This is a genomic window from Enterobacter sp. ECC_219_Taxon_10 (genome assembly GCF_058354905.1).
The window spans coordinates 115344-171981 of sequence record NZ_CM178005.1 but is presented as its reverse complement, the minus strand read 5'-3'; the positions used below and the strand labels follow the sequence as shown (position 1 = coordinate 171981).

The window sequence follows — 56638 nt, the reverse complement described above, 5'->3', positions numbered from 1 at the left end:
GGGCAACCGGGTTACGCTTTTGGTGGCTCGGTACGAGCGAAACTTTCGCGCTGAAATAGCGCCTCTACCAGTTTCACCAGCAGCGGACGGTCTACGCACCAGCCTGGGGACACCCGGCGGAAGTTGAGATAGCCGATGGCGCAGGCGATGGCGATGGTTGCCAGGTTCAGGCTGTCGGTGTGGATCTTGCCCTCCCGGATAAGCTGTTCGCACATATCCAGACTGCGGCTGATTTTTTCCCGCTGGCGCAGCAATTCGTTTTCTGACTGCTGCGCGGCGGGACGCGCCTGCTCGCGTACGGAGGTGAGTGCCGCATCCATAATGCCATCGGCCAGGGCTTCAATTTGCTTCACCGCCAGCGCCGCTTTAGGGTCAGACGGCAGCATTGCCGGGGCAACGCCCAGCAGTTCGACATACTCCGCAATGATGGGGGAATCGAACCAGTATTCGCCCTCGTCCGTTACCAGCGCCGGAACTTTCCCCAGCGGGTTATACTGCGCGACGCCGTTTTCGGCGTTGTAGGGCTGCTCATTAACGAATTCAAATTCAATCCCTTTCTCCAGCAGGAGAATCGAGATTTTTCGCACGAAGGGACTGGTGTAGCTACCGATGAGTTTCATTGCCTGATCCTTGATGCCGGGAAAAAGTCAGTATGGATCAAGCGATGAAAAAAGGGCAGGTATACGTGTCGCATTCCTGCCCCGGAAGGATTAGTGATCGAGATAGAGGTAGTGCATCCAGCTGGTCATACGCAGCAACACTTTACGCATTACCGAGACGTGGGCGAAATGATCCGAATAGACCGCCACCTGGGCATAAATGCCGTCCGGCAAAGCATCGACGTCGGCGTTAGGCTCCAGCTCAATCAGCGCCTGTACGCCATCCGTACCCGGCGCGACGGTCAGTGCCTGCAAGGCGCCCTGCGCCTGATACGACCCGCCCGGCACCACAGGCAGAACGCTGGTGAGCTTACCGGTGAACACCTGGCCCGGCAGCGCGTTAAACACCACTTCCGCTTCATCGCCCGGCTTCAGGCGCAGCAGCGAGTTCTGACGGAACTGGGCCACAATCTGACGCTTCTGTTCAGGAATGAAGACCATCACCGGGCGCAGCGGCAGCGCGGCGGCATAGGTTCCCGGACGAATCAGCACCTGGGTGATATAGCCGTTGCTCGGCGCGCGCACCACGGTCTGATCGAGGTTGTATTTCGCTTCAGCAAGCTGGGCGCGTAACGAGGCAATCTGCGACTGTTCGCCGTTCACCATGCTGTCCAGCTGGCTTTGAATCTGCGTCTGTTCAGCAACGGAACCTTTCACCATGGCATCCTGGGCCAGATAGTTCTGCCGCGCGTTATCAATATCGCTTTCAGAGAACGGATTCACCTTCGCCTGGCTGCCTTTCAGGTAGCGCTGATAATCTTTATACAGGCGATCGCGTTCAGCGGAGACGCGTGTCGTATTGGCAACCGCTTCCGACAGCTGCGCTTTCAGATTGTCGATATTGTGCGTCGCGGTCACCAGGTCTGCCTTCAGTCTGTCGACGCGCGCCTGATAGCGGCCCGGATCCAGTTTAAATAACACTTCGCCTTTTTTAATGAGCTGGTTATTTTTATCGGTCACTTCAGTCACCACCCCCGTGACCTGCGGCGTAATCGGAATGGAAATAACCGCTTTTTGCGCCGTAAAGGTATACGGATGGTTATAGTTCATTAGCAAAATAAGTCCGGCAACAATAAACACGCCGCCTAACGTCGCGGTAGCAAGCGTCCACTGGTTTACCGGAATACGAAATATTTTAAAGATTGCCCAGGCAAATGCCACATAGGTCAGAATAATCAACAGATCCATGATTAGCGCTCCAGCGTGTTTTTATCATCAGAGGGCTGAACCGCTGCCAGCTTGTGTTCTAACTCGGCCACGCGTTTGGCCAGCGCATCCATGCCCGGAACCTCATCCGCCCTGGTGATGTGGTTCTGCATACCCCAGCCGCGATCTTCGCGGTACAGGGTGGCCCAAATCCACAGGAACGGCCAGATGGCATGGAGCGTAAACAGGCTGATCCAGCCTGCCGTATGAATAGCATCGGCATGGGGATGATTGCGCTTTTTGGCCATATTATAGGGGATATCATGAATGGCGATGATTCCGTAAAAAAGAACCAGAAATACAAAAATCAACACGCCCAGCGCGAAATAGTTGAGAAACATATTCTCCTCACTTAAACAACGTCAACTCATTAAACTAATAAAACAGCACGCAGCCTAATTAATTTATTTTTAAATTTAAAAGGCACGCTGATTATTTCAGAGCCGGGGAGTATCGTTTTTTATAATATCTCCATGCAAGTTTATAAGCGTGTCAAAATATATCCTGAATAATAATATACTCAACCTTACATAATGAGCGTAATTCAGGTTTTAGCTTTCCGCCATACTACATACAAAAAGTGTTTTTTTAGCTTTCCGTGTCACGGAAGGCCATCCTGACGCCGATCCCAGTCGGAGAAATCTGCATAAAAATATTTTGTGAAATCAGTCACAATCCAGAAACAAACTCACGAAACCAAAACGAGACATGCATCACAAAAAACCGTGGTTTTTGCTTCTTTTCTCGCCATCGTATTTTTTTTGCCCACTTATTTTGTGATTCAGATCACCATGAAGGGCGGCACACCACCTGCATTTACGTGATGTGCATCACATAAACTTTCGCTGTCTGGACAGTTGAACGATTCAGTGCCAGATTTCACAGCATCAGAACAGGGCCCGGCTACCTCTGCCGCCGCACATTAACGATAAACCTCGGGCCGCAAGCCTAAGCGTAAACATAAGAAGGGGTGTTTTATGTCATCCGATTTCAAGATCAAAGTTCAAAGCTTTGGTCGTTTCCTCAGCAACATGGTGATGCCAAATATCGGCGCGTTTATCGCGTGGGGTATTATCACCGCATTGTTTATTCCGACAGGGTGGTTGCCTAACGAAACGCTGGCGAAACTTGTTGGCCCAATGATTACCTATCTCCTGCCGCTGCTCATCGGTTACACCGGTGGTCGTCTGGTGGGCGGTGACCGTGGTGGCGTAGTGGGTGCTATCACGACTATGGGTGTTATCGTCGGTGCGGATATGCCGATGTTCCTCGGTGCGATGATTGCCGGTCCTCTCGGCGGCTGGGCGATTAAGAAATTCGACGTCTGGGTTGATGGCAAGATCAAATCCGGCTTTGAAATGCTGGTGAACAACTTCTCTGCGGGCATCATCGGGATGATCCTCGCGATTCTGGCGTTCCTCGGCATTGGTCCGGCTGTTGAAGTGCTGTCCAAACTGCTGGCGGCGGGCGTTAACTTCATGGTGGCGCACGACATGCTGCCGCTGGCGTCTATCTTCGTTGAACCGGCGAAAATCCTGTTCCTGAACAACGCCATCAACCACGGTATCTTCTCGCCGCTGGGTATTCAGCAGTCTCACGATCTCGGCAAGTCCATCTTCTTTCTGATTGAAGCGAACCCGGGTCCGGGCATGGGCGTTCTGCTGGCGTACATGTTCTTTGGTCGCGGCAGCGCGAAGCAGTCTGCTGGCGGTGCGGCTATCATCCACTTCCTGGGTGGTATCCACGAAATTTACTTCCCGTATGTGCTGATGAACCCACGCCTGATCCTGGCAGTTATCCTCGGCGGTATGACCGGCGTGTTCACCCTGAGCGTGCTGGGCGGCGGCCTGGTCTCTCCTGCTTCTCCGGGCTCTATCCTGGCGGTGCTGGCGATGACCCCGAAAGGCGCGTACTTCGCGAACATCGCGGCGATCTGTGCCGCAATGGCGGTCTCCTTCGTGGTCTCTTCTATCCTGCTGAAAACCAGCAAAGTGAAAGAAGACGACGATATTGAAGCGGCAACCCGCCGTATGCACGACATGAAAGCCGAATCCAAAGGCGCAACCCCGCTGGCGGCTGGCGACGTCTCTAACGACCTGAGCCACGTGCGTAAAATCATCGTTGCCTGCGACGCCGGTATGGGTTCCAGCGCAATGGGTGCAGGCGTGCTGCGTAAGAAAGTGCAGGATGCGGGCCTGACCAACATCTCCGTGACCAACAGCGCCATTAACAGCCTGCCGCCGGATGTTGACCTGGTCATCACGCACCGCGACCTGACCGAACGCGCCATGCGCCAGGTGCCGCAGGCACAGCACATCTCGCTGACCAACTTCCTCGACAGCGGCCTGTACACCAGCCTGACCGAACGTCTGGTTGCCGCGCAGCGTCATGAAGATAATGAAGTGAAAGTGCGTACCAGCCTGCAGGACAGCTTTGACGAGAGCAATGCTCACCTGTTCAAGCTGGGTGCGGAGAACATTTTCCTCGGTCGTACCGCGGCCACTAAAGAAGAGGCGATTCGCTTTGCCGGTGAACAGCTGGTGAAAGGCGGCTACGTTCAGCCAGAATACGTTGAAGCGATGCTGGAACGTGAAAAACTGACGCCGACCTACCTGGGTGAATCTATCGCGGTTCCGCACGGTACGGTTGAAGCGAAAGACCGCGTGCTGAAAACCGGCGTAGTGTTCTGTCAGTATCCTGACGGCGTGCGCTTCGGTGAAGAAGAGGACGACATCGCCCGTCTGGTGATTGGTATCGCCGCTCGCAATAACGAGCACATTCAGGTGATTACCAGCCTGACCAACGCGCTGGACGACGAAACCGTCATTGAGCGTCTGGCTAACACCACCAGCGTTGAAGAAGTTCTGGCCCTGCTCAACAAATAGCAGTCCCTCTTCCCTCTCCCCTTTGGGGAGAGGGCTAGGGTGAGGGGGTAAACGTTCCTCACCCCAGCCCTCTCGGGTAAAAACATTGATTAAGGTTAACACTATGAAAGCATTACATTTTGGTGCAGGTAACATCGGTCGTGGCTTTATCGGTAAACTGCTGGCAGACGCGGGCATTACCCTGACATTCGCCGATGTGAATCAGGTGGTTCTGGATGCCCTGAATGCCCGTCATAGCTATCAGGTCCATGTGGTGGGTGAAAATGAACAGGTTGAAACCGTCTCTGGCGTCAACGCGGTCAGCAGCATCGGCGACGACGTGATTGATCTGATCGCCAGCGTTGACCTGGTGACCACCGCTGTGGGCCCGGTCGTACTTGAGCGTATCGCTCCAGCAGTCGCGAAAGGCCTGGCAAAACGTAAGGCGCAGGGCAACGACGCTCCGCTGAACATCATCGCCTGCGAAAACATGGTGCGCGGTACCACGCAGCTGAAAGGTCACGTCATGGCGGCCGTGGCTGACGAAGATAAAGCCTGGGTTGACACGCACGTTGGTTTTGTCGATTCCGCCGTGGACCGCATTGTTCCGCCGTCCGAATCCGCCACCCACGATCCGCTGGAAGTGACCGTAGAAACCTTCAGCGAGTGGATCGTCGATAAAACCCAGTTTAAGGGCGCGCTGCCGACCATTCCGGGTATGGAATTAACCGATAACCTGATGGCATTTGTCGAACGCAAACTCTTCACGCTGAACACCGGGCATGCTATAACCGCGTACCTCGGAAAGTTGGCCGGTCATCAGACCATTCGTGATGCGATCCTCGATGAGCAGATCCGCGCGGTGGTAAAAGGGGCGATGGAAGAGAGCGGCGAGGTGCTGATCAAACGCTACGGTTTTGATGCTGATAAACACGCAGCATACATCCAGAAAATCCTCGGCCGCTTTGAAAACCCGTATCTGAAAGATGACGTTGAGCGCGTGGGCCGTCAGCCGCTGCGTAAGCTGAGCGCGGGCGACCGCCTGATTAAGCCGCTGCTCGGCACACTGGAATACGGTCTGCCGCACGCCAATCTGGTGAAAGGAATTGCCGCCGCGATGCACTACCGCAGCGAGCAGGACCCGCAGGCAATTGAGCTGGCTCAGCTGATTGATGACAAAGGCGCGCAGGCTGCGCTGGCGCAAATTTCCGGTCTGGACGCCAGCAGCGACGTGGTGGCGGAGGCGGTTAACGCATATAACGCAACCAAATGATACAGAATCCGGCGCAGGTTAGCCTGCGCCCGAATAACAGATTGTCAGATATGCAGGCAATAATGGAACAAACCCAGGCCTTTGAAAATCGTGTGCTTGAGCGTCTGAATGCTGGCAAAACCGTACGAAGTTTCCTGATTGCCGCCGTCGAGCTGTTAACCGAGGCGGTGAACATTCTGGTGCTTCAGGTGTTTCGCAAAGACGACTACGCGGTAAAGTACGCTGTAGAACCGTTACTGGACGGAGACGGACCGCTGGGCGATCTGTCGGTGCGCCTGAAGCTGATTTATGGCCTGGGCGTGCTCAACCGACAAGAGTATGAAGATGCGGAACTGTTAATGGCGCTGCGCGAAGAGCTCAATCATGACGGTAATGAGTATACCTTTACCGATGATGAGATTCTGGGCCCCTTCGGCGAGCTGCACTGCGTTACCGCCCTGCCTCCTGCTCCCCATTTTGATAACAGCGACCCTGAACTGTACGCGATGCAAAAGCTGCGCTATCAACAGGTTGTCCGTTCCACTATGGTCCTCTCCCTGACTGAGCTGATTTCTAAAATCAGCTTAAAAAAAGCGTTTCAGAAGTAAGCCCGTTCACATTGGTGTATCCTTCCCTGTAAATTCCCCGTTTTCAGAGTCATTTGTCATGAAAGAAGTCGAAAAGAACGAAATTAAACGCCTGAGCGACCGCCTGGATCTGATCCGCCACCAGATGGCTGGCCTGTCGCTGGTCGATTCCGCCGAGAAGTACGCCGAGCTGGAGAAAGAGACCGCGAAGCTGGAAGCTGAAATCGAGCGCCTGCGCGAAGTGAAAGGCCAGAAGCTGAGCAAAGAAGCGCAGAAGCTGATGAACATGCCGCACCGCCGCGCGATCACCAAAAAAGAGCAGGCTGACATGGGGAAGCTGAAGAAAAGCGTCCGTGGCCTGGTGGTGGTGCACCCGATGACCGAGCTTGGCCGCGAGATGGGCCTGAAAGAGATGACGGGCTTTTGTAAGACCGCGTTCTGATCGTTCTTCCCCTCACCCCGCCCTCTCCCCAAAGGGGAGAGGGAGAAAACCGCACAGTTCAGTCCCCTCGCCCCTTTGGGGAGAGGGTTAGGGTGAGGGGTGCCTCAGCCACACTCCCGCTTCAAATTGGCCCAACCAATCCCCCTTTACTTTCTTCCCTGGTTCACAATTCCATTATTTCCGCTCACAAAACCATTGCTAGCTAATAACATCTGGTTAACCATTCATTGTCATTAACCCTACAACACAATATTGGCAGGACCACTTTTACACAGTTTGTGATGCAGAGATGAGCGGAGACTCACCCGCAGCGCAGGCTGTCTGGTCCCCAGGAGACCTGCATGAGCCTCTGGCAACAAAACTACGACCCGGCCGGAAATATCTGGCTGTCGAGCCTGATAGCATCGCTTCCGATCCTGTTCTTCTTCTTTGCGCTGATTAAGCTCAAGCTGAAGGGCTACCTCGCCGCGACGTACACCGTTGCCATCGCCCTGCTGGTGGCGCTGTTCTTCTATAAAATGCCGGTCGATCGCGCGCTGGCCTCCGTCGTCTACGGTTTCTTCTACGGCCTGTGGCCGATTGCGTGGATTATTATTGCCGCGGTCTTTGTCTATAAAATTTCGGTAAAGACCGGGCAGTTCGACATCATCCGTTCGTCGATTCTCTCCATCACTCCGGACCAGCGCCTGCAGATGCTGATTGTCGGCTTCTCCTTCGGGGCGTTTCTGGAAGGTGCGGCAGGCTTTGGCGCGCCGGTGGCGATTACCGCCGCGCTGCTGGTCGGCCTGGGCTTTAACCCGCTGTATGCTGCAGGCCTGTGCCTGATTGTGAACACCGCCCCGGTGGCCTTTGGCGCGATGGGGATCCCGATTCTGGTGGCCGGACAGGTGACCGGGCTGGACAGCTTCGAGATTGGCCAGATGGTAGGCCGCCAGCTGCCGTTCCTGACCATTATCGTGCTGTTCTGGATCATGGCGATTATGGACGGCTGGCGCGGCGTGAAGGAGACCTGGCCCGCGGTGATGGTGGCGGGCGGTTCGTTCGCCATTGCCCAGTACCTCAGCTCTAACTTCCTCGGCCCGGAACTGCCGGACATTATCTCTTCGCTGGTGTCGCTGGTCTGTCTGACGTTGTTCCTGAAACGCTGGCAGCCGGTGCGCATCTTCCGCTTTGCCGACATGGGCGCGTCGCATGTGGATCAGACCCTCGCCCGCACAGGCTATACCGCAGGACAGATCGTTCGCGCCTGGTCACCGTTCCTGTTCCTGACCGCAACGGTAACGCTGTGGAGCATTCCGCCGTTTAAAGCGCTGTTCGCTCCCGGCGGCGCGCTGTACGACATGGTGATTAACATCTCCGTGCCGTTCCTCGACAAGATGGTCGCCCGTATGCCGCCGGTGGTGCATGCCGCCACGCCGTATGCCGCGGTCTATAAATTCGACTGGTTCTCCGCCACCGGTACCGCCATCCTGTTTGCGGCACTCCTTTCCGTTGTATGGCTGCGCATGAAACCAGCCGCCGCGGTACAGACCTTTGCGGCGACCATTAAAGAGCTGATGCTGCCGATCTACTCCATCGGCATGGTGCTGGCGTTCGCGTTTATCTCGAACTACTCCGGCCTATCGTCGACGCTGGCGTTAGCGCTGGCCCACACCGGACACGCGTTCACCTTTTTCTCGCCGTTCCTCGGCTGGCTGGGGGTGTTCCTGACGGGTTCAGATACCTCGTCTAACGCCCTGTTTGCTGCCCTGCAGGCAACGGCGGCCCAACAAATTGGCGTGTCGGACATCCTGCTGGTGGCAGCGAATACCACCGGCGGCGTAACCGGCAAAATGATCTCTCCACAATCCATCGCCATTGCCTGTGCGGCGGTGGGACTGGTCGGTAAAGAGTCGGATCTGTTCCGCTTTACCGTGAAACACAGCCTGATATTCACCTGCATGGTGGGCGTGATCACCACCCTGCAGGCCTATGCCTTAACCTGGATGATCCCATGATAGTGATGCCCAGACGCCTGTCCGACGAGATTGCCTCTCGCGTGCGGGCGCTGATTGAAGAACAACAGCTGGAAGCGGGCATGAAGTTGCCCGCCGAGCGCCAGCTTGCCGCCCAGCTTGGCGTATCACGTAACTCACTGCGCGAGGCGCTGGCCACGCTGGTCAGCGAAGGGGTGCTGGTGAGCCGTCGCGGCGGTGGCACCTTTGTGCGCTGGCAGCATGACGACTGGTCCGAGCAAAACATCGTGCAGCCGCTGAAGACGCTGATGGAAAACGACCCGGACTACAGCTTCGACATCCTTGAAGCGCGTCACGCCATCGAAACCAGTACCGCCTGGCACGCGGCGATGCGGGCAACCGAGGCCGACAAAGAGAAGCTCAAAGCCTGCTTTGAGGCCACACAAAGCAGCGACCCGGATATCGCCTCCCAGGCAGACGTCCGTTTTCACCTGGCGATTGCCGAGGCATCGCATAACGTGGTTCTGCTCCAGACCATGCGCGGGTTCTTCGATCTGCTGCAATCCTCCGTCAAGCAGAGCCGCCAGCGCATGTATCTGGTTCCGCCGGTCTTTGCTCAGTTGACCGAACAGCATGAAGCCGTGCTCAACGCCATTCTGGCCGGTGATGCCGAGGCCGCGCGCAAAGCAATGATGGCGCATCTCGGCTTCGTACACACCACCATTAAACGATTCGATGAAGACCAGGCCCGACAGGCGCGTATTACCCGTCTGCCTGGCGACAGTGATATTTCCAGGGAGAACAAAGCATGATTATTTCAGCAGCCAGTGACTATCGCGCCGCGGCGCAGCGCATTTTGCCCCCGTTCTTGTTCCACTACATCGACGGCGGGGCCTATGCCGAATATACCCTGCGCCGCAACGTGGAAGATCTCTCGGAGGTGGCTCTGCGCCAGCGCGTGCTGAAGAATATGTCTGACCTGAGCCTGGAGACGAAGCTGTTTAACGAAACGCTCTCCATGCCCGTGGCGCTCGCGCCTGTAGGCTTATGCGGCATGTACGCCCGCCGTGGCGAAGTGCAGGCTGCTGCCGCGGCGGATGCCAAAGGCATTCCGTTTACCCTTTCCACCGTCTCAGTCTGCCCGATTGAAGAGGTCGCCCCGACCATCAAGCGCCCGATGTGGTTCCAGCTTTACGTCCTGCGCGATCGCGGCTTTATGCGTAACGCCCTTGAGCGTGCCAAAGCGGCAGGCTGCTCCACGCTGGTCTTTACCGTCGATATGCCGACGCCCGGCGCGCGCTATCGTGATGCCCACTCCGGCATGAGCGGCCCAAATGCTGCGCTCCGCCGCTACTGGCAGGCGGTTACCCACCCGCAGTGGGCGTGGGACGTCGGTCTTAACGGACGTCCGCACGATCTGGGCAATATCTCGGCGTACCTTGGTAAACCGACCGGGCTGGAGGATTACATCGGCTGGCTGGCAAACAACTTCGATCCGTCGATCTCCTGGAAAGACCTGGAGTGGATCCGCGAATTCTGGGACGGCCCAATGGTGATCAAAGGGATCCTCGATGCGGAAGATGCCCGCGACGCGGTGCGCTTCGGCGCGGACGGGATCGTGGTCTCTAACCACGGCGGACGCCAGCTCGACGGCGTGCTCTCTTCTGCCCGCGCGCTGCCGGCCATTGCCGATGCGGTGAAAGGCGATATCGCGATTTTGGCCGACAGCGGCATCCGCAACGGGCTGGACGTGGTGCGCATGATTGCCCTGGGCGCAGACAGCGTGCTGCTGGGCCGCGCGTACCTGTATGCGCTGGCCACCAGCGGCCAGGCCGGCGTGGCGAATCTGCTCAACCTGATCGAAAAAGAGATGAAGGTGGCGATGACGCTGACCGGCGCGAAGTCGATTAGTGAGATCAGCAAGGATTCGCTGGTGCAGGAGCTGAGTAAGCTGCCTGCGGCGCTGGCCCCTCTTTCGCAGGGAAACGCGGCCTGATTTTCATCCGTTACTATTTTTTCTCATGCGCCCGACTCCCCTCGGGCGCTTTTTTTGTCGAAAATAACACCCATGTAACATTCTGGATAAGAAAATTTGACATACCCCACCCGCCCGCAATTGTATAGACAAGCAAATACAAGAACACAAAAACAACATCACATCGGAGGGGAGCGTATGACGTATTCAGGTAAGGTGGATATTCAGCGGGTTATCGACGAGAGTCCCTTTTCAGGGTTTCACTGGCTTCTTATCGTGCTGGGCTTTCTGGTTCTGGCGATCGACGGTTTTGATACCGCAGCGATGGGCTACATCGCGCCTACGCTGTCGGCAGAATGGGGGATACACAAACAGGATCTGGGGCCGGTGCTGAGCGCGGCGCTGCTGGGGCTGTCACTGGGCGCGCTGATTGCAGGCCCGGTGTCGGACCGGATGGGACGCAAGCGCGTGCTGGTCTTCTCGTGCCTGTTCTTCGGCCTGGCGAGCCTGGGCACGGCCTGGGCACAAAGCCTGAATACCCTGACGCTGTGGCGCTTTCTGACAGGCCTCGGGCTCGGTGCCGCAATGCCTAACGCCATCACGCTGATCTCCGAATTTGCCCCCCAGCGCTGTCGCGCCATGGCGATTAATACCATGTACTGCGGCTTCCCTCTGGGTGCGGCAGGCGGCGGCGCGATCTCTTCCTGGCTTATCCCCCATCACGGCTGGCGAAGCGTGCTGCTGACCGGCGCGATTGCCCCGCTCATTTTAACGCTGCTGCTGGCGCTGCTGTTGCCGGAATCGGTGAAGTTTCTGGTGCAGCGCGGGAAAGACGTTATGCAGGTCCGCCGCATCGCCAGCCGGTTCAGCCGCAGTACGCTGGAGAGCGTCACGGGCTTTTTCCTGGCGGAGGAAAAAGTCGCGTCTAAAAAAGGGAGCGTGGGGCAGCTGTTTTCCATGCCCTGGCTGCCCGGCACCCTGATGCTGTGGGTGACCTATTTTATGGGGCTGGTCATTTACTACGTCCTGCTGAGCTGGATGCCAACGCTGATGCAGGGGATGGGTTATGCGCTGGCGGAATCCGCCTGGCTCACCTCGCTGTTCACGTTCGGGGGTACCGCAGGCATTCTGCTCGCGGGCTGGATGATGGACCGCTGGGAGGCGCACAAGGTGGTCGCAGGGGGATTTGTCCTGACGATGGGATTGATCCTGTTACTCGGCCTTGAGCATAACCATATCGCCCTGTTTGGCGGGCTGATTTTCCTGATGGGGATCGCCATGAACGGCGCGCAGTCGGGCATGCAAACCCTCGCGGCCACCTTTTACCCTACCGAGTGCCGCGCGACGGGCATCGCCTGGATGCAGGGGATTGGCCGCTTTGGCGGGGTGGCGGGCACCATGACCAGCGCCCAGCTTCTTTCTATGCAGTGGCAGGCAGACAGTATTTTAATGATCCTCAGCGTGCCCGCCCTGGTGGCCGCGGCGGCAACCGTCTACAAAATGCTGTACAGCCGCTCGCACGAACCCGGCGTCGCGTAGTTCCTCTCTTTTCTGCTATTCTGCCCCCGCAATTAAGGGGGCAGCATGCTTAACATCGTTTTATTCGAACCAGAAATTCCGCCAAATACCGGCAATATCATCCGCCTGTGTGCCAACACCGGTTTTCGCCTGCACATCATCGAGCCGATGGGCTTTACATGGGACGACAAGCGCCTGCGCCGCGCGGGGCTGGATTACCATGAATTTACCGCCGTGGTTCGCCATCACGATCACGCCGCGTTTCTGGAAGCGGAGAAGCCGCAGCGCATGTTCGCCCTGACCACCAAAGGCACGCCAGCGCACAGCGCCGTGAGCTATCAGGAAGGTGACTATCTGATGTTTGGCCCGGAAACCCGCGGCCTGCCGGCCACGATTCTGGATGCTCTGCCCGCTGAGCAAAAAATCCGTATTCCGATGATGCCGGACAGCCGCAGCATGAACCTGTCGAACGCGGTGTCGGTGGTAGTGTATGAAGCCTGGCGCCAGCTGGGTTATCCCGGCGCCATTTTAAGAAGTTAAATGCCGTCACCATACTCGAAGGTATGGTGAATGCCGTTGAAGTGCTGATCCATATCCATCGACGGCTTATCGCTGTCAGGCTTACCGACGATGCGCGCCGGTACGCCTGCGGCAGTGGTGTGCGGCGGCACGGGCTGGAGCACAACCGACCCGGCGCCAATCTTCGCACCGCGCCCGACTTCAATATTGCCGAGAATTTTAGCGCCCGCGCCAATCATCACCCCTTCACGAATTTTCGGGTGGCGATCGCCGCTGGTTTTACCGGTACCGCCCAGAGTAACCGACTGGAGGATCGAGACATCATCTTCAATCACCGCCGTTTCACCCACCACAATGCCGGTGGCGTGGTCGAGCATGATCCCGCGGCCAATCTTCGCCGCCGGGTGAATATCGACCTGGAATGTCACGGAGACCTGGTTTTGCAGGAAGATCGCCAGCGCGCGGCGGCCTTCATTCCATAACCAGTGGCCGATGCGGTAAGCCTGCAGGGCGTGGAAGCCTTTCAGGTACAGCAGCGGCGTGGAGTATTTATCGACCGCCGGGTCACGGGTGCGCACGGCCTGGATATCGCAGGCGGCAGAGGCGATCATTTCCGGGTCAGCGGCGTAAGCCTCTTCCACCACTTCACGGATGGCGATAGCCGGCATGATGGAGGAAGCCAGCTTATTGGCGAGCATGTAGCTCAGCGCGCTGCCGAGATTTTCGTGCTTGAGTAACGTCGCGTGGTAAAAACTGGCCAGCATTGGCTCACAGTCGGCCAGCGCCCGGGCTTCGGCTTTAATATTATTCCAGACGATATCCAGTTCTTCACACGGCATTGCTAACTCCAGACGATAGTATAATGACCAGCCAGTTCTTCGCTGGCTGGGTCATTCAGGTGACAACGGTTCCGACTAGTTACTGCTGCGCTCGTCCTTGCGCGCACGACCTAATAAGGTCAATGCTGCCTCGCGCGCATTTTTTCCGCAATACAATACCTGATAAATTTCCTCGGTTATTGGCATTTCGACACCAAACCGGTGCGCCAACTCGCGAACTTCTTTGGTATTGCGGTAGCCTTCCACCACCTGTCCAATCTTCTCCTGCGCACTTTTTACATCGCTGCCCTGTCCGAGCATCATGCCAAAGCGGCGGTTACGAGACTGGTTGTCGGTACAGGTCAGCACCAGGTCGCCCAGGCCCGCCATTCCCATAAAGGTGGCCGGATCGGCGCCCAGCGCTTCGCCCAGACGGGACATTTCGGTTAAGCCGCGGGTGATCAACGCTGTACGCGCGTTGGCACCAAAACCAATGCCGTCTGACATCCCGGCGCCAATCGCAATCACGTTCTTCACCGCGCCGCCCAGTTGCACGCCGATAAAATCGGGGTTGCTGTAGACGCGGAAGCTCTTGCCGCAGTGCAGCAGCTGCTGGAGATCGTCGGAGAAGGCCTGGTCAGTGGATGCCAGCGAGATCGCCGTCGGCAGGCCCGCAGCCAGCTCTTTGGCAAAGGTCGGGCCAGAGATGACCGCAAGCGGGATCTCATCACCCAGCGCTTCGCGGGCAACGTCCTGCAGCAGGCGTCCGGTCTCCGCTTCCAGCCCTTTGGTTGCCCAGACAATACGCGCATCCGGGCGCATCAGCGGCTTAATCTGATGCAGCACGTCGCCAAAGACATGGCTCGGGACCACAATCAGAATGTTGCGGCTGGCCGCCAGAGCGGTCGCCAGATCGCTTTCCAGGTGCAGAGAGTCAGGGAACGGAACGTCCGGGAGAAACGCCACATTGCAACGGTCGCGCTGCAGCGTGGCGATATGTTTTGGATCGTGGCCCCACAGGACCACATCGTGACCATTTCTTGCCAGCGTGATGGCAAGAGCGGTGCCGTATGAGCCGGCACCGATCACAGTCATTGACGCATTAACAGTGCTCATCAGGCATCCTGATGTTGTTCGGCACCTTCGCCAGCCTGCTGCTGCAGATAGTTCATGAACAGCGCATCAAAGTTCACTGGCGCAAGGTTCAGTTGCGGGAATGTACCGCGAGAAACCAGGCTGGTGATACATTCACGGGCATACGGGAACAGGATGTTCGGGCAGTATGCACCCAGGCAATGCGCCATCTGGTTGCCTTCGATGCCGCCAATGGAGAAGATACCGCCCTGCTGTACTTCACACAGGAATGCAGTTTCTTCGCCCAGAGAGGCGGTCACGGTCACACGCAGTACGACTTCATACACGTCATCCGCCAGCTGGGTGGATGCGGTATCCAGATCAAGTTTAACCTCTGGCTGCCAATCTTTCTGGAAAACGTGCGGCGCATTTGGCGCTTCGAAAGAGACATCCTTGGTGTAGATACGCTGGATCTGGAAAGTCATTTCGGTGTTGTTTTGTTCTGACATGGAAATACCCTTTTTAATTGTCCTAAAGTCTCTTAGCTCAGCAGCGGATCGAGTCCACCACGGGCGTCGAGCGCATACAAGTCATCACAGCCGCCAATGTGCTGCGCATCAATAAAAATCTGCGGAACCGTCGTACGACCACTACGTTGGATCATCTCTTCGCGTTTGATCGCGTCACCGTCGATAGGCAATTCCTGGAACGTTACGCCTTTGCTGCTCAGCAGCGCTTTCGCACGATGGCAGAACGGGCACGTCGCTTTGGTGTAGATCTCAATATTGGCCATGACTGAACTCCTTATTTACCGCGAACCAAAGGAAGATTTTCCCCGCTCCAGCCGGAAATACCTTCTTTCAGTACCGTTACGTTTTCGAAGCCCGCTTTATAAAGCGCGCTGGCAGATTCCTGCGCCTGCATACCAGTCGCATCCACAACAATAATGGGCTGAGCTTTGTGTTTCTCAAGCTCACCCACGTTGTTCGCTTTGATTTCAGCTGGCAACAGGTTGATTGCGCCGGCAATGTGACCTTTACGGAAATCGTCACGCTGACGCAGATCGACAACAACGGCGTCTTCTTTGTTAATCAGACGCGTCGCTTCACCACGGGTGATAACCTTAATCTTAGACGTCAGGCTCTTAAATGTGGTGAACAGTACAGCAGCCAGCAGGCCAATCCACGCGATGCTCAGAACCGGATGGCGGCTAACGAATTGCATAATTTCTTGCATGGAGGGTAACTACTCCCGACTAAGTGATAAAAAAACCAAGACAGGAGTATACCTGTGCGTTCTGGCAAATACAGCCAGCGACCATAACCTAATCCATTTTCTGCGGCATGCCACCTAAAAAAATGCCTCAAAATGGTCCGGTCAGCATCTTGCCCCCGCGCTTTCTTTGATCTTCTGCGGCTATTTGATCGATTCAGCTGTAGTAAAATTACGCAAATTTTGACTCTTGAGCATGAGGTTGTTGCAATGTCGGTTTCTAAAAAACCTATGGTACTGGTGATTCTGGATGGCTATGGCTACCGCGAAGACAGCCAGGATAACGCTATTTTCAACGCAAAAACCCCGGTAATGGATGCGCTGTGGGCAAAACGTCCGCATACCCTGATTGATGCATCCGGTCTGGAAGTCGGCCTGCCGGATCGCCAGATGGGCAACTCCGAAGTCGGTCACGTTAACCTGGGCGCAGGCCGTATCGTGTATCAGGACCTGACCCGTCTGGACGTCGAAATCAAAGAACGCACCTTCTTCGCGAACACGGTTCTCTGCGGTGCGGTAGATAAAGCCGTTGCGGCAGGTAAAGCGGTGCACATTATGGGTCTGCTCTCCGCGGGCGGCGTGCACAGCCACGAAGATCACATCATGGCGATGGTTGAGCTGGCCGCTGAACGCGGTGCGGAAAAAATCTACCTGCACGCCTTCCTGGACGGTCGCGATACGCCACCGCGCAGCGCAGAAGGCTCCCTGAAAGCTTTCGAAAACAAATTCGCCGCGCTGGGCAAAGGCCGCGTAGCCTCCATCATTGGCCGTTACTACGCTATGGACCGTGACAACCGCTGGGATCGCGTTGAACAGGCCTATGACCTGATGACCCTGGCAAAAGGTGAGTTCCAGTTCGCGACCGCCGTTGAAGCCCTGGAAGCCGCATACGCGCGTGATGAAAACGATGAATTCGTGAAAGCGAGCGTGATCCGCGCTGAAGGCCAGGCCGATGCCGCGATGGAAGATGGCGACGCGCTGATCTTCATGAACTTCCGCGCTGACCGCGCGCGCGAAATCACCCGTGCGTTCGTCAACAGCGATTTCGACGGCTTTGCCCGTAAGAAAGTGGTGAACATCAACTTCATCCAGCTGACCGAATATGCGGCAGATATCAACGCGCCTTGCGCTTACCCACCTGCCTCGCTGGAAAATACTTTCGGCGAGTGGATGGCGAAGAACGACAAAACCCAGCTGCGTATCTCCGAAACTGAGAAGTATGCGCACGTGACCTTCTTCTTTAACGGCGGCGTTGAAGAGCCGTTTAAAGGCGAAGAGCGCATTCTGATCAACTCGCCGAAAGTCGCCACTTACGATCTGCAGCCAGAGATGAGCTCTGCCGAACTGACCGAAAAACTGGTGGCCGCGATCGAAAGCGGCAAGTACGACACTATCATCTGTAACTATCCGAACGGCGACATGGTCGGCCATACCGGCGTGATGGAAGCGGCGGTGAAAGCGGTTGAAGCGCTGGACCACTGCGTTGAGCAGGTTGCGAAAGTGGTTGAGTCCGTTGGTGGCCAGCTGCTGATCACCGCTGACCACGGTAACGCCGAGCAGATGCGCGACCCGGCAACCGGCCAGGCGCACACCGCCCATACCAACCTGCCTGTTCCGCTGATTTATGTAGGTGATAAATCACTGAAAGCAGTGGAAGGCGGCAAGCTTTCCGACATCGCGCCAACCATGTTGTCGCTGATGGGCATGCCGATCCCTGAAGAGATGACTGGTAAGCCGCTGTTCATCGTGGAATAATCGCTCCCCATGAGGGGAAAGGCGATTTTTTCAATCACATGGGTCGTGAAGCCGCTTAGGTTATCAGTCAGACCTCTGCTTTGCGCCAGCGCACTCAGCGCTGGCGTATTGCTGTGCGCCGCATCCGCCCACGCGGATGACCGCGACCAGCTGAAATCCATTCAGGCCGATATCGCCGCCAAAGAGCGTGCGGTACGCCAGCAGCAACAGCAGCGCTCCGCCCTGCTCGCCCAGCTTAAGCAGCAGGAAGAGGCCATCTCCGCTGCCGCACGTAAACTCCGTGAAACGCAAAACACCCTCGCCGAGTTGAACAAACTGATCGACGAGATGAACGCGTCGATTGCCAAACTGGAGCGCCAGCGTGATGCGCAGGAGCGCAACCTCGCGGCACAGCTGGATGCTGCATTCCGCCAGGGTGAACATACCGGACTCCAGCTGATCCTCAGCGGCGAAGAGAGCCAACGCGGCCAGCGCCTGCAGGCCTACTTCGGCTATCTCAACCAGGCGCGTCAGGAGACTATCGCGCAGCTGAAGCAGACGCGCGAAGAGGTCTCCACCCAAAAAGCGGAGCTGGAAGAGAAGCAGAGCCAGCAACAGACGTTGCTCTACGAACAAAAAGCGCAGCAGGCGAAACTTGAGCAGGCCCGTAACGAGCGCAAGAAAACCCTGTCCGGTCTTGAGTCCTCCATTCAGGCAGGACAAAGCCAGCTGAGCGAAATGCGCGCCAACGAATCAAAACTGCGTAACAGCATTGCCCGTGCGGAAGCCGCAGCGAAGGCGCGCGCCGAAAAAGAGGCGCGCGAGGCGCAGGCGGTTCGCGACAAGCAGCAGGAAGCCTCCCGCAAAGGAACCACCTACAAGCCAAGCGAGAGCGAACGTTCCCTCATGTCGCGTACCGGTGGCCTGGGTTCCCCTCGCGGTCAGGCATACTGGCCCGTTCGCGGTTCTATTTTGCATCGCTATGGCGAACAGCTGCAGGGTGAGCTACGTTGGAAAGGGATCGTTATCGGTGCGTCTGAAGGTAGCGAAGTGAAAGCCATCGCCGATGGCCGCGTGATTCTGGCCGACTGGCTGCAGGGTTACGGGCTTGTGGTGGTGGTCGAGCACGGTAAAGGCGACATGAGTCTTTACGGCTACAACCAGAGCGCGCTGGTCAGCGTCGGCACGCAGGTGCGCGCCGGCCAACCCATCGCCCTTGTGGGCAGCAGTGGCGGTCAGGGCCGCCCGTCACTCTATTTCGAAATTCGTCGTCAGGGTCAGGCGGTCAATCCACAGCCGTGGTTGGGAAGATAAGTTTTGCTTCAGTTTCGTCGAATGATTCTCTCTGTCGTCAGCGCGCTGGCGCTGGCTGCACCAGCTTATGCAGGTAAACTCGCGATTGTGATTGATGACTTCGGTTATCGTCCGCACTATGAAAATCAGGTGCTGGCGATGCCGTCAGCCATCTCCGTCGCCGTCCTGCCCAATGCACCACACGCGCACGAGATGGCTACCAAAGCCCACAACAGCGGTCATCAGGTGCTTATTCATCTGCCAATGGCCCCGCTCAGCAAGCAGCCGCTGGAAAAAGATACCCTGCGCCCGGATATGAGCAGCGATGAGATCGAGCGCATCATCCGTGACGCCTACAACAAAGTTCCGTATGCCGTAGGCCTGAACAACCATATGGGCAGCGCGATGACCTCCAGCCTGTATGGAATGCTGAAAGTGATGCAGGCGCTGGAACGTTACAATCTCTACTTCCTCGACAGCATGACCATCGGCAACAGCCAGGCGATGCGGGCCGCTCAGGGGACGGGTGTAAAGGTCATTAAGCGTAAAGTCTTCCTGGACGACTCCCAGAATGAAGCGGATATCCGCGTGCAGTTTAACCGCGCGGTAGCGCTGGCGCGCCGTAACGGTTCGGCTATTGCCATTGGGCACCCGCATCCTTCAACGGTGCGCGTTCTACAGCAGATGTTGCCCTCCCTGCCTGCCGACATCACGCTGGTGCGCCCGAGCGATCTGCTCAATGAACCGCAGGTAGACACGTCTCGTCCGGGTAGCGCTCAACCTCCGGCAACGCAGCCGCGCAATCCGTTCCGCGGCGTGAAGAACTGCACGCTGAAACAACCGCCTGAGCCGGTGCATGCAACCCGCTTCTTCACGGTAATCAGCGAAAGTGTGAGCCAGAGTACGCTGGTGCAATACTTCCAGCACCAGTGGCAGGGATGGGGTAAGAAAGTCTCAGCGAACCACTCCCAGTGACAGGCGATTAAGGTAGAACAATGCCGCAACGACACAAAATTCTGCTCCTCGATACCGGTAAAGAGTGGGGAGGAGGCACCAACAGCATGCTCGAACTTCTGAAGCGCATTAACCGAGAGAAGTTCGATATTACCTGTTGTTTTTACAGCGACTACAGTCGGGCCGAAGGGCAAACCATCGGTCAGGTGCTGAACGGCATTGGCATTCCCTTAATTGTCATTCCCCAGCATAAACAGCCCGCATGGGCGAAAATCGCAAAAGAGCTGGGCCGCAGCCTGCTGTTTTTCTCCCGCAGCGCCCGGAAGGCGCTTACGCGCCATGTTGATACCCTCTGGCGCATTCGCCCTAACGTCCGCAAGATCGAGACGATTTTCCGGGAAGGCGGTTTCGATACGCTGTACATGAACAACCAGCCAGGCTCTAACGAAGAGGGTTACCTGGCGGGCGCGAAGCTGCATGCGCGGATAATTCAGCACTGCCGGATTGAACCGGTGCTGACGCCGCCGCTGGTAAAGCTGGTGAATGCCCATGCCACAAAAATCATCGCCGTTTCGCACGGCGTCGAGCGCGTGTTACTTCAGCATGGCGTCCGGCCCGAGCTGTGTACAACGGTCAACAATGCCATCGACATCCACCAGCCTTTGCCCGACCGACGCGCCATGCGTCATCGTCTGAACATTGATGACGACACCTTTGTGTTCGGCAGCATTGGATCGCTGATCCCCCGCAAGGCTAACCACCATACGCTGGCGGCGCTGGCGCAGTTCAACCAGCAGCATCCGCAGGCAAAATGGAAGATGGTGCTGGTCGGTGAAGGGGCTGAACGCGGCGCGCTGGCGGCACAGGCTGAGGCGCTGGGTATTGCCGGGCACGTGATTTTTACCGGTTTCCAGAACACGCCTTTTGACTACCTCGCTACCTTCGATGCGTTTATTCTGGCCTCGCAGAGCGAAGGCCTGCCCCGCGTCGTGCTGGAAGCGATGCTGCTGAACATCCCCGTCATTGGTTCAAAGGTGACCGGCACGGCAGAATTGATCGACCACGAGGCGACCGGGCTGCTTTTCCCGTGGAGCGATGTATCGAAACTTGCTCAACATCTGGATAATATCTGGCAGGATCCCGATCTGCGCGCCCGGCTCGCCGCGGCTGCGCATCAGAATGTCTGCAACGTGTATGCCATTGAAAGCTATGTTAACGGTGTCGAGGCCGTTCTTGGCGCGCAATAACCAAACGAGAACAACATGTTTAAATTCCTGAATGCTCGCTACCGCCACATCACCGGGCGACATAACATTCCGTACGCTTCCCTTCCGGTTACGCGCGATCTCGTTGCGGTGGACTCCATCGTGATCCCGTGTACGGGCGCGGATTTCGTTGAAGAAGCGTTGTTGTCAGCGACATTTGCAGAACGTTATGCCACCGACGTCAGCGAAATTGTTATCGTCAGCGATCAGCCTGAATCCGCTTTCGGCGAACTCCCGCCAAAGACCCGCGTCGTCACGCTTACCCTTCCGGTACGCGAGGAAAGTTACCGCTATAAGCAGATCTACCTCAGCCGTCTGGTGAAGCTGAACGCCCCGCTACAGGCGCGCGGTGAAGGCGTATTGATGATCGATTCCGATCTCAACCTGCTGAAAATGCCGGAAATTAACATGGCCGATATGCACATCTACTCCAGCTTCCGTCAGGGCAAAATGATTGCCAAGCTGGACGGTGCGCCAGTGGAGAAAGTGCCGGCGTATTACAAAGAGACGGTGCGCCCGTATCTGGTCGATCACGTTAACGGCGCGTTTCTTGCGGCCACCAAAAAGACCTGGCGCCGTATCTGCCCGCTGTGGCTGACGCTGTTCCAGGATACCTGGGAACTGATGGACGACACGCAGCCGCCAACCGATCAGCTGCCGCTCGCCGCGCTGCTGGACATGCTGGATTTAAAAACGGTTAATCTGGGCGACTGGATGAACTGGCCGGTGTCCAAGAAGATCGGCGGACAGGAAGCTGTTGTGCCGAAAGAGGTGATTGGCGCGCACGGTGGTTTCCCACTTTCCGAATGGCAGAAGTATCTTGAATCGCCAGATAATAAGCTGTTATTCAAAGGGCAGGACTACACCCGCAAGGTGCGTTACCTGACGGACGAAGAGAAAAAGAATCAGTAAAAAAGGGGCCGCTGGCCCCTTTTTGATTATTTATCCCAGCTCAGGATCACTTTTCCTGACTGGCCGGAACGCATCGCGTCAAAGCCCTGCTGGAATTCGTCGATGGAGAAACGGTGCGTAATAATCGGTGACAGATCCAGACCGGACTGGATTAGCGCCGCCATCTTGTACCAGGTTTCGAACATCTCGCGGCCATAGATGCCCTTGATGAACAGCCCCTTGAAGATGACTTTGTTCCAGTCGATGGACATATCTGACGGCGGAATACCCAGCATCGCAATACGCCCACCGTGGTTCATGGTGTCCAGCATGGTGCGAAACGCCGGTGGCGCGCCGGACATCTCCAGACCCACGTCAAAGCCTTCGGTCATGCCCAGCTCTTCCATCACGTCGGTCAGGCTCTCTTTAGAGACATCCACCGCGCGGGTCACGCCCATTTTACGCGCCAGCGACAGACGGTATTCGTTCACGTCGGTGATGACCACGTTGCGCGCGCCCACGTGCTTCGCCACGGCTGCCGCCATGATGCCGATTGGGCCCGCGCCGGAGACCAGCACGTCTTCGCCCACCAGGTCGAAGGAGAGAGCGGTGTGCACAGCGTTGCCGAACGGGTCGAAGATGGAGGCCAGATCGTCAGAAATATTGTCCGGGATTTTGAACGCGTTAAAGGCCGGAATCACCAGGTATTCCGCGAAGCAGCCCGGACGGTTAACGCCCACGCCGACGGTGTTACGGCACAGGTGCGTACGTCCACCGCGGCAGTTACGGCAGTGGCCGCAGGTAATATGGCCTTCGCCGGAAACGCGATCGCCAATCTTGAAGCCTTTTACTTCCTGGCCGATGCCGACCACTTCACCCACATATTCGTGGCCGACAACCATCGGGACAGGAATGGTTTTCTGCGACCACTGGTCCCAGTTGTAGATGTGAACGTCAGTACCGCAGATGGCGGTTTTACGAATTTTGATCAGCAGATCGTTATGACCGACTTCCGGCTCCGGCACGTCGGTCATCCAAATCCCTTCTTCCGCTTTCAGTTTGGATAACGCTTTCATCACACGTCCTCAGGCAATTACGCCCAGCTGTTTACCGATGCGGGTAAAGGCTTCCACCGCACGTTCAATTTGTTCAGGCGTATGCGCCGCGGACATCTGGGTGCGGATACGCGCCTGACCTTTTGGCACCACCGGGAAGAAGAACCCGGTGACGTAAATCCCCTCTTTCTGCAACTCGCGGGCAAACTTCTGCGCGACGACCGCATCACCCAGCATCACCGGGATAATGGCGTGATCGGCACCGGCCAGGGTAAACCCTGCGGCGCTCATTTTTTCACGGAACAGACGGGCGTTGGACCACAGGCGGTCGCGCAGTTCGGCACCGGACTCCACCATCTCCAGCACTTTGATGGAGGCGGCCACAATCGCTGGCGCAAGAGAGTTGGAGAACAGGTACGGTCGAGAGCGCTGGCGCAGCCACTCAACCACCTCTTTGCGCGCAGCCGTGTAACCGCCGGACGCGCCGCCGAGCGCTTTGCCCAGCGTGCCGGTGATGATGTCCACGCGGCCCATCACGTCGCAGTATTCGTGGGAACCACGGCCGTTTTCGCCGACAAAGCCGACCGCGTGAGAGTCATCGACCATTACCAGCGCGTCGTATTTATCCGCCAGGTCGCACACGCCCTTCAGGTTGGCGATCACGCCGTCCATAGAGAACACGCCGTCGGTGGCGATCAGCACATGACGAGCCCCCGCTTCACGGGCCTCTTTCAGGCGCGCTTCCAGCTCGACCATGTCGTTGTTGGCGTAGCGGAAGCGCTTCGCTTTGCACAGACGTACGCCGTCGATGATGGAGGCGTGGTTCAGGGCGTCGGAGATAATCGCATCTTCTGCGCCGAGCAGGGTCTCAAACAGACCGCCGTTGGCGTCGAAGCAGGAGGAATACAGAATCGCGTCTTCCATTCCGAGGAAGCTCGCCAGCTTTTGCTCAAGCTGCTTGTGGCTGTCCTGCGTACCGCAGATAAAGCGTACGGAGGCCATGCCGAAACCGTGGGTGTCCATGCCGTTTTTCGCCGCGGCAATCAGCTCAGGGTGATTCGCAAGACCTAAATAGTTGTTCGCACAAAAGTTGATCACATGGCTGCCGTCGGCAACGGTGATGTCCGCCTGCTGAGCAGACGTGATAATACGCTCTTCCTTGAACAACCCTTCCGCACGTGCGGTGTCGAGGTCGCTGTTTAACTGTTTGTAAAAATCACCACGCATTGCAATTCTCCAGACTCGGCAAATTTCGGCACATATTACCCAAACCTATAGTTCATGACGAGATGACGCAGTATCTCTTCTCGTTTTTGCAGCATAAATCACGTGTAACCCTGCTGCATATCGGTGAATGGCTGAAGGGTCGCCATACTAATGATATGATATGAACATTAGCGTCCGGGATTGGCCCCGGGCTCCACACTTCAAAGGTTACAGTTATGATCATCGTTACCGGCGGCGCGGGCTTTATCGGCAGCAATATTATCAAGGCCCTCAATGACAAAGGCATCACCGACATCCTGGTGGTGGACAACCTGAAAGACGGCACCAAGTTCGTTAACCTGGTGGATCTGAACATCGCTGACTACATGGATAAAGAAGACTTCCTTATCCAGATTATGGCAGGTGAAGAGTTCGGCGAGATCGAAGCCATCTTCCACGAAGGTGCGTGCTCATCCACCACAGAGTGGGACGGCAAGTACATGATGGACAACAACTATCAGTACTCCAAAGAGCTTCTGCACTACTGCCTGGAGCGTGAAATCCCGTTCCTGTACGCCTCCTCGGCGGCAACCTATGGCGGTCGTACCTCGGACTTCATCGAGTCCCGCGAGTACGAGCAGCCGCTGAACGTCTACGGCTACTCTAAGTTCCTCTTCGACGAGTACGTGCGTCAGATCCTGCCTGAAGCGAACTCCCAGATCGTCGGCTTCCGCTACTTCAACGTCTACGGACCGCGCGAAGGCCACAAAGGCAGCATGGCGAGCGTGGCGTTCCACCTGAATACCCAGCTGAATAACGGCGAAAGCCCGAAACTGTTTGAAGGCAGCGACGGCTTCAAGCGCGACTTCGTTTACGTGGGCGACGTGGCAGCCGTGAACCTGTGGTTCTGGGAAAACGGCGTGTCCGGCATCTTCAACCTGGGCACAGGCCGCGCGGAATCCTTCCAGGCAGTGGCTGACGCGACGCTGGCGTACCACAAAAAAGGCAGCATTGAGTACATTCCGTTCCCGGACAAGCTGAAAGGCCGCTATCAGGCGTTCACGCAGGCTGACCTGACCAACCTGCGCGCCGCAGGCTACGATAAGCCGTTCAAGACCGTTGCCGAAGGCGTAACGGAATATATGGCCTGGCTGAACCGCGACGCATAAGTATGAAGATTCTGGTGATCGGCCCGTCCTGGGTGGGCGACATGATGATGTCGCAAAGTCTTTATCGCACGCTCAAGGCGCGTTATCCCCAGGCGATAATCGACGTGATGGCACCTGCATGGTGCCGTCCGCTGCTATCGCGCATGCCGGAAGTGAACGAGGCGATCCCGATGCCGCTTGGCCACGGGGCGCTGGAAATCGGCGAGCGCCGCAAGCTCGGCCACAGCCTGCGCGAGAAGCGCTACGATCGCGCGTACGTGCTGCCAAACTCCTTCAAATCCGCCCTGGTGCCTTTCTTTGCGGGAATCCCGCACCGTACCGGCTGGCGCGGTGAAATGCGCTACGGCCTGCTGAACGACGCACGGGTGCTGGATAAAGAGGCCTGGCCGCTGATGGTGGAGCGCTACGTGGCGCTGGCCTACGACAAAGGCGTGATGCGCAGCGCGAAAGACCTGCCGCAGCCGCTGCTGTGGCCGCAGCTTCAGGTTAGCGACGGGGAGAAATCCCACACCTGCAACGCGTTTGGCATTTCGTCTGAACGCCCGATGGTTGGCTTCTGCCCCGGCGCGGAATTTGGTCCGGCAAAACGCTGGCCGCACTACCACTATGCGGAGCTGGCGAAACAGCTGATCGACGAAGGCTACCAGATTGTGCTGTTTGGCTCGGCGAAGGACCACGAGGCGGGCAACGAAATACTCGCCACGCTGAGCAATGAACAACAGGCCTGGTGCCGTAATTTGGCAGGAGAAACGCAGCTTGAACAGGCGGTTATCCTGATTGCCGCCTGTAAGGCCGTGGTCAGCAATGACTCTGGCCTGATGCACGTCGCCGCCGCGCTGGACCGTCCGCTGGTCGCACTGTATGGCCCAAGCAGCCCGGACTTCACCCCGCCCTTGTCGCACAAAGCGCGCGTCATCCGCCTGATCACTGGCTACCACAAGGTACGCAAGGGCGATGCCGCAGAAGGCTACCATCAGAGCCTGATCGATATTACCCCGCAGCGCGTTCTCGAAGAGCTCAACGAACTGCTGTTGAGCGAAGAAGGATAACGGATGCGGGTATTGATCGTTAAAACCTCCTCAATGGGCGATGTTCTGCATACGCTGCCGTCGCTGACGGACGCTATGCGGGCCATCCCCGGCATCCGTTTTGACTGGGTGGTGGAAGAAGGCTTCGCGCAGATCCCCACCTGGCATGAAGCGGTTGACCGCGTGATCCCGGTCGCGATTCGCCGCTGGCGCAAAGCGTGGTTCTCCGCACCGATCAAAGCCGAGCGTAAAACCTTCCGTGAAACGGTGCAGGCGCAGCGTTACGACGCAATCATCGACGCCCAGGGGCTGGTGAAAAGCGCCGCGCTGGTCACGCGTCTGGCGCACGGCGTAAAGCACGGCATGGACTGGCACACCGCCCGCGAACCGCTGGCGAGCCTGTTCTATAACCGCCGCCACCACATCGCAAAACAGCAGCACGCCGTGGAACGCACCCGCGAGCTGTTCGCAAAAAGCCTCGGCTATGCGAAACCGGAAACCCAGGGCGACTATGCCATTGCACAGCACTTTTTGCGCAATACAGATCCCTGTGCTCAGCCTTATCTTGTCTTCCTGCATGCAACTACGCGTGACGATAAGCACTGGCCGGAAACGCACTGGCGTAGGCTGATTGAACTAATGCAACCCTCCGGTATCCATATTAAACTCCCGTGGGGCGCTGAGCATGAACGGCAGCGTGCGGAGCGTCTGGCAGCAGGCTTTACCCACGTTGAGGTTTTACCCAAACTCACGCTGGCGCAGGTTGCCGCAGAGCTGGCAGGCGCTAACGCCGTCGTTTCCGTGGATACGGGTTTAAGCCATTTAACCGCGGCGCTGGATCGTCCAAATATCACACTTTTTGGCCCGACCGATCCCGGCCTGATCGGGGGCTATGGCAAAAACCAGCATCAGATGGTCAGCCCGACTCAGCAAACGAAGGATATCAGCGCAGATGCGATTTTTTCATTTTTACAGGGCAGCCGTTGGCTTTCCAACAGGGATATTTAACCCATGAGTTACGTATTTCTGCTGATTTTACTCTTTCCGGTGAAGCTTCTCCGGAAGCTGTTCCGCAAAGAGACAGGGAAAAACCTGGTCATTCAGACAGCCAAAATCGGTGATTTTGTTAATGCAACGCCTCTTCTGGCCTGGCTGCAAAAAAGCGACGTTCTGATCAGCCGCAGCGTTGGCGCGCTGGCGAAGCATGATGAGACGATCGACGAGATTTTTTTTATCGAGCAGCAAAAGCGTAACCTGTGGCGAAAGCTTCGCTTTGCCTGCAGGATTATGAACCGCTATGACAACGTCTATCTCCTGCAGCCTAACAGCGTGAATCTCTTTTTCGCCTCCGTGTGCAATGCCAAAAACAAGCAATTTTTAAGCACTTATACGCGCAGGTGGTATCACGGGATTTTCTATGCAACGGCCGATGGTACGGTTAAGCACGAAAAGAAGACGCTGTCCGTCACGAACTATCTTAAGCTGGCGGATCGTGCGCTGACCTGGCAAGACTCTCCCAAGCACGCCACAAAGCCACTGTTTAAACCCGCGACTTACCCGGCGATCCTTGATAAACCCGGTGCGATCCGCATTGGCATCAGCATCGCCGCAGGAAATAAAGCGAAAACCGTTCCGCCGGGAATCTGGAAACGGATTGCCGATCGTCTCGCCGACATACCCTGCGAGTTTTATGTCTTTGGCGCTCCGAATGAACAGTCGTGGATGGACGACATCATCCGCGCTTACGGTGAACTGCCCAACTTTATTAATCTGATTGGCAAGATCTCGCTGGAAGAGCTTCCGTGGGCCATTTCTAAAATGGATTGCTATATCGCGTCCGACTCGGGGAATGTCTATATCGCCGATGCGGTGGGCGTGCCGGTCGTCTTACTGTTCGGACCGTGCTGCCACTATGAGCAACGCCCGCTTGGCAACGTGTTGCTGATTGGTAATGATGACAACATTTGCTCGTATGTTTTTGAAACACGATATTACTTCTCACAAAGCCGGGAAGAACTCTTCGCGGTAACAGACGAATCGCTGGACGAACTCAAACATTTCATTTGCGGACTGCCAACAGCAAATTCTGCCCTTGATGCGCAGGGAAACTAATTATTATGGCTTTTCTCAGCATCATTATTGCCGCACACAACGCTGAAGACACGCTTCACGCCACGCTGGAAAGCCTGCAAAACGCGATTGAGAATGCAGGCGATGAAGTCGAAGTCATTATCTTTAATGACAGTTCCGGTGATTCCACACAGGATATTATTGAGACGTGGTTGCCAAAGCTTCCGCATGCCCAATCCCATTACGTTGAGTACCGTAACGTAGGGCATGTTCGAAACAGCGCAGTCTCGCTGGCGTCGGGCGAATACATCACGATGCTGGATAGCGACGATCTGTTGAAGCCGGGTAGCGTCCGGGATGCCGTCGCCTTCCTGAAAGCAGAGCGTCCTGATATGTTGCTGACGCGCCTGCTGGAAATTCGCGATATGCGGAAAATTACCTCCGCCTGGCAGGGATTCACCCCCGTCTCATTGTCGCAAAGTGATGCAATAAAGCGTTTCTTGCAGCACAAAGATTTTCAGGCGCACCTCATCGGGCAATTCGTACACCGCAGGCTGTACGCAACCAACCCGATCCCTTCTATGGTCTGCTATGAAGATTTCGCGGTATTTCCCGGCATGCTGATGCAATCGCGTAAAATCGTCTATCAGCGCCAGGGGCACTATTATTACATCAAACGCAGCGGCAGTTTGTCGAGCCGTCTTGACGCCAGTAAAATCGCTACGCTGGTTGAATGCACATTACAGATGGAAAAAACATTCCCGCCATCATTTAAGCATCTTATTAATTGCCACTGGTTTGATATTTACAGTAATCACCGACAACACCTGACCGATGTGCAGCTCAAACTGGTTAAGCAGCGGGTGAAATCACTTTATTCTTTCTCTTTTTTCTTCTCCAGAGATGTACGTTTCAGCTACAAAAAAAGGGTCATTGAGGCATTATGGAAAAAGTAAAACTGCGGCTCTATCAGCTGGCACTGATTTTGAGCCTCATTTCGCTGGCGCTGGCGCTGCTGAGCTCAGGTAAACAACGCGAATTTTTCTATATTGCAGTTTATGCCAGTATTATCGGCTTAGCTTGCGAATATAAAAAAATTACCCTGCGCCCCTTTTCAATCGCGCTTCCTATATTACTGATAGGGTTGCTCAATCTTGTCTGGTATATGGTGTATGAATATCACAGCGAAGGTTTAAACGCTTACAGTGATTATCTTGGTGCCAGTAAAAAACTGATTTTAGCGAGCATTCTCGTTTTTTATCTGGACCGATTTAAAAATTACGTCGATAAAAGCGCTTTCCAGAAGTACTTCCTGTACGCGGCAGGTGCGGGTTTTGTCCTCGCCACGGGGTATGGCTTGTGGCAGGCAACGCAGGGTGTAGATCGAGTTGAGATGGCCATAAATCGTCCTACCGTATCGGCCTATGTTTACTCAGTTCTGTCGCTGGCGCTGGTGTACAGTCTCTATCTTCAAAAAAACAGAAAACTGTATGTGGTAGCGGGTTTCACCGTATTAATTTCCTGGTTCGTCATTCTTTTGACAGGGACGCGTGCTGCAATGGGGCTGTATTTGCTTCTGGCGATTGTGCTCACGCTTTACCACTTCAGAAGAATTCATCTTAAATCGATGCTCATTTTCTTATGTGTTGTGGCAGGCATTATTATCGTTAGCTACAAGCCTTTGATCTCCCCCAAAATAGATCAAACACAGATGGAAGTAGAACGCTTCCAACAAGGCTATGACGCCACATCACTCGGCGCGCGTTTTTCCATGTGGATTGTTGGTATTCAGAACGGACTTGCCCACCCACTGGGACAATCAATTGAAGACCGAGAGGTATGGACGCAGCGTTATGTTAAAGAAGGGCATCCCCACCTCGCCTCGGCGCTCCAGTATATTAGGATACATCTGCACAATGAATTCATCGAAAAATACTCTCTGCAGGGGCTACCGGGACTGGCGATATTACTCTTTTTCTTCGTTTCGATAATCGCATACGCGCTGAAGAACAGAAATGGCCTGCTGCTGACGACCATGCTGCTTTTGTTGCTTTATGGCCTGACGGACGTCATTTTACTGAGCTCAGAAGCCCTAATCTTCTTTGTAACCCTGTTTGCGTTGAGCCCCCCTTTCTCGCAATCCAGGAACCATCATTAAGCGATAATGCCCGCCATGCGGGCATTATTTTTTCTTGTACTGATAAAATTCCGCCAGCGTCATCCCAATCGTCTTATCGGATAACCAACTAAAGAGCACTTCCAGATCCTGATACAACCCTTCGATCGCCGCCTCATCTTTAAACGTGGGGCTTCCGCCAGGCATAAATTCAGACGAGTGAAGCATAAACTCCACGTAATCCTGCCCCTGAGACAGGCATTGCTGCGCGACCTGAATCATCTGAGGCGCATTTCCACCCGTCGGTCGTAGCCAGTTCACGGAGGGCGAACGGTATTTCCCGCGAAGACGATCGTACCCCTGTTTGATCGTGTTCAACCAGGCCGGATGTTTATACTGAATGCTCATCGGCACTTCCAGTAATGGGCTATTGCCCGCCCGGGAAATAGTATCTAAATCCATAAAATAGGCGTGGTCGGGGAAATGCTGATAGTCCGTTCCGCCATTACCCTGCGGGGCACCTTTCGCGTTGCGCCAGTTCACGCGCGGCGTCACGGAGCAATCAACCTGGTAGCCCAGTTCAACGAGCAATTTTGCATAGCGGCTATCAAATGCCCAGCGCCCGGCGCGGTGGCTCAGCATTTTGGTCTGGAATGTCTCTTCCAGCAGACGGGTCATGAACAGCACTTTCTCACGCATCACCTCGTCTGAAAATTCAATCAGATACGGCTGCCAGCGCCAGTCATCTCCCGTGAGATCGTGCTCAGGCGGGCTATTCCATGCGTGAAGGTGCATTCCCACCTCCCCCTGCCTGCGAGCAATCACGTCCCTGGCGAACTCAATGAAAACGGGCTCAATTGCCATCTCATAGTTTGTCAGCCATACGGGCTTAAAACCAAAACGTTCACAAAGGGTCTGAAAGCGGGCCAGATAGCGCGCGTTTTCCGTTTTAATGACGCGGTGATTCTGCCAGAGATTATCGCCCTCAGTATCAATCGTGATGATAAACGCTGGTTTTTTCATAATGAGTCCGCATGACAGGGAAGTTAGCGCTATGTTACGCACTCACCAAAGCCTGAGTAAAGCCTCCCTGGGAAATTCCTGAGATTATGGAGAAAGAGTGCAAGTCGCTACCAGGTCTATTAGAATTGCCAACAGTACAACGCCGATAAGATGATGATGAATAACTTACCTGACACGCCTGATTTGCGCATTTTACTGATCAAACTCCGCCATCATGGCGATATGTTATTGACCACTCCCGTCATTGATTCGTTACGTCAAAAATGGCCGCAGGCGCAAATTGACGTGCTGTTGTATGAAGAAACGCGCGATATGCTCGCCGCCCATCCGGCGATTGGCACTATTTATGGAATCGATCGTAAATGGAAGCAGCTGGGCACGCTAAAGCACCTTCAAAAGGAGTGGCAGCTGCTCTGCGCATTACGAAAGCAACATTATCATCTGGTGATTAATCTTGCCGATCAGTGGCGTAGCGCTATCGTCACCCGCTTCACCGGTGCGCCGGTTCGCCTCGGATTCGCCTTTAACAAACGCAACAATCCATTCTGGCGTTTCTGCCATAGTGAATTAGTCTCTGTTGCAAATCACAAATCCCTGCACACCGTCGAACAAAATCTCTCCATTCTGTCGCCATTACAGGTCGCACCTAAGCCGGCGGTTACCATGGCCTACAGCGCAGAAGACTGGCACCACGCCCGCCAGCTGCTGGTGCAAAAAGGAGTGGGCGATAACTACATCGTCATCCAGCCGACGTCACGCTGGTTCTTCAAATGCTGGGATGAGAGCAAAATGGCGCAAACCATCACCGCGCTGCAGCAGGATGGGCATACCGTCGTCCTCACGGCCGGGCCGGATAAAAAAGAGCTGGCGATGATCGATCGCATTCTCGCCGCCTCACCGAAGACGGGGGTCGTCTCGCTGGCGGGACAGCTAACGTTGCGCCAGCTGGCCTCGCTTATCGATCACGCGTGTCTTTTTATTGGCGTTGACTCCGTGCCGATGCATATGGCCGCCGCGCTGCAGACACCCTGCGTGGCGCTGTTTGGCCCTTCCAAACTGACGTTTTGGTCTCCATGGCAAGTCAACGGTGAAGTCATCTGGGCGGGCGACTACGGCCCCCTTCCCGATCCCGACGCCATTGATACCAAAACGAAAGAACGTTATCTCGACGCCATTCCTGCTGATGCTGTCGTCTCCACTGCAAGGAGATATCTGTCATGAAACACCATCGCCTGGCGATTGTTCGCCAAAAGTATCGCCCTGATGGCGGGGCGGAGCGCTTCGTTTCACGTGCTCTCACCGCGCTGAGCAACCAGAATCTTGAACTCAACGTCATTACGCGTGAATGGCAGGGCGAAAAGCAGGACGACTGGCATATCCATATTTGCGACCCGCGTAAATGGGGCCGCATCAGCCGCGAACGCGGTTTTGCCCATGCCGCCCGCGCGCTGTGGCAACAACAGCAGTTTGATATTGTGCAAAGCCATGAGCGTATCCCGGGCTGCGATATCTACCGCGCTGGAGATGGCGTCCATCGCCGCTGGCTGCTGCAGCGTGCGCGCATTCTGCCCGCCTGGCGCGCGCAGATGCTGATGTTCGATCGCTATCACCGCTACGTGATGCAAGCCGAACGAGAAATGTACCAGGCCCCAGAGCTGAAGGCGGTTATCTGTAATGCGGAGATGATCAAACGCGAAATCGTCGAAGACTTTGATATTGACGCAAAAAAAATACATGTGATTTATAATTCAATTGATTCCAGCCGCTTCATTCCAGCCCAGGAAGCACAGCGAGCCGCGCTGCGTCAGCAATTTGGTTTGCCAGCCGATGCCGTGGTGTTCTGTTTTGTAGGGTCGGGATTTGAACGAAAAGGATTGGCCAGCGCCATACGCGCTATCGCAGGAACGCCAGCCTGGCTGATTGTGGTTGGACAGGATAAAGCAGAACATCGTTATCGTGACCTCGCCCGCTCATTAGGCTGCGAAGGGCAAATCCGTTTCCTGGGGATGCAGAAAGAAACTCTGCCTTTTTATCAGCTATCCGATGGTTTACTGTTGCCAACGCTGTATGATCCGTTTCCAAACGTCATTCTTGAAGCGATGGCCTGCGGCTTGCCCGTCATTACTTCACAGAGCTGCGGTGGCGCTGAATTTATTCAGCAAGGCCAGAACGGATTTTATTGTGACGCCCTGGATATCGACACATTGAAGGAGGCAATTGCAGCCACCCCTTCTCTGGGAAAAAATAACACGATGGGGCAAGCGGCACGTGAACGCGTAAAAAGCGCCACCCCCGAAAAACTGTCAAGTCAGCTTATTTCGCTTTATCAAAAATTACTGGATTAAAAATGCGTATCCTAATGATTATTGATGGTTTACCCGGTGGGGGAGCTGAAAAAACAGTTCTTACACTTTCCAGCGGATTAATGGAAATGGGGCATCAGGTCTCCCTTTACTCTCTGCGGAAAGTGTGTGATTACGCCATCCCGGAAGGCATTGATTATCAGGTGGTTCAGGATACCTGCAAAAAACCGTGGCGAAAGCTGACGGAGATCCCGCGCCGCGCCCGCCTGCTGGATCAGGCAATTGAGCGGGCTGAGCGCAGCGGAAAATTTGACGTTGTGTTCTCTCATCTGCACAAAACGGACCGCATTGTGGCGCACTGCCGCGCGCTGGAACGTGATAAAGTCTGGTTCTGCGTGCACGGCATGTTCTCTTTCTCTTATCTCCGACACCGCAGCGGGCTTTCGCGCTGGTTTAAGCATCTTAAAATTCGTCATACCTACGAAAACCGAAACGTTGTCGCCGTCTCAGGCGCCGTGTTGAAAGATCTTTCCGAGACGCTGGCTCTCAAACTCCGGCGTAAAGCGGTTATCCATAATCCTTTTGATATCCCTGAGATTCAGCGTCTGGCGGATGCCCCCTTCGAGATGCAAGGGAAGGATTACATCATCCATGTTGGCCGCTTCCATGAACACAAACGCCACGACCGCCTTTTACGCGCCTTCGCACAGAGTCAGCTTGACACTACGCTTGTCATGATGGGCAATGGCTCAGAAGCCAAAATTCAAAAACTTAAGCAGCTTGCCCGCGATTTGGGTATTGAAAACAAAACGGTTTTCCGTCCGTTCGACGCTAACCCCTACCCCTGGATAAAAGGTGCACGCCTCTTAGTGTTAAGCTCTGACTGCGAAGGTTTTGGTAATGTGCTGGTGGAATCCATTATCTGCCACACGCCACCGGTCAGTACCAATTGTCCGGGTGGCCCCGCAGAAATCCTCACCGGCGCCTTAGCGCGCGGGCTGGCAGAGTTAAATGACGCGTCACTGGCAAAAACCCTGGTAGATATTTATACCGCCCCGCCGGTCGTTGGCGATGCAACGATTGCGTCGTTCGGTATCAATGCCATCTGCCAGCAATACATTGCTTTGGTCGACAATCAAAAATAATCAGGTTTCTTATGCAAAATTCAGCGCCATTGTTAAGCGTGGTGGTTGCCGTTTATAACGGCGAAGCTTTTCTGGATCAGTTCTTTACCTGCCTTGTGAATCAACGCATCGACAGCATGGAAGTCATCATTGTCAATGACGGCTCGACTGACCGCTCGATGCAGATCGTCGAAAGCTGGCGTGAAAAACTGCCGCAGATACAGGTGATTGAACAGCATAACCAGGGTGTTTCCATCGCGCGTAATACCGGCCTGGCCGTTGCAACCGGTCAGTATCTCTCTTTCCCGGATATTGATGATGTCTTCAAACCTGGCATGTACCAGCGTCTGCTGGATATGGCCGTTACGCAGGATCTGGATGTCGCCACCTGCAACGGCAACTATGTCTGGGAAAATGACAGGAAACCTTCTCGCCCTATCTTCCCTGAGGATAAACTCGCCTCGACGGGCGTCATGACGGGTCCGGCATGGCTGAAGATGGCGCTGGATTCACGTAAGTTCCTGCACGTGACCTGGCTTAATATTTATCGCCACGATTTTATTCGTAAACACCGTTTCCATTTCGAACCCGGCCTGCGCCATCAGGATATCCCGTGGACCACCGAGGTGCTGCTTGCCGCAGAGCGCGTTCAGTACACCAGCGAACGCTTTTATGACTACTACATTCACTCTGCCTCGGTATCGCACACGCCGGATAATGACGACACGCTGATTCGCTCCGCGCGCCACTACATGAAAATCCTGCAGATGCTTGATGCCATTAACCAGCGTTACCCGGATAAAGTGAAAAATATCCCCGCCTGCTACTGGCAAATCGCCAAAGAGGGGTTGGGAATCATTCATACCTTCGACAACATGAAGGATGAGGCAAAGAAGACAATGATTATCAAAGAGTTCTTCGACACCGGGATCTGGAAGCTTATCTGGAAAAGTGCCAAAAGCCCGCGTTTGCGCTGGCGCCTGGGCCGACGCTACTTCCGTTTAAAACGGTATCTGGCATAAGAGATAGCTTTACCTGGCTTAAATGCTTAGAATTTGCCCGCCGAAACTAAAAAGACGGATAATCGCTTGGAATTGTTGTATACCGCCCTGCTCTATATCATTCAGCCACTGGTGTGGCTGAGACTGTTGCTTCGTAGCCGTAAAGCGCCTGCGTATCGTAAACGCTGGGCTGAACGCTATGGCTTTTGCCGCAATAAAGTCGCGCCGGACGGTATTTTGCTGCATTCCGTTTCTGTTGGTGAAACGCTGGCGGCGATCCCGCTGGTTCGCGCTCTGCGCCATCGCTACCCGTCTCTGCCAATTACCGTCACCACCATGACGCCAACCGGCTCAGAGCGCGCGTTATCCGCGTTTGGTAAAGACGTTCATCACGTCTACCTCCCTTACGATCTGCCCTGCGCCATGAATCGTTTCCTGAACACCGTTCGCCCGAAGCTGGTGATCGTGATGGAAACCGAGCTGTGGCCGAACATGATTTCCGCTCTGCACGCCCGTAAAATTCCGCTGGTGATTGCCAACGCGCGCTTGTCAGAGCGCTCGGCGAAAGGCTACGGCAAGCTGGGTAAATTTATGCGCCGCCTGCTGAGCAAAATCACGCTGATTGCCGCGCAGAATGAAGAAGACGCGGCACGCTTTATCTCTCTGGGCCTGAAGCGCAACCAGCTTGCCGTAACCGGCAGTCTGAAATTCGATATTTCCGTTACCCCTGAACTGGCCGCCCGCGCCATCACGCTGCGCCGCCAGTGGGCTCCGCGTCGTCAGGTCTGGATTGCCACCAGTACTCATGAGGGTGAAGAGGCGATTATCCTGCAGGCGCACCGCAAGCTGCTGGAAAAATTCCCTGATTTACTGCTGATCCTCGTGCCTCGTCATCCGGAACGTTTTAAAGATGCCCGCGAAATGGTGCAGAAAGGAGGCTTCAGCTTCACTCTGCGCAGCAACGGAGAGATCCCTTCCGGCAGTACCCAGGTGGTGATTGGCGATACGATGGGCGAACTGATGCTGCTCTACGGCATTGCTGACCTCGCCTTTGTTGGCGGAAGCCTGGTGGAACGCGGAGGCCATAACCCGCTGGAGCCGGCAGCCCACGCCATTCCTGTGCTGATGGGGCCACACACGTTTAACTTCAAAGATATCTGCGCGAAATTACAGCAGGCCGATGGTTTAATTACCGTGACCGATGCGGACTCGGTCGTCAAAGAGGTATCGACCCTTCTGACGGACGAAGATTACCGCCTGTGGTACGGTCGCCACGCCGTTGAAGTGCTGCACCAGAATCAGGGCGCACTCACCCGTCTGCTGCAGCTTCTGCAACCTTATCTGCCTCAGCGGAGCCACTAATGTCTACGCGTCTGTCGGTCGTCATGATCGCCAAAAACGCCGCCGACCTGCTTCCGGACTGCCTGGCCTCCGTCGCCTGGGCTGACGAGATCGTCATTCTCGACTCCGGAAGCACGGACAACACGGTGGACGTTGCCCGGGCAGCGGGCGCAAAAATCTTTACCAATACTGACTGGCAAGGCTATGGCATCCAGCGCCAGCGCGCGCAGGGGTATGCCACCGGTGATTACGTGTTGATGCTCGATACCGACGAACGCATCACGCCGGAGCTTCAGCAGGCCATCCAGGCGGTGCTTTCCTCGCCCAAGCCCGGCGCCGTATACAGCATCGCCCGCCGCAACTACTTCCTTGGCCGCTTCATGCGCCACAGCGGCTGGTATCCTGACCGCGTTATGCGCCTCTACGAGCGCGAGCGCTATCAGTACAACGACAACCTGGTCCATGAATCACTGACCTGCGACAGCGCCCAGGTCATTCCCCTGACGGGCGATTTGCTGCACCTGACCTGCCGTGATTTCGCCAGCTTCCAGCAAAAGCAGCTCAACTATGCCACCGCATGGGCGCAGGAGCGTCACCAGCGCGGCAAGAAGGCCTCGCTGACGGGTATCTTCACCCACACGCTGGGTGCGTTTCTGAAAACGCTGCTGCTGCGTGGTGGCGTGCTGGACGGTAAGCAGGGCTGGTTACTCGCGGTAGTGAATGCCCAGTATACTTTCAACAAATACACCGAGCTGTGGGCGCTCTGCCGCGGCTACTCAGAGAAAACGTGAGCCATGAGCACAAAAGCGATTTATCCGGGTACCTTCGATCCGATCACCAACGGTCATATTGATATCATCACCCGTGCGGCATGCATGTTCGACAAGGTGATCCTGGCCATTGCCGCCAGCCCCAGCAAAAAGCCGATGTTTGACCTCAACGAGCGCGTACAGCTCGCCACCGATGCCATTTCGCACCTGTCGAATGTTGCGGTGGTCGGGTTTAGCGACCTGATGGCGAACTTCGCCCGCGCCCAGCAGGCCAATATTCTGATCCGTGGCCTGCGCGCGGTGGCAGACTTCGAGTATGAGATGCAGCTGGCGCACATGAACCGCCACCTGATGCCGGAGCTGGAAAGCGTATTCCTGATGCCATCAAAAGAGTGGTCGTTTATCTCGTCCACGCTGGTGAAAGAGGTGGCGCGCCATCACGGGGACGTTACCCATTTCCTGCCGGATAACGTCCACCAGGCGCTGATGGACAAGCTAAAGTAGCGCTATTTCTGGCACTGACGGCAGTAGAACGTGGCTCGCTGGGCGTGCTTTGCGGCAGCGATCGGCGTCCCGCATACCCGGCATGGCTCACCTTTACGGCCATACACCTGCAGCTCCTGGGCAAAATAGCCCGGTTTACCGTCGCTTTGCAGGAAGTCCTTCAGCGTGGTCCCGCCCTGCTCAATCGAGCGCAGTAATACGGCTTTAATGACCCGGACCAGCAGCTCACACTCCTGCGCCGACAGCGATGATGCCAGCCGATCGGGATGGATCCCGGCCGCGAAAAGCGATTCACTGGCGTAAATATTCCCCACGCCGACCACCAGCTTGTTATCCATCAGCCAGGGCTTGATCGGAGCCTTCTTCTTCGCACACTTCTCTTTCAGGTAGTCCGCGTTGAACGCGTCTGAAAGCGGCTCAGGGCCCAGATGCGCCAGCACGTTGTGTCCTTCCAGCTCCTTTGTCCACAGCCACGCGCCAAAGCGCCTGGGATCGGTGTAACGGAGCACTTTGCCGTTGCTCATCACCAGATCGACATGGTCGTGCTTTTCCGCAGGCAGTTCTTCGGTCAGGATGCGCAGGCTCCCGGACATCCCCAGATGGATAATAATCCAGCCGTCAGGCAACTCCAGCAGCAGGTATTTCGCGCGGCGCTGCACGCTAAGGACGGGTTTGTCGCTTAACGCGTGGATCTCATCGGACACCGGCCAGCGCAGACGTCCATTGCGAACGACAGCATGAAGAATAGTCGCGCCGACCAGATGGGGCTCAATGCCGCGACGGCTGGTCTCTACCTCAGGTAATTCAGGCATGGTTCCTCCGTTGAGATGCAGAATGCAAAAAACCCCGCAGTTGCGGGGTTTTTCAATACAAGGAGGCTAAAATTATTTGATTTTAGCTTCTTTGTACAGTACGTGCTGGCGTACAACTGGATCGAATTTTTTCAGTTCCAGTTTTTCCGGCTTAGTACGTTTGTTCTTCGTGGTGGTGTAGAAGTGACCTGTACCAGCAGAAGAAACCAGCTTGATTTTCTCGCGAATACCTTTAGCCATGATTTATTTCCTCTTTAAGTACTTAGTACTTTTCGCCACGGGCACGCAGTTCAGACAGAACTGTATCGATGCCTTTCTTATCGATTACACGCATACCTTTAGCAGATACGCGCAGGGTGACAAAACGCTTCTCGCTCTCAACCCAGAAACGGTGAGAGTGCAGGTTCGGCAGGAAACGGCGTTTAGTCGCGTTCAGTGCGTGGGAACGGTTGTTACCGGTCACCGGACGCTTGCCAGTAACTTGGCAGACTCGGGACATGTCTATTCTCCAAAAATCAAATTAGCTCGAGCTTCGTATGGGGTATCGGCGCCTCGTCAGGCTTTACAGCCCGGTCATCGCGTAGTTCTAAGTGAACTCTCGATTGCCAGGCCCAAATGCCAAACCCGAGATTCTCAAAGGTGGCGTAGTATACGCTGACTCGGCGGTGTGCTCAAGTCCCGAACAGACAAAGATCCCGATGGATCGCCAGAAATAGCCTAAATCCAGCCATGTTCTGCAAAAGAAATGTACTCTCCGCGGCCAATTATCAGATGGTCCAGCACACGAATGTCCATGAATTGACAGCATTTGATAATGCGCTCGGTGATTTCTTTGTCCGCTCTGCTCGGTTCTGCACAGCCAGAGGGGTGATTATGCGCGAGGATCACGCCTGCTGCATTCACTTTTATCGCTTCGCGCACAATTTCACGCGGATGCACCTCAACGTGGCTCAGTGTACCTGAAAAAAGGCGGGTATGCTTAAGCACCCGGTTTCGGTTGTCGAGAAAGATCACCATAAAGATCTCCCGCTCCAGACCGGATAGCTGGCTTTGCAGAAATTCTCGGGTCATGTCAGGGGTAAGGATCGGATCTTGCTCCTCCATCTGCACGTTATAAAATCTCCGGGCAAGTTCAGCAATACCCCGTAACTGGGCATATTTCGCGACGCCAATGCCTTCTACGTGCGCAAACTCCTCCAGTTCGGCTGTCAGCAAACCATACAGTGAACCAAAATGGTCTATCAGATTTTTCGCCAGCGTAAATACCGTTTTTCCCTTCGTACCTGTACGTAAAAAGAGCGCCAGCAGTTCGTCGTCTTTTAATAACGTGACGCCATGACGCAGCATTTTTTCGCGCGGTAGCAGCAGTTCAGTCTCTTCCATGCCCGGCCTCCTTCTGTTTGCCATTATGCTGCCACAGGCAAATCCGGGGCTCGACGCTGAGGTTTCGTTCTTGCGTAGCGCCTCGCAAAGTGAATAAAGGACTTCATCACCCCGTATTTGGGATTGTGATAAAATGCCCGCTCTCTGGTGAAACCCAACAGGAAAGAATCATGATGAGCCTGGCCGGTAAAAAAATCGTTCTTGGCGTGAGCGGCGGTATTGCTGCCTATAAAGCGCCGGAGCTGGTGCGTCGTCTGCGCGAGCGCGGGGCGGACGTGCGGGTCGCGATAACCGAAGGCGGTAAAGCCTTTATCACCCCTCTGAGCCTGCAGGCGGTTTCAGGATACCCAGTATCTGACAGCCTGCTCGATCCGGCCGCCGAAGCCGCGATGGGGCATATTGAGCTTGGGAAATGGGCCGATCTGGTGATTCTTGCCCCAGCCACGGCGGATTTGATTGCCCGCGTGGCGGCCGGTATGGCGAACGATCTGGTTTCGACCATTTGCCTCGCGACGCCTGCACCTGTCGCCGTTGTGCCAGCCATGAACCAGCAGATGTACCGCAACGCCGCCACCCAGCATAATCTGGAGACGCTGGCCTCGCGCGGCCTGCTTATCTGGGGCCCGGACAGTGGCAGCCAGGCCTGCGGCGACGTTGGCCCAGGGCGTATGCTCGACCCGTTGACGATTGTAGATATGGCTGCCGCCCATTTCTCACCTGTCAACGATCTGCAACATCTCAACATCATGATTACTGCGGGTCCCACGCGCGAGCCGTTGGACCCGGTGCGCTACATCACCAACCACAGCTCCGGCAAGATGGGCTTTGCAATTGCTGCCGCAGCGGCAAAACGCGGTGCTAACGTCACGCTGGTCAGCGGCCCGGTCTCGTTACCTACGCCACCTTTTGTGCAGCGCATTAATGTCACTACCGCGCAGGAGATGGAAGCCGCCGTGCAGGCTCATGCGCAACATCAGCAGATTTTTATCGGCTGTGCGGCCGTGGCAGACTATCGTGCCGAGACCATCGCCGAATCTAAAATCAAAAAGCAAGGTGATGAATTAACACTGAAAATGGTGAAAAACCCGGACATTGTTGCTGGGGTCGCCGCACTAAAAAACCATCGTCCTTACGTTGTTGGATTTGCCGCAGAAACGAATAATGTGGAAGAATATGCCCGGCAAAAACGTACCCGCAAAAACCTCGATTTAATTTGCGCGAACGACGTATCGCTGGCCACGCAAGGATTTAATAGCGACAGCAACGCACTGCACCTTTTCTGGCAGGATGGAGATAAAATCTTACCGCTTGAGCGCAAGGAACTCCTGGGCCAACAATTACTGGACGAGATCGTTACCCGTTATGATGAAAAAAATCGACGTTAAGATTCTGGACCCGCGTGTTGGCGAGCAATTCCCGCTGCCAACCTATGCCACCTCCGGCTCTGCCGGACTTGACCTGCGCGCCTGTCTCGATGACGCCGTAGAACTGGCTCCCGGTGCCACTACCCTGATCCCGACTGGGCTGGCGATCCACATTGCTGACCCGTCTCTGGCGGCAGTGATCCTGCCGCGCTCTGGTCTGGGCCATAAGCACGGCGTTGTGCTGGGTAACCTGGTCGGCCTGATCGACTCCGACTACCAGGGTCAACTGATGGTATCCGTCTGGAACCGTGGCCAGGACAGCTTCACCATTGAACCGGGCGAGCGTATCGCGCAGATGGTTTTTGTACCGGTGGTTCAGGCAGAATTTAACCTGGTGGCAGACTTTGATGCCACCGACCGTGGCGAAGGCGGCTTCGGCCATTCCGGGCGCAAATAACCGCCCGACACACACGTATCTCGCAGCGCCATAACGCAATAACAAACCGCAAACGCCAGTTTGCGGTCGCTGTGTGGATGCCAGCCTGGCAAGTGCTTATTTTTCAGGGGTATTTTGTAACATGGCAGAAAAACAAACCGCGAAAAGGAATCGTCGCGAAGAAATACTTCAATCTCTGGCTCTGATGCTTGAATCCAGCGATGGCAGTCAACGCATCACCACCGCTAAACTGGCCGCCTCTGTGGGCGTGTCTGAAGCGGCGCTGTATCGTCATTTCCCCAGCAAAACAAAAATGTTCGACAGCCTGATCGAGTTTATTGAAGACAGTCTGATCACACGCATTAATCTGATTTTGAAAGACGAAAAAGACACCACCGCGCGTCTGCGTCTGATTGTGCTGTTAATTCTGGGCTTTGGGGAACGCAATCCGGGTTTAACCCGTATCCTGACCGGCCACGCGCTGATGTTTGAGCAGGACAGGCTACAGGGCCGCATCAATCAGCTTTTTGAGCGTATTGAAGCGCAGCTGCGACAGGTGCTGCGCGAGAAGAAAATGCGTGAAGGTGAAGGATACAATACGGATGAGACATTGCTGGCAAGCCAGATCCTGGCGTTTTGTGAAGGCATGCTCTCCCGCTTTGTGCGCAGTGAATTCAAATACCGACCAACGGACGATTTTGACGCCCGCTGGCCGTTAGTAGCAGCACAACTGCAGTAGCGCCGCAGCGCCCGGTAAGCGTAGCGCCGCCGGGCAATTCAATTACACGCCAAACTCTTCGCGATACGCCCGCACCGCCGCCAGGTGATCCGCCATCTCTGGCTTCTCTTCCAGATACGCAATCAGGTCTTTCAGGGTGATGATAGAGGTCACTTTGCAGCTGTAATCACGCTCTACTTCCTGGATAGCAGAGATATCGCCGCGACCACGCTCCTGACGATCCAGAGAAATAAGCACGCCAGCCAGCGTCGCACCGTTGGCCTGGATAATCTCCATAGATTCACGGATCGCAGTGCCTGCGGTGATCACGTCGTCCACCAGCATCACGCGGCCCTGCAGCGCGCTGCCTACAAGATTACCGCCTTCACCGTGGGTTTTGGCCTCTTTGCGGTTAAAGCAGTACGGCACGTCGCGGTCGTGATGTTCCGCCAGCGCGACTGCTGTGGTGGTCGCAATTGGAATGCCTTTGTAGGCCGGGCCAAACAGCAGGTCAAAATCAATCCCGGAATCCACCAGCGCTTCGGCATAGAAACGGCCTAACAGGGCCAGATCGCGCCCGGTATTAAACAGCCCGGCGTTGAAGAAATAGGGGCTCTTACGCCCGGATTTCAGCGTAAATTCGCCAAACTTAAGTACCTGTTTATTAATAGCAAACTCAATAAACTGGCGCTGATACGATTTCATGGATTCGCTCCTTTGGTTTTTCTGTCTTACAGGCAAAAAAAAGGCGACTCACTGGTCGCCTTTAAAATCAATTTTCTAACGCCGCTTTTTGCGTCGTTACAATGGATTCGATTCCCCCTCGGGCCAACGCCAGCAGGGAGAGAAGTTCTTCATGGGTGAACGGCTCGCCTTCCGCCGTGCCCTGCACCTCAATGATGCGGCCATCTTCGGTCATCACCACGTTCATGTCGGTCTCGGCAGCGGAATCTTCAACGTATTCCAGATCGCAAAGCGCTTCGCCGTTAACGATCCCCACGGAAACCGCCGCGACCATCCCTTTCATTGGGTTGGTTTTCAGCTTACCGGCTGCAACCAGCTTGTTCAGGGCATCCGCCAGCGCTACGCAGGCACCGGTAATGGACGCGGTACGCGTGCCGCCATCTGCCTGAATTACGTCGCAGTCCAGCGTAATAGTGAATTCACCGAGAGTTTTCAGGTCAACGGCAGCGCGCAGCGCACGTGCGATCAGACGCTGAATCTCCATGGTACGGCCGCCCTGCTTACCCTTTGCCGCTTCACGGGCATTACGGGTGTGCGTTGCGCGTGGCAGCATGCCGTATTCGGCGGTGATCCAGCCCTGACCCTGGCCTTTCAGGAAGCGCGGAACCCCTTCTTCGATGGATGCGGTGCACAGCACTTTGGTGTCACCAAACTCAACCAGCACGGAGCCTTCAGCGTGTTTTGTATAGTTACGGGTCAGGGTGACGGGACGCACCTGATTGGCGCTACGACCTGATGGACGCATGATGGATTCTCCGGCTTGAAACGAATGTGGCTGCGCATTATACGGATAAAGGATGCTTATTCCTATCCTGAGAAGCCCCCGAAAGCTATAATCCCCCCATCTCTCCTTTAAAAACGGGAATGTCTATGATCCGCAGTATGACCGCCTACGCCCGGCGTGAAATCAAGGGTAGCTGGGGTAGCGCTACCTGGGAAATGCGTTCGGTAAACCAGCGCTATCTGGAAACATATTTCCGTATGCCGGAACAGTTCCGCAGCCTTGAACCTGTGGTGCGCGAGCGTATCCGTACGCGTCTGACCCGCGGGAAAGTGGAATGCAACCTGCGCTTTGAGCCAGATGCCAGCGCGCAGGGCGAACTGATCCTCAACGAAAAGCTGGCGAAACAGCTCGTGAATGCGGCGAACTGGGTCAAAATGCAGAGCGATGAAGGCGAAATCAACCCGGTTGATATTCTGCGCTGGCCTGGGGTCATGGCCGCCGGTGAGCAGGATCTGGATGCCATTGCCGCTGAAATTCTGGCAGCCCTCGACGGCACGCTGGACGATTTTATCGTTGCCCGAGAAACCGAAGGCCAGGCGCTAAAAGCGATGATTGAGCAGCGTCTTGAAGGCGTGAGCACCGAAGTGGCCAAAGTCCGCACCCACATGCCAGAAGTGCTGCAATGGCAGCGCGAACGACTTGTCGCCAAGCTGGAAGAAGCGGAAGTTCAGCTGGAAAACACCCGTCTGGAACAAGAGCTGGTGCTGATGGCGCAGCGCGTTGACGTGGCCGAAGAGCTGGATCGTCTGGAAGCGCACGTGAAAGAGACCTACAACATACTGAAGAAGAAGGAAGCTGTAGGCCGCCGTCTGGACTTTATGATGCAGGAGTTCAACCGCGAGTCGAATACTCTGGCGTCTAAGTCTATCAATGCTGAAGTGACCAACTCAGCGATTGAACTGAAGGTTCTGATTGAGCAGATGCGCGAGCAGATCCAGAATATTGAGTAATCCCTTTTTGGGTGGTATCGGCTGATGCCACCCATTATTATTTCTAATTCGAATTTTCACACCTTTTCCAATTCACCTGCCAATAATCAACCATATTCAGCATGTATTGATTAGATTTTATAGGTGAAATCCAATCGCCTTAGAAAATCTCAATCGTGATCTTGCGCACAAATCGCTAACCTTCCCGCGTTCACACCGGAGGGTATATGCTGCTTCACATTCTTTATCTCATTGGTATCACCGCAGAAGCCATGACTGGCGCTCTCGCCGCCGGGCGTCGCCGGATGGACACCTTCGGCGTGATCATTATTGCTACTGCAACCGCGCTGGGCGGCGGTTCCGTGCGCGATATCCTGCTTGGTCACTACCCGCTTGGCTGGGTGAAGCATCCTGAGTACGTGATTATCGTCGCAACGGCTGCCGTATTAACCACCATAGTGGCACCCGTTATGCCCCATCTGCGCCGCCTGTTCCTGGTGCTTGATGCGCTGGGGCTGATCGTTTTTTCAATCATCGGCGCGCAAATCGCGCTCGATATGGGGGAAGGTCCGGTTATCGCTACCATCGCGGCCGTGGTCACGGGGGTATTCGGCGGCGTGCTGCGCGATATGTTCTGCAAACGCATTCCTCTGGTCTTTCAAAAAGAGCTGTATGCCGGCATCTCCTTCGCCGCAGCGGTGCTCTACATTGCCCTGCAGCATTACGTTTCAAACCACGACGTGGTGGTCATCTCCACGCTGCTGTTTGGCTTTACGGCCCGCATGCTGGCGCTGCGTCTGAAGCTCGGGCTGCCTGTGTTTCACTATAAGCACGGCGCTCACTAATCTCAGAACCCGTTGATGTGCTGTCCAGCGAGCCACTTCGCCAGCACATCAATCTCTGGCGCGTGCAGCCAGCTAACGATTTGCCGCGCCTTCTCCTCTCCCGTTCCCGGCAGGGTCTGCCATGACTTTGCGCTGCGCTCGCTCATCTTCTGCCAGGACACCTCCCCTGAAGCCTTCAGCGACGCCTGCGGTAACGGAACACCCAGAGCCATAATCCAGCGGATGAAAGGCTGCTCGCGCACCTGATTAAAGCGGTGCCAAAGTGCGAGCCCGCGCGCTGCGGAAAACCCCGGCGTCGACTGCAGCTGTTCCTGCGTTAATAGCAGCCATGAAAAGAGATGTTCAAAATGATGTGCCTGCCAGAGCATCCGCCAGCCTGACTCACCTAATCCTTCAATGTTGAATACCTGCTTTGAACTGAGCCACGTCAGCCGGGCAAAGAACTGTTCCATACACGCTGGCGAGGCATAAAAGCAGCTAAGGGAGTGATAACGCGAGGCCGGTGGTTCTGGTTTTTGTCTGTCCGTTCCTCGCCAGACCACCTTATCAAACCGGGGGATACCCTGCCCGGCCAGACTTACCTGAACCTGATCGCCCGGGGCAATATCCAGCCTCTGCCAGCACCCAACCGAACCCAGGCTCACTCGCTGCACCTGTTTATCGTCCAGTTGGACAGGCTCCAGTGCCGCCACGACAGAAATTTTGCCCGTGCGCCCCACGGAAAAATGAATATTTCTGACCTCAGCGACCTGTGCTGCAGGCGAATATTTCCACGCGATGACCCAGTTGCCTTCGCCAGGCAGCCAGCGCTCCCCTGAAGGAGACTCAGCAGACCGAACCACTATGCCATCCGTGGCAAAGGGTAATGCCGTGTTTTGCCAGGCCAAACGCTGTTTTTCAACAGCATCAACAGTCTGTACGGGCAGCGTATAGCGCGCCGTCAGGGAAAAACCTGCGCTGGACAGCTCAGAAAGCCTGTTTTCCATTCCCTTCGGTCCATCCGGCCAGGCCCAGATAAATATTCCCGTCTGGTTCAGAAACGCGTTGTCCTTTTGTCGCATCATCGCGCCCGCCACTTTTGCACGTGCATTCATTCCGCCCATCTGCCGCTGGACGTGGTTTTCGCGTAGCCAGAAAAGCTCCCCCTGTAAGACGCTGTTTGCCAGCACGCCGGATACCTCCTTAGGCACGGACGGAATCAAACGCACGCGTGCCGTCCAGTCCTCGCCTTTTAGCCCATTACCACGGCTGATCGCCCGGGCTAGCTTTCCGTTGCGATACACAAGCGTCACTGCCACGCCGTCGACTTTTGGCTGCATCCAGAGATTTTTCCGGCCGTGCATCCACTGGCTCAGCGCTTCTTTGCTGGCTGCTTTACGTACCCCCGTATGGGCAACAGGATGTTTTACGCTTCCCGTCAGCGCGGGGAGTTTCTCTTCTGAAATCTCACTGCCAAAACAGCGCTGCCACTGCGTTAACCGCCCGTGAAGCTGGTCGTACACGTCGTCGTTTACATCGCTCGCCCCCTGCTTCCAGTAGGCATCATCCCAGCGTTTTATCTGCGCGCTTAACGACGCAATCTCTTTCTCTGCTTTTGCCTGCGACCACACCGGACACACCGCCGCGCCATAGCCACACCACAACACCAGTAATCCGCTTATCCATCGCCACATTGCTACCCCTCCTTTGCGTTGCAGGAGGTATAACCTGCCGATCAAAACAACGCTAACGGCAACCTTTCGCTTTACGAGGCGCTATCCAGGGTTTCTTTTTATTTCTGCAAACCGCGGGTAAAACCTGAAAACGGCACGCAAAATTCAATAATCCAGGGGAAAAAGTGTGACAAAGGCTACGTCACGGTGCGCCGACGTGTATAATAAGCCCGTATGTAGGACTTCTTCGTTAACACATACAAAAGACTCTCATGGCTCAAGGCACGCTTTATATTGTTTCTGCCCCTAGTGGCGCGGGTAAATCCAGCCTTATTCAGGCACTGTTAAAAACCCAACCGTTGTACGACACACAGGTTTCTGTTTCTCACACCACGCGAGCGCCGCGTCCGGGTGAAGTGCACGGTGAACACTATTTCTTTGTGGATCACGACGAGTTCAGAGCGATGATCGGCAGAGACGCGTTTCTTGAACACGCAGAAGTGTTTGGAAACTACTACGGCACCTCACGTGAAACCATTGAGCAGGTTCTGGCGACGGGCGTGAATGTGTTCCTCGACATCGACTGGCAGGGCGCACAGCAAATTCGTAAGAAAATGCCTGACTCGCGCAGTATCTTTATTTTACCGCCGTCGAAAGATGAGCTGGATCGCCGCCTGCGTGGCCGCGGTCAGGACAGCGAAGAAGTCATCGCAAAGCGTATGGAACAGGCAGTTGCAGAAATGAGCCATTACGCGGAATATGATTACCTTATTGTGAATGATGATTTTGATGCCGCGCTGAGCGATCTCAAAACCATTCTTCGCGCAGAACGACTGCGTATGAGCCGCCAGAAGCAGCGACATGACGCATTAATCACCAAACTGTTGGCAGACTGAACCCACTTTCAGTATCATGCCCAGTCATTTCTTCACCTGTGGAGCATTTTAAGTATGGCACGCGTAACTGTTCAGGACGCTGTAGAGAAAATTGGTAACCGTTTTGACCTGGTGCTGGTCGCCGCGCGTCGCGCTCGTCAGATGCAGGTAGGCGGTAAAGATCCGCTGGTACCGGAAGAAAACGATAAAACCACCGTTATTGCACTTCGCGAAATCGAAGAAGGTCTGATTAACAACCAGATCCTCGACGTACGTGAGCGCCAGGAGCAGCAAGAGCAGGAAGCCGCAGAACTGCAGGCCGTAACCGCCATTGCTGAAGGTCGTCGTTAATTAAACCTGCGGGTCGCCCTTGTATCTGTTTGAAAGCCTGAATCAACTGATTCAAACCTACCTGCCTGAAGACCAGATTAAGCGTCTTCAGCAGGCGTATCTCGTTGCACGTGACGCTCACGAGGGCCAGACACGTTCAAGCGGTGAACCTTATATCACGCACCCGGTTGCGGTAGCCTGTATTCTGGCCGAGATGAAACTCGACTACGAAACGCTGATGGCCGCCCTGCTGCACGACGTGATCGAAGATACCCCTGCCACCTACCAGGATATGGAACAGCTGTTTGGCAAAAGCGTTGCCGAGCTGGTGGAAGGGGTCTCTAAGCTTGATAAGCTGAAATTCCGCGACAAGAAAGAGGCGCAAGCCGAAAACTTCCGCAAGATGATTATGGCGATGGTGCAGGATATCCGCGTCATTCTCATCAAACTCGCTGACCGTACCCACAACATGCGCACGCTGGGCTCACTTCGCCCGGATAAACGTCGCCGCATTGCCCGTGAAACCCTCGAAATCTACAGTCCGCTGGCGCACCGTTTAGGTATTCACCACATCAAAACCGAGCTGGAAGAGCTGGGCTTTGAAGCGTTGTACCCGAACCGCTATCGCGTAATCAAAGAGGTGGTAAAAGCCGCCCGCGGTAACCGTAAAGAGATGATTCAAAAGATCCTCTCTGAAATTGAAGGGCGCTTACAGGAAGCGGGAATTCCGTGCCGCGTCAGCGGTCGCGAGAAACATCTGTATTCCATCTACTGCAAAATGGTGCTCAAAGAGCAGCGTTTTCACTCGATCATGGATATCTACGCGTTCCGCGTAATCGTCCACGATTCGGACACCTGCTATCGCGTGCTGGGGCAGATGCACAGCCTCTACAAACCTCGTCCGGGGCGCATGAAAGATTACATTGCCATTCCAAAAGCGAACGGCTATCAATCTCTGCATACCTCGATGATCGGTCCGCACGGCGTGCCTGTTGAAGTGCAGATCCGCACCGAAGACATGGACCAGATGGCAGAGATGGGTGTTGCCGCACACTGGGCGTACAAAGAGCACGGTGGCGAAAGCAGCACGACCGCACAAATCCGCGCCCAGCGCTGGATGCAGAGCCTGCTGGAGCTTCAGCAGAGTGCGGGTAGCTCGTTTGAATTTATCGAGAGCGTTAAATCCGATCTCTTCCCGGATGAGATTTACGTTTTCACCCCAGAAGGCCGCATTGTCGAACTGCCTGCGGGCGCAACGCCGGTCGACTTCGCCTACGCCGTGCATACCGATATCGGGCACGCCTGCGTCGGCGCGCGCGTCGACAGACAGCCTTACCCGCTGTCTCAGCCGCTCTCCAGCGGCCAGACGGTGGAAATTATTACCGCGCCGGGCGCACGTCCGAACGCGGCCTGGCTGAACTTTGTCGTGAGCTCCAAAGCGCGCGCAAAAATCCGTCAGCTGCTGAAAAACCTCAAGCGCGACGACTCCGTCAGCCTGGGGCGTCGTCTGCTCAACCACGCGTTAGGCGGCAGCCGCAAGCTGGCTGAGATCCCGCCGGAGCATATCCAGCGTGAACTCGACCGTATGAAGCTCACGTCTCTGGACGATCTGCTGGCGGAAATTGGTCTGGGCAACGCCATGAGCGTCGTGGTGGCGAAAAACCTGCAGCAGGGCGAAGCGACGCCTTCTGCTCCAGGCGCATCCGGCCATGCTCATCTGCCGATTAAAGGCGCGGACGGGGTGCTGATCACCTTCGCAAAATGCTGCCGCCCAATCCCTGGCGACCCGATTATCGCGCACGTCAGCCCGGGCAAAGGGCTGGTTATCCACCATGAATCCTGTCGTAACATTCGCGGCTACCAGAAAGAAGCCGAGAAGTTTATGGCGGTCGAGTGGGATAAAGAGACCGCGCAGGAATTTATCACCGAAATTAAGGTGGATATGTTCAACCACCAGGGTGCTCTGGCGAACCTGACGGCAGCAATCAACACGGCCTCGTCCAACATTCAGAGCCTGAATACGGAAGAAAAAGACGGCCGCGTGTACAGCGCCTTTATTCGTCTGACCGCTCGCGACCGCGTGCATCTGGCGAACATTATGCGCAAGATCCGCGTCATGCCGGACGTGATTAAAGTCACCCGAAACCGAAACTAGGTTTATGAATTCACAACGTTATGCCCGCATCTGCGAAATGCTCGCCAGGCGTCAGCCTGACCTGACGGTCTGCATGGAGCAGGTCCATAAACCACATAACGTTGCTGCTATCGTCCGTACCGCTGACGCCGTAGGCGTGCATGAAGTGCACGCCGTCTGGCCAGGCAACCGCATGCGCAACATGGTCTCCGCTGCCGCAGGCAGTAACAGCTGGGTCTCGGTCAAAAACCATCAAACCATTAGCGAAGCCGTATCGCACCTGAAAGGCCGCGGGATGCAGGTTCTTGCGACAAACCTCTCCGCTAAAGCCGTGGATTTCCGCGAGATCGACTATACCCGCCCGACCTGCATTTTGATGGGTCAGGAAAAAACAGGGATCTCCCGGGAAGCGCTGGATCTGGCGGATCGGGACATCATCATTCCGATGATCGGCATGGTCCAGTCCCTTAACGTCTCCGTAGCGTCCGCGCTCATTCTGTATGAAGCGCAGCGCCAGCGTCAGAACGCCGGGATGTACGAGCGCAGCAACAGCATGCTGCCGGAAGAGGAACAGCAGCGTCTGCTGTTTGAAGGTGGCTATCCGGTGCTGGCTCGCGTTGCGAAGCAGAAAAAATTGCCTTACCCCCACGTCAACGCGCAGGGCGAAATTGAAGCCGATGCCGAGTGGTGGGCCACCATGCAGTACGCCGGGTAACCGATGAAAGGCCGCCTGCTGGATGCTATCCCGCTCAACAGCCTGACGGGCGTGGGCGCGGCACAAAGCAATAAGCTGGCAAAAATTGGCCTGCATACCGTGCAGGATCTCCTGCTTCACCTCCCCCTGCGTTACGAAGACCGCACTCAACTCTACAAGATTGGCGATCTGCTTCCCGCCATTTACGCCACCGTTGAAGGCGAAGTTCTGAACTGCAACATCACTTTCGGCGGACGCCGGATGATGACCTGCCAGATCAGCGACGGCACCGGCATCCTCACCATGCGTTTCTTCAACTTCAGCGCGGCGATGAAAAACAGCCTGGCGACGGGCCGCAGGGTGCTGGCCTATGGCGAAGCTAAACGCGGGAAATACGGCGCAGAGATGATCCACCCGGAGTACCGCGTGCAGGGCGATCTCAGCACGCCGGAGCTGCAGGAGACGCTCACCCCGGTTTACCCGACGACGGAAGGCATCAAGCAGGCAACGCTGCGTAAGCTCACCGATCAGGCGCTGGAGCTGCTGGATACCTGCGCCATTACCGAGCTGCTGCCGCCCGAGCTGGCGCAGGGCATGATGAGCCTGCCCGAGGCGCTGCGCACCCTGCACCGCCCGCCGCCAACGCTGCAGCTCAGCGATTTAGAAAGCGGCAAACATCCCGCCCAACGGCGTCTTATCCTTGAGGAATTACTGGCGCATAACCTGAGCATGCTGGCGCTTCGCGCGGGCGCGCAGCGTTTCCACGCTCAGCCGTTAAGCCAGAATGATGCGCTCAAAGATAAGCTGCTGGCCTCGCTGCCCTTTAAGCCCACCGGCGCGCAGGCGCGGGTCACCGCCGAGATCGAACGCGATATGGCGCTCGACGTGCCGATGATGCGCCTGGTGCAGGGCGACGTCGGGTCCGGTAAAACGCTGGTTGCCGCCCTGGCCGCGTTACGCGCCATCGCCCATGGCAAGCAGGTCGCACTGATGGCACCGACAGAGCTGCTGGCCGAGCAGCACGCCAACAATTTCCGCACATGGTTCGCGCCGCTCGGGATTGAAGTGGGCTGGCTTGCCGGGAAACAAAAAGGCAAAGCGCGTCTTGCGCAGCAGGAAGCCATCGCCAGCGGCCAGGTGCAGATGATTGTCGGCACGCACGCCATCTTCCAGGAGCAGGTGCAGTTTAACGGTCTTGCGCTGGTGATTATCGACGAGCAGCACCGCTTTGGCGTGCATCAGCGTCTGGCGCTGTGGGAAAAAGGGCTGCAGCAGGGCTTCCACCCGCATCAGCTGATCATGACCGCCACGCCGATCCCGCGCACCCTGGCGATGACCGCCTATGCCGATCTGGATACCTCCACCATCGACGAACTGCCGCCGGGCCGTACCCCGGTCACGACGGTCGCCATTCCTGACACGCGCCGCAGCGATATCATTGACCGCGTGCGCAACGCCTGCACCCAAGAAGGGCGTCAGGCCTACTGGGTCTGTACCCTGATTGAAGAGTCTGAACTGCTGGAAGCGCAGGCCGCCGAAGCGACGTGGGAAGAACTCAAGCTGGCACTGCCCGAGCTGAACGTTGGCCTGGTTCACGGCCGCATGAAGCCTGCCGAGAAGCAGGCGGTGATGCAGTCCTTCAAACAGGGAGATCTGCATTTGCTGGTTGCGACGACGGTCATTGAAGTGGGCGTTGACGTACCCAACTCCAGCCTGATGATCATCGAAAACCCGGAGCGTCTGGGCCTTGCTCAGCTCCACCAGCTGCGCGGGCGCGTTGGCCGTGGCGCGGTAGCGTCCCACTGCGTACTGCTCTACAAAGCCCCGCTCTCAAAAACAGCCCAGATGCGGTTGCAGGTGCTGCGCGACAGCAACGACGGTTTTGTAATTGCGCAAAAAGACCTGGAGATCCGCGGCCCGGGTGAACTGTTGGGCACGCGCCAGACGGGGAACGCAGAATTCAAAGTGGCGGATTTACTGCGCGATCAGGCCATGATCCCCGAAGTTCAGCGCCTGGCTCGCCATATTCATGAACGCTACCCCGAACAGGCGGCAGCGTTAATTGAACGCTGGATGCCGGAAACCGAACGCTATTCCAACGCCTGATCTCAGGCAAACATCGGCAGCATCAGGTACAGCTTGATCACCAGCGCGTTGACGATATCAATGAAGAATGCGCCAACCATCGGGACCACCAGAAACGCCATATGCGATGGCCCGAACCGTTCGGTGATCGCCTGCATGTTGGCGATAGCCGTTGGAGTGGCTCCCAGACCAAACCCGCAGTGACCCGCCGCCAGCACCGCCGCATCGTAGTTTTTGCCCATCATGCGCCAGGTCACGAACATGGCGTACAGCGCCATAAACAGCGCCTGCACCGCCAGAATCGCCACCATCGGCAGCGCCAGCGAGGCCAGTTCCCACAGCTTGAGGCTCATCAGCGCCATCGCCAGGAACAGCGACAGGCAGACGTTGCCGAGCACCGATACCGCCCGTTCAAACACGCGGTAGAAGCCCATCAGCGCCAGACCGTTGCTCAGGATCACCCCGATAAACAACACGCAGACAAAGGTAGGCAGCTCAAACGCGGTACCCGCCAGCCATTGCGCAACCACTTTGCCCACGGTCAGGCAGATGGCAATCATCGCGATAGTTTCAATCATCACCAGTGAGGTGATGCTGCGTCCAACGTCCGGCTTTTCGAACGCGGTCGGCACCATTTCATCGTCAGGTCTGCCGTTCGGCGTGGTGGAGTGCTTCACCAGATAACGCGCCACCGGGCCACCAATCAGGCCACCCAGCACCAGGCCAAAGGTCGCACAGGCCATCGCCACTTCCGTTGCGTTTTCAAACCCGTAGCGTTCGATGAACAGCTTGCTCCACGCAGCGCCAGTGCCGTGGCCGCCCGAAAGGGTAATCGACCCCGCCAGCAGACCCATCAGCGGATCCAGCCCCAGCAGCGTCGCCATACCGATGCCAATGGCGTTTTGCATCAGCAGCAGCCCCACCACCACAATCAGGAATACGCCGAGCACCTTACCGCCCGAGCGCAGGCTCGCCAGGTTGGCGTTCAGGCCGATAGTGGCAAAGAAGGCCAGCATCAGCGGGTCTTTCAGGGACATATCAAAATCAATTTCCCAGCCCATGCTTTTTTTCAGTATCAGCAGGGCCAGCGCCACCAGCAGACCGCCGGCGACGGGTTCAGGGATAGTGTACTTTTTCAGAAAGGAAACGCTATGTACCAGCTTACGGCCAAGCAGTAAGACCAGCGTTGCGGCAACAAGGGTCGACAACGTATCGAGATGAATCATAAAAGGCTCCTGTTTTGCGCGTGTTCCATACACACGCGGCGTTATCCTGGGCCGGTTTGCGCTCTTCATGAGCCCCGGCGCAAAAAGTGTAATTTTTTTTCCCGATGCGTTGTAGAAAACCTGCTCACAGCGGCAGATTTTCTTCCCTTTTTTTGCTGGCAATCGTTTGCTTTTACCAGGTGGTCAGATAAAATGCCCGCTTTTCCACCGTGGGATTGCCGCCGATGTCCGTTAACACCATAGAGTCGCCTGATGCGCAACCGATTGCGAAGAAGCATAATAGCGAACTGATTTACCGCCTTGAAGACCGCCCGCCGCTTCCGCAGACGCTTTTCGCCGCCTGCCAGCATCTTCTGGCGATGTTTGTTGCCGTGATCACTCCGGCGCTGCTGATCTGCCAGGCACTTGGCTTACCGGCGCAGGATACGCAGCACATCATCAGTATGTCTCTGTTCGCTTCCGGCGTGGCCTCCATTATTCAAATTAAAGCGTGGGGTCCGGTGGGCTCTGGATTATTGTCAATTCAGGGCACCAGCTTTAACTTCGTGGCACCGTTGATCATGGGCGGTACGGCGCTGAAAACCGGCGGTGCGGATGTCCCAACCATGATGGCGGCGCTGTTCGGCACCCTGATGCTGG

At 55.8% G+C, this 56638-nt stretch carries 57 protein-coding genes (1 of these 57 running past the window's edge); 38 read left to right on the top strand and 19 right to left on the bottom strand.

Annotation, left to right across the window (positions count from 1 at the left end):
* Positions 1 to 11 precede the first annotated feature (11 nt).
* The 3 genes from AC4ICF_RS00725 to AC4ICF_RS00715 all read right to left on the bottom strand — a co-directional run bounded on the left by AC4ICF_RS00725 (position 12) and on the right by AC4ICF_RS00715 (position 2206).
* On the bottom strand, positions 12 to 620 hold the full coding sequence (locus AC4ICF_RS00725; RefSeq protein ID WP_316380423.1) for a glutathione S-transferase: 609 nt from the start codon (positions 618 to 620) through the stop codon (positions 12 to 14).
* A gap of 90 nt (positions 621 to 710) precedes the next feature.
* Positions 711 to 1847: an HlyD family secretion protein gene (locus AC4ICF_RS00720; RefSeq protein WP_116343021.1), complete on the bottom strand. Its 1137-nt coding sequence runs from the start codon at positions 1845 to 1847 to the stop codon at positions 711 to 713.
* 2 nt (positions 1848 to 1849) lie between these two features.
* On the bottom strand, positions 1850 to 2206 hold the full coding sequence (locus AC4ICF_RS00715) for a DUF3302 domain-containing protein (RefSeq protein WP_116343019.1): 357 nt from the start codon (positions 2204 to 2206) through the stop codon (positions 1850 to 1852).
* A 636-nt stretch (positions 2207 to 2842) separates the two neighbouring features.
* Between AC4ICF_RS00715 and AC4ICF_RS00710 the strand changes: the two genes are divergently transcribed.
* From AC4ICF_RS00710 to trmL, 9 genes are all read left to right on the top strand, one after another.
* Positions 2843 to 4750 carry a PTS mannitol transporter subunit IICBA gene (locus AC4ICF_RS00710; protein ID WP_116343017.1) on the top strand — a complete coding sequence of 636 codons (1908 nt, stop codon included), beginning with the start codon at positions 2843 to 2845 and terminating at the stop codon, positions 4748 to 4750.
* A 103-nt stretch (positions 4751 to 4853) separates the two neighbouring features.
* Positions 4854 to 6002 (top strand): mannitol-1-phosphate 5-dehydrogenase, encoded by a 1149-nt coding sequence (gene mtlD, locus AC4ICF_RS00705; RefSeq protein WP_316380421.1) that lies wholly within the window; start codon positions 4854 to 4856, stop codon positions 6000 to 6002.
* Positions 5999 to 6589 (top strand): mannitol operon repressor MtlR, encoded by a 591-nt coding sequence (gene mtlR / locus AC4ICF_RS00700; RefSeq protein WP_047363332.1) that lies wholly within the window; start codon positions 5999 to 6001, stop codon positions 6587 to 6589. Before mtlD ends, mtlR begins: the two co-directional genes overlap by 4 nt.
* A gap of 58 nt (positions 6590 to 6647) precedes the next feature.
* Positions 6648 to 7010, top strand: coding sequence for a YibL family ribosome-associated protein (locus tag AC4ICF_RS00695; RefSeq protein ID WP_008502724.1), 363 nt, complete (start codon positions 6648 to 6650; stop codon positions 7008 to 7010).
* Positions 7011 to 7351: 341 nt separating this feature from the next.
* Entirely contained in the window at positions 7352 to 9007 is a 1656-nt protein-coding gene (gene lldP / locus AC4ICF_RS00690; protein ID WP_439209899.1) for an L-lactate permease, read from the top strand.
* A complete protein-coding gene (gene lldR / locus AC4ICF_RS00685; protein ID WP_014882013.1) occupies positions 9004 to 9777 on the top strand; it encodes a transcriptional regulator LldR in 774 nt (257 codons plus the stop codon). The genes lldP and lldR overlap by 4 nt, the downstream gene beginning before the upstream one ends.
* Positions 9774 to 10961, top strand: a complete 1188-nt coding sequence (gene lldD, locus AC4ICF_RS00680) for an FMN-dependent L-lactate dehydrogenase LldD (protein WP_316380420.1) — start codon at positions 9774 to 9776, stop codon at positions 10959 to 10961. Before lldR ends, lldD begins: the two co-directional genes overlap by 4 nt.
* 177 nt (positions 10962 to 11138) lie before the next feature.
* Entirely contained in the window at positions 11139 to 12479 is a 1341-nt protein-coding gene (locus AC4ICF_RS00675) for an MFS transporter (RefSeq protein ID WP_116343011.1), read from the top strand.
* Between the two features lie 45 nt (positions 12480 to 12524).
* A complete protein-coding gene (trmL, locus tag AC4ICF_RS00670; protein ID WP_316380418.1) occupies positions 12525 to 12998 on the top strand; it encodes a tRNA (uridine(34)/cytosine(34)/5-carboxymethylaminomethyluridine(34)-2'-O)-methyltransferase TrmL in 474 nt (157 codons plus the stop codon).
* Here trmL and cysE read toward each other — a convergent pair.
* The 5 genes from cysE to AC4ICF_RS00645 form a co-directional block, all read right to left on the bottom strand.
* A complete protein-coding gene (gene cysE / locus AC4ICF_RS00665) occupies positions 12995 to 13816 on the bottom strand; it encodes a serine O-acetyltransferase (protein ID WP_008502718.1) in 822 nt (273 codons plus the stop codon). The genes trmL and cysE overlap by 4 nt on opposite strands.
* Before the next feature lie 75 nt (positions 13817 to 13891).
* Positions 13892 to 14911 (bottom strand): NAD(P)H-dependent glycerol-3-phosphate dehydrogenase, encoded by a 1020-nt coding sequence (gpsA, locus tag AC4ICF_RS00660; protein WP_116343007.1) that lies wholly within the window; start codon positions 14909 to 14911, stop codon positions 13892 to 13894.
* Positions 14911 to 15378 carry a protein-export chaperone SecB gene (gene secB / locus AC4ICF_RS00655; protein ID WP_003860835.1) on the bottom strand — a complete coding sequence of 156 codons (468 nt, stop codon included), beginning with the start codon at positions 15376 to 15378 and terminating at the stop codon, positions 14911 to 14913. Before secB ends, gpsA begins: the two co-directional genes overlap by 1 nt.
* A gap of 32 nt (positions 15379 to 15410) precedes the next feature.
* Positions 15411 to 15662 carry a glutaredoxin 3 gene (gene grxC / locus AC4ICF_RS00650; protein ID WP_028015037.1) on the bottom strand — a complete coding sequence of 84 codons (252 nt, stop codon included), beginning with the start codon at positions 15660 to 15662 and terminating at the stop codon, positions 15411 to 15413.
* An 11-nt stretch (positions 15663 to 15673) separates the two neighbouring features.
* On the bottom strand, positions 15674 to 16105 hold the full coding sequence (locus tag AC4ICF_RS00645) for a rhodanese-like domain-containing protein (protein WP_014882007.1): 432 nt from the start codon (positions 16103 to 16105) through the stop codon (positions 15674 to 15676).
* A 246-nt stretch (positions 16106 to 16351) separates the two neighbouring features.
* Here AC4ICF_RS00645 and gpmM point away from each other — a divergent pair, with 246 nt between their 5' ends.
* Genes gpmM through AC4ICF_RS00620 form a run of 5 tightly spaced genes read left to right on the top strand, consistent with a single transcriptional unit; the run spans position 16352 to position 22299 of the window.
* Positions 16352 to 17896 (top strand): 2,3-bisphosphoglycerate-independent phosphoglycerate mutase, encoded by a 1545-nt coding sequence (gene gpmM, locus AC4ICF_RS00640; RefSeq protein WP_316380417.1) that lies wholly within the window; start codon positions 16352 to 16354, stop codon positions 17894 to 17896.
* A 33-nt stretch (positions 17897 to 17929) separates the two neighbouring features.
* Positions 17930 to 19189: a murein hydrolase activator EnvC gene (gene envC, locus AC4ICF_RS00635; RefSeq protein ID WP_316380457.1), complete on the top strand. Its 1260-nt coding sequence runs from the start codon at positions 17930 to 17932 to the stop codon at positions 19187 to 19189.
* 3 nt (positions 19190 to 19192) lie between these two features.
* The gene (locus AC4ICF_RS00630; protein WP_163330032.1) at positions 19193 to 20143 is read left to right on the top strand and encodes a divergent polysaccharide deacetylase family protein; all 951 of its coding nucleotides are present in this window, start codon (positions 19193 to 19195) and stop codon (positions 20141 to 20143) included.
* 20 nt (positions 20144 to 20163) lie between these two features.
* Entirely contained in the window at positions 20164 to 21369 is a 1206-nt protein-coding gene (locus AC4ICF_RS00625; RefSeq protein ID WP_116342999.1) for a glycosyltransferase, read from the top strand.
* A 15-nt stretch (positions 21370 to 21384) separates the two neighbouring features.
* Entirely contained in the window at positions 21385 to 22299 is a 915-nt protein-coding gene (locus tag AC4ICF_RS00620) for a hypothetical protein (RefSeq protein WP_316380416.1), read from the top strand.
* A 26-nt stretch (positions 22300 to 22325) separates the two neighbouring features.
* On the opposite strand, the gene tdh is transcribed toward AC4ICF_RS00620, so the two are convergent.
* Positions 22326 to 23354: an L-threonine 3-dehydrogenase gene (gene tdh / locus AC4ICF_RS00615; protein WP_042717745.1), complete on the bottom strand. Its 1029-nt coding sequence runs from the start codon at positions 23352 to 23354 to the stop codon at positions 22326 to 22328.
* Positions 23355 to 23363: 9 nt separating this feature from the next.
* The gene (kbl, locus tag AC4ICF_RS00610; RefSeq protein ID WP_023309905.1) at positions 23364 to 24560 is read right to left on the bottom strand and encodes a glycine C-acetyltransferase; all 1197 of its coding nucleotides are present in this window, start codon (positions 24558 to 24560) and stop codon (positions 23364 to 23366) included.
* A 215-nt stretch (positions 24561 to 24775) separates the two neighbouring features.
* Here kbl and rfaD point away from each other — a divergent pair, with 215 nt between their 5' ends.
* From rfaD to AC4ICF_RS00580, 6 genes are read left to right on the top strand one after another with little or no spacing between them, the layout of a single operon-like run.
* Positions 24776 to 25708 carry an ADP-glyceromanno-heptose 6-epimerase gene (gene rfaD, locus AC4ICF_RS00605; RefSeq protein ID WP_080329840.1) on the top strand — a complete coding sequence of 311 codons (933 nt, stop codon included), beginning with the start codon at positions 24776 to 24778 and terminating at the stop codon, positions 25706 to 25708.
* 2 nt (positions 25709 to 25710) lie between these two features.
* Positions 25711 to 26757: an ADP-heptose--LPS heptosyltransferase RfaF gene (gene rfaF / locus AC4ICF_RS00600; protein WP_316380415.1), complete on the top strand. Its 1047-nt coding sequence runs from the start codon at positions 25711 to 25713 to the stop codon at positions 26755 to 26757.
* Between the two features lie 3 nt (positions 26758 to 26760).
* Entirely contained in the window at positions 26761 to 27744 is a 984-nt protein-coding gene (rfaC, locus tag AC4ICF_RS00595; RefSeq protein ID WP_316380413.1) for a lipopolysaccharide heptosyltransferase RfaC, read from the top strand.
* 3 nt (positions 27745 to 27747) lie between these two features.
* Complete coding sequence (locus AC4ICF_RS00590; RefSeq protein ID WP_316380412.1) at positions 27748 to 28848, top strand: glycosyltransferase family 9 protein; 1101 nt, start codon at positions 27748 to 27750, stop codon at positions 28846 to 28848.
* A gap of 5 nt (positions 28849 to 28853) precedes the next feature.
* The gene (locus tag AC4ICF_RS00585) at positions 28854 to 29762 is read left to right on the top strand and encodes a glycosyltransferase family 2 protein (RefSeq protein ID WP_316380410.1); all 909 of its coding nucleotides are present in this window, start codon (positions 28854 to 28856) and stop codon (positions 29760 to 29762) included.
* Positions 29750 to 30964, top strand: coding sequence for an O-antigen ligase family protein (locus tag AC4ICF_RS00580; RefSeq protein ID WP_316380409.1), 1215 nt, complete (start codon positions 29750 to 29752; stop codon positions 30962 to 30964). The genes AC4ICF_RS00585 and AC4ICF_RS00580 overlap by 13 nt, the downstream gene beginning before the upstream one ends.
* Before the next feature lie 24 nt (positions 30965 to 30988).
* Here AC4ICF_RS00580 and AC4ICF_RS00575 read toward each other — a convergent pair whose 3' ends face one another.
* Positions 30989 to 31945 carry a polysaccharide deacetylase family protein gene (locus AC4ICF_RS00575; RefSeq protein WP_316380407.1) on the bottom strand — a complete coding sequence of 319 codons (957 nt, stop codon included), beginning with the start codon at positions 31943 to 31945 and terminating at the stop codon, positions 30989 to 30991.
* Between the two features lie 150 nt (positions 31946 to 32095).
* Here AC4ICF_RS00575 and rfaQ point away from each other — a divergent pair, with 150 nt between their 5' ends.
* The 7 genes from rfaQ to coaD all read left to right on the top strand — a co-directional run bounded on the left by rfaQ (position 32096) and on the right by coaD (position 38988).
* Positions 32096 to 33166 carry a putative lipopolysaccharide heptosyltransferase III gene (gene rfaQ, locus AC4ICF_RS00570; RefSeq protein ID WP_316380405.1) on the top strand — a complete coding sequence of 357 codons (1071 nt, stop codon included), beginning with the start codon at positions 32096 to 32098 and terminating at the stop codon, positions 33164 to 33166.
* Positions 33163 to 34290 (top strand): glycosyltransferase family 4 protein, encoded by a 1128-nt coding sequence (locus AC4ICF_RS00565; protein WP_316380404.1) that lies wholly within the window; start codon positions 33163 to 33165, stop codon positions 34288 to 34290. Before rfaQ ends, AC4ICF_RS00565 begins: the two co-directional genes overlap by 4 nt.
* Before the next feature lie 2 nt (positions 34291 to 34292).
* Positions 34293 to 35393: a glycosyltransferase gene (locus AC4ICF_RS00560; protein WP_316380403.1), complete on the top strand. Its 1101-nt coding sequence runs from the start codon at positions 34293 to 34295 to the stop codon at positions 35391 to 35393.
* Between the two features lie 11 nt (positions 35394 to 35404).
* Positions 35405 to 36394 carry a glycosyltransferase gene (locus AC4ICF_RS00555; protein ID WP_316380402.1) on the top strand — a complete coding sequence of 330 codons (990 nt, stop codon included), beginning with the start codon at positions 35405 to 35407 and terminating at the stop codon, positions 36392 to 36394.
* Between the two features lie 66 nt (positions 36395 to 36460).
* Positions 36461 to 37735, top strand: a complete 1275-nt coding sequence (gene waaA / locus AC4ICF_RS00550) for a lipid IV(A) 3-deoxy-D-manno-octulosonic acid transferase (RefSeq protein ID WP_316380401.1) — start codon at positions 36461 to 36463, stop codon at positions 37733 to 37735.
* A complete protein-coding gene (locus AC4ICF_RS00545) occupies positions 37735 to 38505 on the top strand; it encodes a glycosyltransferase family 2 protein (protein ID WP_163330023.1) in 771 nt (256 codons plus the stop codon). Before waaA ends, AC4ICF_RS00545 begins: the two co-directional genes overlap by 1 nt.
* A gap of 3 nt (positions 38506 to 38508) precedes the next feature.
* The gene (gene coaD / locus AC4ICF_RS00540) at positions 38509 to 38988 is read left to right on the top strand and encodes a pantetheine-phosphate adenylyltransferase (protein WP_316380400.1); all 480 of its coding nucleotides are present in this window, start codon (positions 38509 to 38511) and stop codon (positions 38986 to 38988) included.
* A 2-nt stretch (positions 38989 to 38990) separates the two neighbouring features.
* Here coaD and mutM read toward each other — a convergent pair whose 3' ends face one another.
* The 4 genes from mutM to radC form a co-directional block, all read right to left on the bottom strand.
* Positions 38991 to 39800 (bottom strand): bifunctional DNA-formamidopyrimidine glycosylase/DNA-(apurinic or apyrimidinic site) lyase, encoded by an 810-nt coding sequence (gene mutM, locus AC4ICF_RS00535; RefSeq protein ID WP_116342967.1) that lies wholly within the window; start codon positions 39798 to 39800, stop codon positions 38991 to 38993.
* Positions 39801 to 39872: 72 nt separating this feature from the next.
* A complete protein-coding gene (rpmG, locus tag AC4ICF_RS00530) occupies positions 39873 to 40040 on the bottom strand; it encodes a 50S ribosomal protein L33 (protein ID WP_003024094.1) in 168 nt (55 codons plus the stop codon).
* A gap of 22 nt (positions 40041 to 40062) precedes the next feature.
* Positions 40063 to 40299: a 50S ribosomal protein L28 gene (gene rpmB / locus AC4ICF_RS00525; protein WP_002436699.1), complete on the bottom strand. Its 237-nt coding sequence runs from the start codon at positions 40297 to 40299 to the stop codon at positions 40063 to 40065.
* Between the two features lie 218 nt (positions 40300 to 40517).
* The gene (gene radC, locus AC4ICF_RS00520) at positions 40518 to 41183 is read right to left on the bottom strand and encodes a RadC family protein (RefSeq protein ID WP_316380399.1); all 666 of its coding nucleotides are present in this window, start codon (positions 41181 to 41183) and stop codon (positions 40518 to 40520) included.
* A gap of 173 nt (positions 41184 to 41356) precedes the next feature.
* Between radC and coaBC the strand changes: the two genes are divergently transcribed.
* The 3 genes from coaBC (at position 41357) to slmA (ending at position 43722) form a co-directional block, all read left to right on the top strand.
* Entirely contained in the window at positions 41357 to 42568 is a 1212-nt protein-coding gene (gene coaBC, locus AC4ICF_RS00515; protein WP_116343108.1) for a bifunctional phosphopantothenoylcysteine decarboxylase/phosphopantothenate--cysteine ligase CoaBC, read from the top strand.
* Entirely contained in the window at positions 42546 to 43004 is a 459-nt protein-coding gene (gene dut / locus AC4ICF_RS00510) for a dUTP diphosphatase (RefSeq protein ID WP_015570042.1), read from the top strand. Before coaBC ends, dut begins: the two co-directional genes overlap by 23 nt.
* Before the next feature lie 121 nt (positions 43005 to 43125).
* The gene (slmA, locus tag AC4ICF_RS00505) at positions 43126 to 43722 is read left to right on the top strand and encodes a nucleoid occlusion factor SlmA (RefSeq protein ID WP_028015015.1); all 597 of its coding nucleotides are present in this window, start codon (positions 43126 to 43128) and stop codon (positions 43720 to 43722) included.
* Between the two features lie 42 nt (positions 43723 to 43764).
* Here the strand turns inward: slmA and pyrE are convergent, their stop codons facing one another.
* Positions 43765 to 44406 carry an orotate phosphoribosyltransferase gene (pyrE, locus tag AC4ICF_RS00500; RefSeq protein WP_041911672.1) on the bottom strand — a complete coding sequence of 214 codons (642 nt, stop codon included), beginning with the start codon at positions 44404 to 44406 and terminating at the stop codon, positions 43765 to 43767.
* A gap of 67 nt (positions 44407 to 44473) precedes the next feature.
* Entirely contained in the window at positions 44474 to 45190 is a 717-nt protein-coding gene (gene rph / locus AC4ICF_RS00495; RefSeq protein WP_006812424.1) for a ribonuclease PH, read from the bottom strand.
* A gap of 125 nt (positions 45191 to 45315) precedes the next feature.
* On the opposite strand from rph, the gene AC4ICF_RS00490 reads away from it, so the two are divergent.
* On the top strand, positions 45316 to 46179 hold the full coding sequence (locus tag AC4ICF_RS00490; RefSeq protein ID WP_116342963.1) for a YicC/YloC family endoribonuclease: 864 nt from the start codon (positions 45316 to 45318) through the stop codon (positions 46177 to 46179).
* A gap of 206 nt (positions 46180 to 46385) precedes the next feature.
* Positions 46386 to 47003, top strand: a complete 618-nt coding sequence (locus tag AC4ICF_RS00485; protein WP_061096641.1) for a trimeric intracellular cation channel family protein — start codon at positions 46386 to 46388, stop codon at positions 47001 to 47003.
* Between the two features lie 2 nt (positions 47004 to 47005).
* On the opposite strand, the gene ligB is transcribed toward AC4ICF_RS00485, so the two are convergent.
* Positions 47006 to 48676, bottom strand: coding sequence for an NAD-dependent DNA ligase LigB (gene ligB / locus AC4ICF_RS00480; RefSeq protein WP_316380398.1), 1671 nt, complete (start codon positions 48674 to 48676; stop codon positions 47006 to 47008).
* Positions 48677 to 48927: 251 nt separating this feature from the next.
* Here ligB and gmk point away from each other — a divergent pair, with 251 nt between their 5' ends.
* Genes gmk through recG form a run of 5 tightly spaced genes read left to right on the top strand, consistent with a single transcriptional unit; the run spans position 48928 to position 54794 of the window.
* Entirely contained in the window at positions 48928 to 49551 is a 624-nt protein-coding gene (gmk, locus tag AC4ICF_RS00475; protein WP_010426438.1) for a guanylate kinase, read from the top strand.
* A gap of 54 nt (positions 49552 to 49605) precedes the next feature.
* Positions 49606 to 49881, top strand: coding sequence for a DNA-directed RNA polymerase subunit omega (rpoZ, locus tag AC4ICF_RS00470; RefSeq protein WP_000135058.1), 276 nt, complete (start codon positions 49606 to 49608; stop codon positions 49879 to 49881).
* A gap of 19 nt (positions 49882 to 49900) precedes the next feature.
* A complete protein-coding gene (gene spoT, locus AC4ICF_RS00465) occupies positions 49901 to 52015 on the top strand; it encodes a bifunctional GTP diphosphokinase/guanosine-3',5'-bis pyrophosphate 3'-pyrophosphohydrolase (protein WP_028015011.1) in 2115 nt (704 codons plus the stop codon).
* A 4-nt stretch (positions 52016 to 52019) separates the two neighbouring features.
* Entirely contained in the window at positions 52020 to 52709 is a 690-nt protein-coding gene (gene trmH, locus AC4ICF_RS00460; RefSeq protein ID WP_163330021.1) for a tRNA (guanosine(18)-2'-O)-methyltransferase TrmH, read from the top strand.
* Positions 52710 to 52712: 3 nt separating this feature from the next.
* On the top strand, positions 52713 to 54794 hold the full coding sequence (recG, locus tag AC4ICF_RS00455; protein ID WP_491466141.1) for an ATP-dependent DNA helicase RecG: 2082 nt from the start codon (positions 52713 to 52715) through the stop codon (positions 54792 to 54794).
* A gap of 2 nt (positions 54795 to 54796) precedes the next feature.
* Here recG and gltS read toward each other — a convergent pair whose 3' ends face one another.
* Positions 54797 to 55999, bottom strand: coding sequence for a sodium/glutamate symporter (gltS, locus tag AC4ICF_RS00450; protein ID WP_116342955.1), 1203 nt, complete (start codon positions 55997 to 55999; stop codon positions 54797 to 54799).
* Between the two features lie 224 nt (positions 56000 to 56223).
* Here gltS and AC4ICF_RS00445 point away from each other — a divergent pair, with 224 nt between their 5' ends.
* Positions 56224 to 56638, top strand: partial view of a nucleobase:cation symporter-2 family protein gene (locus AC4ICF_RS00445; protein ID WP_316380397.1) — the beginning only. Its footprint extends 977 nt past the window's final position; 415 of the gene's 1392 nt are visible here — the first part of the coding sequence; its start codon is at positions 56224 to 56226; its stop codon lies beyond the right edge, outside the window.

Coding starts and splice junctions, on each gene's coding strand:
- AC4ICF_RS00555 (WP_316380402.1), top strand. CDS start 35,405: ATGCAAAATTCAGCGCCATTGTTAAGCGTGGTGGTTGCCGTTTATAAC.
- gltS (WP_116342955.1), bottom strand. CDS start 55,999: ATGATTCATCTCGATACGTTGTCGACCCTTGTTGCCGCAACGCTGGTC.
- AC4ICF_RS00565 (WP_316380404.1), top strand. CDS start 33,163: ATGAAACACCATCGCCTGGCGATTGTTCGCCAAAAGTATCGCCCTGAT.
- mtlR (WP_047363332.1), top strand. CDS start 5,999: ATGATACAGAATCCGGCGCAGGTTAGCCTGCGCCCGAATAACAGATTG.
- coaBC (WP_116343108.1), top strand. CDS start 41,357: ATGAGCCTGGCCGGTAAAAAAATCGTTCTTGGCGTGAGCGGCGGTATT.
- mutM (WP_116342967.1), bottom strand. CDS start 39,800: ATGCCTGAATTACCTGAGGTAGAGACCAGCCGTCGCGGCATTGAGCCC.
- AC4ICF_RS00490 (WP_116342963.1), top strand. CDS start 45,316: ATGATCCGCAGTATGACCGCCTACGCCCGGCGTGAAATCAAGGGTAGC.
- AC4ICF_RS00620 (WP_316380416.1), top strand. CDS start 21,385: ATGTTTAAATTCCTGAATGCTCGCTACCGCCACATCACCGGGCGACAT.
- lldP (WP_439209899.1), top strand. CDS start 7,352: ATGAGCCTCTGGCAACAAAACTACGACCCGGCCGGAAATATCTGGCTG.
- AC4ICF_RS00580 (WP_316380409.1), top strand. CDS start 29,750: ATGGAAAAAGTAAAACTGCGGCTCTATCAGCTGGCACTGATTTTGAGC.
- tdh (WP_042717745.1), bottom strand. CDS start 23,354: ATGAAAGCGTTATCCAAACTGAAAGCGGAAGAAGGGATTTGGATGACC.
- AC4ICF_RS00485 (WP_061096641.1), top strand. CDS start 46,386: ATGCTGCTTCACATTCTTTATCTCATTGGTATCACCGCAGAAGCCATG.
- coaD (WP_316380400.1), top strand. CDS start 38,509: ATGAGCACAAAAGCGATTTATCCGGGTACCTTCGATCCGATCACCAAC.
- AC4ICF_RS00575 (WP_316380407.1), bottom strand. CDS start 31,945: ATGAAAAAACCAGCGTTTATCATCACGATTGATACTGAGGGCGATAAT.
- AC4ICF_RS00585 (WP_316380410.1), top strand. CDS start 28,854: ATGGCTTTTCTCAGCATCATTATTGCCGCACACAACGCTGAAGACACG.
- trmL (WP_316380418.1), top strand. CDS start 12,525: ATGCTTAACATCGTTTTATTCGAACCAGAAATTCCGCCAAATACCGGC.
- gpsA (WP_116343007.1), bottom strand. CDS start 14,911: ATGAGCACTGTTAATGCGTCAATGACTGTGATCGGTGCCGGCTCATAC.
- rfaQ (WP_316380405.1), top strand. CDS start 32,096: ATGATGATGAATAACTTACCTGACACGCCTGATTTGCGCATTTTACTG.
- rfaF (WP_316380415.1), top strand. CDS start 25,711: ATGAAGATTCTGGTGATCGGCCCGTCCTGGGTGGGCGACATGATGATG.
- cysE (WP_008502718.1), bottom strand. CDS start 13,816: ATGCCGTGTGAAGAACTGGATATCGTCTGGAATAATATTAAAGCCGAA.
- AC4ICF_RS00560 (WP_316380403.1), top strand. CDS start 34,293: ATGCGTATCCTAATGATTATTGATGGTTTACCCGGTGGGGGAGCTGAA.
- AC4ICF_RS00590 (WP_316380412.1), top strand. CDS start 27,748: ATGAGTTACGTATTTCTGCTGATTTTACTCTTTCCGGTGAAGCTTCTC.
- rpmB (WP_002436699.1), bottom strand. CDS start 40,299: ATGTCCCGAGTCTGCCAAGTTACTGGCAAGCGTCCGGTGACCGGTAAC.
- AC4ICF_RS00725 (WP_316380423.1), bottom strand. CDS start 620: ATGAAACTCATCGGTAGCTACACCAGTCCCTTCGTGCGAAAAATCTCG.
- dut (WP_015570042.1), top strand. CDS start 42,546: ATGATGAAAAAAATCGACGTTAAGATTCTGGACCCGCGTGTTGGCGAG.
- AC4ICF_RS00710 (WP_116343017.1), top strand. CDS start 2,843: ATGTCATCCGATTTCAAGATCAAAGTTCAAAGCTTTGGTCGTTTCCTC.
- rpoZ (WP_000135058.1), top strand. CDS start 49,606: ATGGCACGCGTAACTGTTCAGGACGCTGTAGAGAAAATTGGTAACCGT.
- gpmM (WP_316380417.1), top strand. CDS start 16,352: ATGTCGGTTTCTAAAAAACCTATGGTACTGGTGATTCTGGATGGCTAT.
- rfaD (WP_080329840.1), top strand. CDS start 24,776: ATGATCATCGTTACCGGCGGCGCGGGCTTTATCGGCAGCAATATTATC.
- secB (WP_003860835.1), bottom strand. CDS start 15,378: ATGTCAGAACAAAACAACACCGAAATGACTTTCCAGATCCAGCGTATC.
- AC4ICF_RS00645 (WP_014882007.1), bottom strand. CDS start 16,105: ATGCAAGAAATTATGCAATTCGTTAGCCGCCATCCGGTTCTGAGCATC.
- AC4ICF_RS00695 (WP_008502724.1), top strand. CDS start 6,648: ATGAAAGAAGTCGAAAAGAACGAAATTAAACGCCTGAGCGACCGCCTG.
- AC4ICF_RS00545 (WP_163330023.1), top strand. CDS start 37,735: ATGTCTACGCGTCTGTCGGTCGTCATGATCGCCAAAAACGCCGCCGAC.
- rpmG (WP_003024094.1), bottom strand. CDS start 40,040: ATGGCTAAAGGTATTCGCGAGAAAATCAAGCTGGTTTCTTCTGCTGGT.
- kbl (WP_023309905.1), bottom strand. CDS start 24,560: ATGCGTGGTGATTTTTACAAACAGTTAAACAGCGACCTCGACACCGCA.
- lldR (WP_014882013.1), top strand. CDS start 9,004: ATGATAGTGATGCCCAGACGCCTGTCCGACGAGATTGCCTCTCGCGTG.
- AC4ICF_RS00715 (WP_116343019.1), bottom strand. CDS start 2,206: ATGTTTCTCAACTATTTCGCGCTGGGCGTGTTGATTTTTGTATTTCTG.
- AC4ICF_RS00625 (WP_116342999.1), top strand. CDS start 20,164: ATGCCGCAACGACACAAAATTCTGCTCCTCGATACCGGTAAAGAGTGG.
- pyrE (WP_041911672.1), bottom strand. CDS start 44,406: ATGAAATCGTATCAGCGCCAGTTTATTGAGTTTGCTATTAATAAACAG.
- AC4ICF_RS00675 (WP_116343011.1), top strand. CDS start 11,139: ATGACGTATTCAGGTAAGGTGGATATTCAGCGGGTTATCGACGAGAGT.
- lldD (WP_316380420.1), top strand. CDS start 9,774: ATGATTATTTCAGCAGCCAGTGACTATCGCGCCGCGGCGCAGCGCATT.
- mtlD (WP_316380421.1), top strand. CDS start 4,854: ATGAAAGCATTACATTTTGGTGCAGGTAACATCGGTCGTGGCTTTATC.
- rph (WP_006812424.1), bottom strand. CDS start 45,190: ATGCGTCCATCAGGTCGTAGCGCCAATCAGGTGCGTCCCGTCACCCTG.
- ligB (WP_316380398.1), bottom strand. CDS start 48,676: ATGTGGCGATGGATAAGCGGATTACTGGTGTTGTGGTGTGGCTATGGC.
- trmH (WP_163330021.1), top strand. CDS start 52,020: ATGAATTCACAACGTTATGCCCGCATCTGCGAAATGCTCGCCAGGCGT.
- radC (WP_316380399.1), bottom strand. CDS start 41,183: ATGGAAGAGACTGAACTGCTGCTACCGCGCGAAAAAATGCTGCGTCAT.
- slmA (WP_028015015.1), top strand. CDS start 43,126: ATGGCAGAAAAACAAACCGCGAAAAGGAATCGTCGCGAAGAAATACTT.
- gmk (WP_010426438.1), top strand. CDS start 48,928: ATGGCTCAAGGCACGCTTTATATTGTTTCTGCCCCTAGTGGCGCGGGT.
- rfaC (WP_316380413.1), top strand. CDS start 26,761: ATGCGGGTATTGATCGTTAAAACCTCCTCAATGGGCGATGTTCTGCAT.
- grxC (WP_028015037.1), bottom strand. CDS start 15,662: ATGGCCAATATTGAGATCTACACCAAAGCGACGTGCCCGTTCTGCCAT.
- recG (WP_491466141.1), top strand. CDS start 52,713: ATGAAAGGCCGCCTGCTGGATGCTATCCCGCTCAACAGCCTGACGGGC.
- AC4ICF_RS00720 (WP_116343021.1), bottom strand. CDS start 1,847: ATGGATCTGTTGATTATTCTGACCTATGTGGCATTTGCCTGGGCAATC.